Consider the following 57,671-nt stretch of genomic DNA (forward strand, 5'->3'; position numbering starts at 1 on the left):
GTTCCACGCTTTTTCTCAGCATAAATCGTAGTTCTAGAGCGTCCTAATGCCTTGGCAATAGTATTGATAGGATCACCAGCAAGAAGGCGTTTTTCAAGATAAAAGCGCTCTTCTAAATTTAAGTGTTTGTTTGTGCGCAATGATGTGATAAGATTAGAGCAGTCCATATTAGTACCTCGTGATTGATTGCGAATTTGATACTCTAATCTTATCACTTGTACTAATATGGATTTTTTATGTGTTCAGTTTCAATTTACAACTAAGCTACTATATTTAGTTATTAACCTTTAGTTGCTAGTAAACTATTAACCATAGCTTTCAACGATTCGATTTCAGCTTGTTGTTTATCCAATACTTCCTTCTGTCTACTATTCTCTTGTTTCAAAGAGGTCATTTCATCTTGCATCACATAAATGGAGCTGATTGGACCACCTTTGTAGCGTTCTGGTACAGCTTTTTTAGCATCGCTGTTACCAAACTTATGAGTATAACCGGCATTGATCATATTATGACGTCCACCTACGGAAACACCCACGTTGAACATTGTATCTTCATTAGTATAATGAGCAAGACCTAATGCTGCTGCACTCTTACCACGGTAGTTACCATATCCAGCCATAACTTGAGTTGGTTCCAATGGATCATATTGAATTGGTTTCAACGCTGACATAGCCGCCGCATGAGCGCCTACTTGTTGTGTTTCGGATTCAACATTAGCAATTGCATTAGCAAGCTGAGCATTAGATTTTTTCAATTGACCAAGGTTAACCGCATCTGTATCTGCTGTACCAGCTGCAACACCCTTGATTTGATTGTTGCCATTATTCAAGCCTTCAGTAGTTAAAGACACTGTACCAGCATTTGGATTTTGCGGATTAGCAGGTGTGATAGTCACGCCAGAACCATTTACAACAGAAGTATTTCCTGCTGCATCTTTGCTTTTAATAATGTCACCTTTCATAACAGTAGATGCACCATTATCGTCCTTCACTTCCACACTAGACAAACCATTCAAATCTTTAGCTAATTGTACTTGTAACTTACCGTCTTTTGCATTAACACCGATATTGTTATCGGACAATTTTGCTGCATCAGCACCACCAACGATTTCAAGTTTTTCATTCAAGGTCTTATCGATAACTGTATTCCCATTATCACCAGCGAAATGTAAACCATCATTCATAGTCGCTACGGTTTCTTTTACAGGATTGCCTGCTGCGTCTTTCGTTTCATAAACGATACGATCTTTACCAGCACCAGTACCTGTCAATCCGTCAGCACCTTTAGCCGCTGTGATAGATGCATTCGCACCATCTTTACCGCGTACGCCCATAGTGCCGTCAGCACCGTTCAATACAACGCCCGGTTTATCATTTGCCACATCACCTACGGATACACTTTCAAGGCCTGTCATATTTTTATTCAAGGAATACGTGAAAGTAGTACCTGTTTGGTCAATAGTGAGGTTATCACCGGCACGGAATTCTACTTCCGTTTTATCGCCAACTTTAGTTGCTGTATTATTGCCTGTCGCTTGGCCTGTGCCTATAGCACTGCTCTTTGCCATCCAGCCGAAGTCTGCTACCTTATCTTCTACGGCCATTACACGAGTATCTACCGCTTGGATTTGGTCTTCTGTCGCTGCTTGACCGCTCACAGGAGCCTGTCCGCGAGTCCAAGTCTTATTAGATAAACCGTTCACAGTCCCTTTATTGTCCTTGTTAACCGTTACATCGCCCGCTTTAAGATCTTTGCCTTCTACAGTGCCTTCGGATGTAATATTACCTTTAGCCTTGATGCTACCATCAGTTCCATCAAGAACAATATTACCATTACCCAAATCAACTTTATCAGCCAATTTGATATCGTAATTCGTATGACCATCAGCAGGATCTACAGTTTTTTCTAGCACCAAATTCGGAGTTTCTGTATCTTTCTTATTAACAGATACTGTCGTTTTAGATGCTGCAGCCGCTTTCTTCACATCACCAATGTTCGCCGCATTAGTATCAACATCACCGCCGCTCGCTACATTGGAGATGACTTTACCACCATTGTTTAAGCCTTTATCGGTAAGAGATATTTCATTCGCACCTGGATTAATAGTAATGCCTTTAGGACCGTATTGAGTCGTATTCGTACCGTCTGTCACAGTCGTGCCTGCACTACTGATTGTAGATACTGCATTGCCGTTTTTGAATTGAGCGCTAGTCAAGTTATTCAATTCTTTAGACAATTGTACATACAACTTACCGTCTTTCGCATTAACACCAATATTGTTATCGGACAATTTCGCTGCATCAGCACCGCCAACAACTTCTAGCTTCTGATTCAATGTCTTATTAATAACTTCAGGATTATTATCGCCACCAAATTGCAAACCGTCTTTTAATGTTGCTACCTGTTCTTCAGTGCCAGCTGCATTAGTATAAACAATGCGATCCGCTTGGTCTGTTTCACCTACATGAGCATCACCTTTTCCAGTCTTAATAGTTGCCTTTGCACCATCCGGATTTGTAAGACCTAAACTAGTCATATCAGAGATCTCTTTATTTAAGGAGAATATAATATCTCTACCAGTTTGATTTACATTTAGGTTATTACCTGCTTTAAAAGTCACTGTATCAGAACCTGTTACAGTACTTGTGGAGTCACCAGAATGAGTTCCGCCATCAGCAGCAGTAGCGACATTCCATGTTGCCAAGGTCTTAACCTTCTGTTCGCCTTCCGGTGTAAGATTATCTAGCTTATTCGTTGCAGCGTTATTGATCTTAGCCTTTGTATCATCATTAATATCAACAGTTACTACCCCATCTGCAGCAGTTGTAGCAGTCGTCATAGTACCATTTTTAAAGTTCAAACCTTTCTTTAATGTAACGGTCTTATCTGTACCATCATTATCCTTATAAGTCAGGATAGTAGATTCTGCTATCTTAGTTGGATCGATACCAATTTTGTAAGTTGCTGTATCTTTGTCCGCACTAAGCTCAGGTGTCACAGTAATCGGGCCATTAGGATCTGCTGCTGCCATTGTAACTGCTTTAACAGCCTCTTGTTTAACTGCTTTTTCTGTCACGGTTACTGTTACATCATCACCAGCTGCAGAAGTCGTTACAAGGCCTGCACCTTTTACATTAAACTTCACATCACCTGTACTTAAGGATTTCTCTGTTGTACTACCAGTATTACCTCCTAAAGAGATCTTACGAGCCAAGGCTGCCGTATTAGTTGCAATGTTCTGCGTATTGGTTGTAATATTGCCTTTATTTGTAGCAATTTCTGTAGCATTTTTCGTGATGTTGTCCGCATTCTTTGCGATATTATCTTTATTCTTATCGATATTAGCCTTATTCGTAGCAATATCATCTTTATTTGTTGCTACTTGTGTATCAACGGCTTTCAATTGATCTTCTGTTGCCGCACGACCACTAACAGGAGTAGTAGTACCAGGTGTCCAGGACGTATTAGTAAGCCCTTCTACCGCAGGTGTTGTCACCTTTGTCGTAGCTGTTACAGTATTAAAGTTTACATCATTTTTAGTCGCTACAGTAAATGTCTTGCCATTTTGAGTAATAGCGATATTAGAGCCATCATTAAATGTAACGGTATCTCCACCTGTTACTGTTTCAGCATTACTGTTATTAGCCTTTACATTCCATGCGGACAAGCTCTTAACCTTTTGTTCACCATCTGATGTAAGATTATCTAGCTTATTTGTTGCAGCGTTATTGATTTTAGCCTTTGTATCATCATTGATATCAACCGTTACGACCCCATCTGCAGCAGTAGTAGCAGTCGTCATAGTACCGTTCTTAAAGTTCAAGCCTTTCTTTAATGTAACGGTCTTATCTGCACCATCATTATCCTTATAGGTCAAGTTAGTAGTTTCTGCTACCTTAGTTGGATCGATACCAATTTTGTAAGTTGCCGTATCTTTATCTGCGCTAAGCTGAGGTGTCACAGTAATCGCACCATTAGGATCCGCTGCTGCCATTGTAACCGCTTTAACAGCTTCTTGTTTAACTGCTTTTTCAGACACAGTTACGGTTACATCTTTACCAGCTGCAGTAGTTTTAGCAAGACCAGCACCTTTAATATTTAAAGTACTATTAGCAAGATTAACATCACCTGTGCCAGTATCTCCAGCTACTTTCAAATTCACACTCTTTAACTGTGCCACATTTACAGCATCTGTATCCGCTGTACCAGCAGCCACCCCTGTGATTTGACGTGTATTAGTCTCATTACCTACAGCAAAAGCACCTAAAGTAGATGTCAATGCTTTACCAGCTAAAGCGCCATATTTATCGGTTCTAGAGTCATTTACATTATAGCCTGCTACACCGCTAGCTGTGCTCGCTTTAGACTGTGAACCTACAGCTACACCATTCGCTACAGTAACAGTTGCACCAGTACCTAAAGCAGTTCCTTTAGTAGCAGCAGTTGTTGTAGAAGCATCCGGACCTATAGCCATAGAATCAGTTGCTTCTGCACCTTTATTAGATTTATTTCCAGCCAAATCAGATTTAATAGAAATATATTTAGATAAAGTCTTCTCAGCTATTGCATATAACTGAGAGCCATTCACCGCATCTGTAGAAGTTGCGCTGACAATACCAGGAGCTACATTTTTAAGCTGACGTTCATAACCAGGAGCACCAAAGGATACAACGTCACCAGGCAACACATTTTCACCACCGGCCCAGTTAACCGTATCTCCATTACTCATAGTATAGCTTGTTTGTGCCACACCCGCTGCATCAGTATTAGCACCACCACCGATTGCAATGGAGTTATCCCGATTAGCTTTTGCACCGGCACCAATAGCGATAGCGTTAACTACATTACCAGCCTTACCATCTAGGCGAGTAGCGGAATCCGCCCCCATGCCAAGAGAAAGACCCAAGTCACCAGCTTTAGTTTTCATCCCAATGGCAGTCCCTGCATGACTAGCTGTAGCGGTGATATATTGAGGCAATTGGATATTCGCCAAATCAATAGATGCCTGTCTCAATGTCCCCGTTTTAGCTTGTCCAGTGTTAATATCTGTATAAGTTACAGTTCTAGCAAATGCAACCTCTACGTCATCACCACCTACTACAATAGAGGAATCCCCACTAGCTACAGTATTACCGCCGATAGCAATAGATTGAGAACCCGTCGCTTTAGCACCACTATCATCAGAAGCTCCACCAATAGCAATTGCCTGATCTTCTGTTGCTTGAGAATGTCCACCGATAGAAACACTATTATTACCACTAGCAATAATCCCAGAGCCAATACCAATTGCCCTATACCCATCAACTGAAGAAGTTCTAAATTGACTGCTTGTCCCTATAACTATACTAGACATATTACTTGTAGTTGCATACTGACCGATTTTAATAGAGCCTTTGTCTGTTAGCTCCGATGGTAAAGTCGCCCCCATAACATGAGCTGCACCACCAGTTACCGCCAACACAGCAAAAACACTAGTCAATACAGCCTTTTTAGCACTATAATTATTTGCTATCTCAGACACAACTACATAACACTCTTTGCTTTTACTCCAAATCACCTTGAAAATCTTATTCATGAAACACTCCTATTACAACTATAACCTAGATATCCATTTATAAAACCTCATACATACATATGAAAGCTTATAATTAACCATAATATTTATAATTATATAAAATCATCAATATAACAATCAAGGTAAATTCATTTTTCATTCATGCTTTATCATCATACAAAAATCCAGTGTTTATAGTATTATTTTAATTCTATTTTAGACTTTTGCCATCTTATAAGTACATTTTTTACTCATTCATATATTAGTTTATGAAATTTTATTCATTTTTAATACAGGTTTATCTTTTTACATTTTTTTATGTGTAACTATGCTAAAAACGCAAACAAAAACGGATAGCTCATTACGAGCTATCCGTTTATTTCTTTGGTGATCCAGGAGGGATTCGAACCCCCGACCCACGGCTTAGAAGAATTAAAAGATAAATTATATACAAAATACTAGTTTTATTACGTATATATCTCTTACAAATTCTTTATATAAAGAATAAATATTCTATACAATTTAAATTGCATATACTCTATTGCAACTTAAACTACCTAAAATAAGATATGAATTATTACTACTAAAATTCATAACTTAGTAACTAATAATTCCATCTAAAGCTCTATTTCTCACTTTTCTTTGCAATAACCTTTAATACATCTTCATAAAAATCTAAATCTTTTAATTGTTCATAAGTTGATCGATCAATTATCGAAAGATCTATGTTTTCAAAAAGCTGCAAATACATTTCACCTATACCATAAGCCCCAGAGATTTGTACATTTTCTAAAGTAGCTTCCACAATTCGCTTTAAATCATCTTTTTTTAATCTGGAGGTAAAATATAAAATATCCCGAAGGCAACTTTCTGCCTCTCTATAACCTCTCGCATTTTTAAAAGAGTCTATCAGTCTATTAATACTATACTCAAGATTCTGAGATATAGGATTCTCCAAAGGATATTCCATAATAAACTCAAGTAACTGTTTATTTTCAAAAGACTTAATTCTTTTAAATATAGTACCTGAAAGTTCAGAAATTTGATCTAAAGCTGCCACAATATATACAGGAGCATCTCGTAAGATATATTCACTAAGGCAAATTCTATGGGTTTCATTTAAACATTGATATAAATCAGGTATACCATTTAATATTTCACAGAATTTAGTAAAAGTCTCTTTATCATTCTTCTCTAAAATACTAGAAAAGTATTGTGGTATTTCATCAATAACAAATTCTTTATTAAGCTCACAAAATACTGCTAGTATATTCAAGTATCTATGATGTGCTGGATTCTCTATTTCAATTGACATACATTCAATTAACACTCTTTTTAAGAACTGTCTCTTTAAACTAGCTTTAGCTCTACCAAGTGGTCCCTCCAATAGGATAGTGTGTATTTCATCCCGATTTGAAGGAAAATAACTAGAGTTTACCTTTTCAAAAATACTATCTAGAGCAGCTTTTCCTTGTACTGGTGGTCTAGACAAAACAAATTCAATAACATTAATAATATGATATCGTGCTAACTCAGCTGTAGCTTTAAAAGCAGTATTCTCCGCAACCATAGATGGGTGAGCACATAAATTTCTATCTTCACTTAACCGTTCTAAAATTTTACATTCTACAGGGCTCAACAGTTCAAATTTTTCTGACATTCGCTTCAAAAGCTCTCTTTCAAATTTTAAAAAATAATCGATATTATTACTTATACGATTATTTTCTATGTCTTTTTGTAATTGAATTGCTTCACGATCCTTAGTTAAAGCTAATTCATTGAGTTTTTCAATAAAATCATAAACTAAAGCAATCCATGTAGCAACTATACAGGCTCTATAAGCGCCACCTTTATAACAATTTATAGCCTCCAGAATATGTACTTTGGATGACTTATTTCTACATTGTAAATATAACTCTTCTAAACTACGCATTTAGGCCCTCCACAATATATCAATTCAAGTTACTTTATTAAATCTGTAATCCGATTAACAATTATTATAATTAATCTAGATTCATGAAATACTTCGCTCATAAAAAAGATTCAATTCAAATACATAAAAATCTATAAAAAGCAGATAGTATATAAAAAGTATGTACGTTTAATTTATACGAAAACTAAATCCTTGAATCTTTGAATTAGAGAGTGACTTTTATCAAATTTTTTTACGATTCTCTCCTGTTCTCTTATTGGTGGAATCGGTATAAGCAGATTAATCATCGTTTCTACACCAACTCTAGGCATTTTCACTCCATATGTAGCCGAATTAACCCCAAAATCAACATATGGGGACTTTAGCACAGAAAGAATATAATTTCTATTGCACCCACCAAAAATATCAAAAGGAACTAACTCTGGGGTACATACTCCATCCTCAAGAGCAATGAGAGCTTTTTTTAAATATGGACGAAGTTTACTATATAGTATTTGACCTTTATGAAATACAACTTTTTCTCCTGACACCTTTTTATCTTTTGCCTTAACATACCTAAGTATTTTACCTGTATTTTTTTCAATATCATCTAAATCTAACACCCAAATTAAACGATCTAAATCAATCGCCTTTATTTTGGGTTTTGTTTGATTATATGTAGAAATGTTTCCTAAACGTTCCCAACACCAGCTACTTGGAATATCAAACGGAATCTCATCTTCTTGGATTGCTGGCAACGCCTTATGTTTTTTTATTTGTCCAGATTCTATTAAACGTTCTTTTTCTAGTGAAATCTTTTCAATAAGCTCCTTAGCAGAGCCATCCTCATCTTTTTGTTCACAAAGTTTGCCTTGTATAGCTTCTTGTAAGATTGACTTTTGTAGAGTCTCTGGGAACGTTTTATTTAGTTCATTAAGTTTATGCCAAACACCTTCATATCTATCAATTAAAGGAAAAATAACCTCAATTTTCTCTACAATTCTCTTCTGCTCATCAACTGGTGGCAATGGAATAACTGCCTTATATAGTCGTTCATCATTAATTGCTGGATAAGCTACCCCTTTAGAGTTTTCCAATGAATTTGCATATTGATCAAAACTTGCGCTCAAAAGGTAATAAAATAAATATTTATTATAAACTTTATTATAACAAGTCATCGCTGCTAATCCAGTGCTCGCTATACTTTCAAAAGGGCTTGTACTATCTATTATACACATATTATGAAGATATGGACGTACTGTTGAATATAAAATATCTCCTACATCTACTATTCTTCTAGCCCTTGATGGCGCATTCTCAGCATCTATAATGTTTATTGCTTGCTTTAGTTTTTGCCTAGTATTATCTATAGAGCTAATATCTATATACCAAAATTTCGATGTTGGTTTTTTTTGCCCTCTATTGTAAACAATCTCTTTTAATCGTACCCACCTCCAAGTATTGGGAATCAAAAATGGCATTTCATCTTTCATAATTTCAGGAAGATTCTTTTGCTTTTTTAGTTTACCAACTTTTATTAACTCTTGTTTTTCTTCTTGAATTAATTGATAAAGTTCTTCACCTGTACCTTCTTCAGGTCTTTGTTCTACTAATTTTCCTTCTATGGCTAGCTGAAGTATACTATTTCTTAATTGTTGAGGTGTCATTCTAACTCTCTCCCTAATAGAGTTGTTATTTCATCTAACACTCTATCAATTTCTGCATTCAAGCTGGCACGTTCTTCTTGATACCTTTGAATTAAATCGTGAGGTGCAAGTATTACTTCTTCTTCATGAGGATATCCACACAAGTCTATATTGTAATTATATTTATTTTCTAAATCTTCTTTTCGATATTTCTTAGCTTTATCAAAACCTTCTTCTTCTATTTCAGTACGATTATTCCACCAATTTATAACTGGTTCAAAATGTTCCAATTTCATAGGTTTTGTTTTAGAAAAGTGTTTATATCCTTCAGGCATATCTAATCTATATATCCAAGTTTCTTTAGTTTCTCCAGTATTATCAAAGAATAGAACATTTGTAGTGATTGAAGTATAAGGACTAAATACACTGGATGGTAATCGAATAATCGTATGAAGATTAAACTCATTCAATAATTTTTTCTTTATATTAACTTTTGCATTGTCCGTACCGAATAAGAATCCATCAGGCAATATTACTGCTGCTCTACCTTGATTTTTTAAACGATACATAATAACAGACATAAATAGGTCCGCCGTTTCAGAACTAGCTAAATCAGCTGGAAAGTGACTTTTTACATCGTTCTTTTCTGATCCTCCGTAAGGTGGATTCATCAATATAACATCAAATTTATCTTTATCAGTATAATCTAGTACATCCTTCACTAAGGAGTTATCATGAAAAATACGCGGAGTATCCACATCATGAAGCAATAAATTAGTAATTGCTAACATATATGGAAATTGCTTTTTTTCTATACCATAAATAGATGATGAGTATGCTTCTTCATCTGCCACGGTTTCTACTTTTTTATGTAATTCTTTGAGCCAGCTTATAAGAAATCCACCTGTGCCGCAAGCAAAATCAGCCATAACCTCACCCACTTGTGGATTAATCATGGCTGCCATAAAATCTGTTACGGCACGCGGTGTATAAAATTCACCACTAGAACCAGCACTCTGCAATTCTTTCAGAATTGTTTCATAAATATCACCAAATGCATGACTTTCATCATAATCACTAAAATCAATATCATCAATTACATTAATAACCTGTCTTAGTAAAACCCCATCTTTCATATAGTTATTAGCATCAGCAAATGTTGTTTGCACAATAGATTTTTTTATTGGTGTATTAACATCTACAGGTAATCTTTTTAAAGTTGGAAATAATGTATTATCTATAAAGTTTAATAAAGCATCCCCTGTTAGTGCTTTACCTGATTTATCGTCATGTGCCCAATTCATCCACCGACATTCTTCTGGAATTATAGATAAATAATTATCCTCATTCATTTCCCACTCTAATTCTTTAGCATTATACACTTTTAAAAAAAGCATCCATACAATTTGCTCAATACGCTGTGCATCACCATTAATACCTGCATCATTACGCATAATATCTCGTAACCGTTTTATAAAACCTGATAAATTACTCATATTTATATAGCTCCATTATTATAAATTGCATTTTGCAAGTCGGCTACTGCACTTACATAGCCCTCTTTTCCTCCAAAATAACCAACTATTTTTGTAGGTTTCCCTAATTTTATAAATGGATCAAGACGTAAAACCCCCATATTTACTATTTCGGTAATACCTTGATTTTTATATTTATCTAAAAGTACTTCTAGCACTTCTCTAGCAGGCCCATTGTATTTATTAAAGAAATCTTGTTTTTTCACACCATCCGCACGTTCTTTCCTAGTCAATGGTTTCTGATTAAAAGCTATATAACAAATAAAATCAAAATCATCAACGTCTTCCATTTTCTGTTCTTTCTTGATTCTTTCTGTATCAATTCCATGTTGTAATAGCAATTTTTTGATTTTATCTTTTTTAGGATCATTACGCCACTCTTCAATAAAAAGATCTAATGTAGCATATTTACCTAAAATATTTTCTTTTGTATAATCCACAACACTTTCTATTTGTAAAAGTTTGCCAGTAGGATCATATATAGAAACTGTTTTATGAGTTACCTCAACGCTACAGCCATTTTTATCTACTATAGGTTTAATCTTTGTATCAATTGGATTATCCGGGCGGTCTTTACCTGTCGAATCTTTATCACCGCCTACAGGATTAGGTGTATAGCTATCAACAATTTCAATAGGTCCATCCCAATCTGGATCTGCAAAAAGTCTTGTCACATTCCTAAAATCCATTACAACAAAATGTGTTTTACCATCTTGCTCTCTTAGCCTTGTCCCGCGACCAATAATTTGTTTAAATTCTGTCATTGATCCAATCATTTCATCTAGAACAATTAGCTTAGTCATCTTACAATCAGCACCTGTAGAAAGTAGCTTAGATGTAGTAGCTATTACTGGATAGGGCGAGGATACGGAAATAAAATAATCAAGTTTACTTTTTCCATAGTCATCACTACCAGTAATCCGAACACAATAATCGGGGTTATCTTTTACCATATCAGCATTATGATTTACTAAAGCGATTCGCATCCTTTCTGCGGCTTCTTCAGTAGGACAAAAAACTATGGTCTTTGCCATTCTATCAGTAGATTTTAAATATTTAGTAATTTCAGCTGCAACTTGTTCTGTTCTATCTTCAAGAATAATATTGTAATCATAATCTGAATTATTATAAATTCTATCCTCAATCTCATTACCATATTTGTCTCTTTGACCCTTAATTGGTCTCCATCCATCACCAATATCTGTTGTAATATTAATGACTTTAAAGGGCGCTAAAAATCCATCTTCTATACCTTCTTGTAAGGAGTATGTATAGATAGGCTCACCAAAATAATGACAATTAGAAGTATATTTAGTTTCTTTTGGTGTAGCAGTCATACCAATTTGTGTAGCTGAAGAAAAATATTCTAATATGCTTCTCCATCTAGATTCATCCTTCGCTGAACCTCTATGACATTCATCAACTATTATTAAGTCAAAAAAGTCTGGTTTAAATAATTCAGAAAAATGTTCTTTATCATCATCGCCAACTAATTGTTGGTATAGAGAAAAATATACTTGATAGGATGTGATTGTATTAGGATCATCTTTTGCGACATTGATCTTATGAATTAGTTTTTCTAATGGCGCAAAATCTTGTTGAATAGACTGATCAACTAAAATATTTCTATCTGCTAAATATAAAACTTTACGCTTCATTCCACTTTGAAGTAATCTATAAACAATTTGGAATGCTGTATATGTTTTTCCTGTTCCAGTTGCCATGACAAGAAGAAGTCTATTCTTTCCTTGAGCAATTTCTTCTACAGCTCTATTAACAGCAACCCTTTGATAATATCTAGGTGGATATGTATTTTGACTCGAATAATAAGGTTGATCAATAATTTTTCTAACATTATCATTCAGGCCTTTCCCCTCATTCGAGTCAGCAGTAAATCTTATCAACAGCTCATCTTCAGAAGGAAATTCTTCCAAAGAAAGTTCTCGTTCTTTCCCTGTTAAATAATCATGTTCATAAAATCCATCTCCATTTGAACTATACGCAAATGGTACATCTAACATTTCAGCATATTGCATAGCCTGTTGAAGCCCATGAGAAACACTGTATTTATTGGATTTAGCTTCCACTATAGCTATAGGCTTTTGTGGATTTATATAAAGTATATAATCTGCTTTTTTAGCTTCAGCTCTAGATACTCTATTACCACGAAGATTAATCATTCCATCAGTAATCCGTGTTTCCATAGAAATTTTATTTCTATCCCATTTAGATTCTATGGCTGGATTAATATATTGAAACTTTATATCTTCCTCAGTCATTTCATTCTTAGGTCTCATTGTACTCATATTGAATCCCCTAACATATAGTCTTTAAGACTACCCCCTATACAATCCCCAATATATATATATTCTTAAAACATATCATTTAAATCTCAGTTATTTATATTAAATAAAACTTTATTAAACCTCATATATAATCTTTTTTAATACGTCTTAAACGTCTCATTAGCAAGTTTCTTCGCTCTTGATCACTCAAAGCCATCCAAGCCTGTAAGTGAGGCATTGCACCACTAGTAAATGTATAGTTTAAACGTATATGCTCATTAGCAGTTGGTATTGGTAGTGTTGCCAAATATTGCGGTTCTGTTAATGGCATTTGCCCGACTGGTGGCTTAATTCCCAGCTCATTCCAAACCAGTAAATTAGCTAAATATTGAGATTTTTTTGAACGAACCCCTTGATATTCATCTATAAAAGGTAACCCTAATTGACTTGACATTTTATATAAAAAATATCCTACATTCAATTCATCAGTTAAGAAAAGACAATCATATAATCGTTGATTATCTGCGTTATCTGTAAACTTAAAACATAAAAACTGATTTAAAGCAGTCTCATCTTTTGGAATCTCCATATTCCACACAGTCAATCCAAAGATATAATCTAGTTCTCCTTCTAAAGTTTCTGAATCAGAAATTTTAAATGAATAGTTTAATTTACCTATAGGGGCAAAATAAACATAATCATGCTCTGAAACAGGCTCATTAACGAGACCAATTAAATAATCTGCACTAACATTAAAGTAGTTGGCAATAGATACTAACACCTCAAAAGAAGGTAATGTAACCCCTTTAGTATATTTAGTTATTGCAACAGCAGAAACCCCAATTTCTTTGGCTAAATCTTTCTTTTGAAGTTGAAACTCATCCAAAAGAATTTCTAATCTAGACGAAAAAATATCTTTAATAGATGAACCAGATTTTTTTAGATCCATTAATACATCTATAACTCCCATTTGTTCCCTACTTTCTTTATTTCATATTGATTTTTTGATTTCAATACGCTATACCATAATTAACCAATAATTAATCAAATATCGTCTATAAATTAACCAGTTGCTATATGTAAGTTTCTTATTGCTTTATTATATTAAAATTCTATGTATTCTACAATTAAGCATTTTATACCAATATTAAAATAACTGGGCTTAGAACATATCACATTCCATGATCTCCGTCATACACATGCTACACTTCTACTATCACAGAAAATAAACCCTAAAATAGTTCAAGAAAGACTAGGACACTCTACAATTACACTAACCTTAGATACCTATTCACACTTAGTACCAGATATACAAAAAGAAGCAGTTAAAGATTTAGATAACTTAGGTATATAAGAGATATGGACACATTCATTTATTCTTCATTATAATATAAATATATAATATATTTATTTTGTAGGGAGATTATTTATGCCAATAAAAGAAGATACTATACTAATTCAAGAGATTAAAGATCTCTTTATAGAGATAAAAAATGTAGATCCTGGTAGTCTCATTCGAGAAGAAGAACTCGGTAAAGCTCTATCTTTTTCAAACTTTTTTGATGACTTTACTAGAATAATTAATTTTTTCAAAAAGCTCACTTACTTAGATATTTCTACATTACCGACATCCCAATTAACAACACTAAAAAACAATATTACATCGTTTTTAAGTAAAATAGAAAGCATAAAAACATTTACCGTTGATGCAAACAATGCTATGGCTGAAAGAGATGCTGCTGCGAATGCACTAATCAGCCAATACCAATACTTTTTTGATCAATTAAGCCCAATAATAACATATTGTGAAAAAGAAGGAACTGACTATCAAGCTTTACAACTCGAGGTTAACAAAATAGTTGAAGATATAAATGCTAAGTATGTAGAAATTTCTGAAGAATTTGATCAAAGAAAATCCGAATTAGATATCGTAATAGATGCAGTCAAAAAAGCTGCACAAGAAGTAGGGGTTACACAACATACGATTAACTTTGAATCAGCTTCAAAAAAATATAAAACCTTAAGTTATTACTGGTTAACAGCAATTAGTGTAACTACAATCATAATAATTTGTGCATCATTATTTGTATTCAATTCTCCTATCGAAATCGATCCTAACGATTCATATGCATCATATAGATTTATCCAAGCAGCGATTGCTAGATTTACAGCATTATTTACATTATTAATAATACTCTTTTGGGAAGTACGAAACTACAACGCAGCTCAGCATAATTTTATCATTAATCAAAACAAACAAAATGCTTTAAGTACTTTCGAAACATTTGTTTCTGCTGCCAGAGATGAAGAGACAAAGAATGCAGTACTAATGCAGACAACTAGAGCTATCTTCTCAAACTTACCAAGTGGATATCTAAAAAACGAATCTGCAGATGATGGAACATCACAAATTATTGAGATAGCTAAAAGCGTAAATTCAAAAATACCAAATTAATCTACATAAATTCAGTTAACTACTAATAAAACTACTAAAAACTATACTAAAAGCGGATAGTTCATTACGAACTATCCGCTTATTTCTTTGGTGATCCAGGAGGGATTCGAACCCCCGACCCACGGCTTAGAAGGCCGTTGCTCTATCCAACTGAGCTACTGAACCATGTGGATTCCCTATATAATTATCTATTATAGTATAAATTATGTACTATGTATCGTCAACTACACCCTATCTTAGTATACCCTAAAAAAGGCAAAAAAAAAATGGAGCGGGTGAAGGGAATCGAACCCTCGCGACCAGCTTGGAAGGCTGGGGCTCTACCATTGAGCTACACCCGCAAATAAAAAATGGTCGGAGCAGCAGGATTCGAACCTGCGACCCCCTGGTCCCAAGCCAGGTGCGCTACCAAACTGCGCTATGCCCCGTCATTAATTACTTTGCTATTATAGCAAACCCGGTAGTTGATGTCAACCACTACTCTTGCTGAGCTCTTACTCTTTCAAGTATCGCTCTGCAACGAAAATTATTATATCATTGATAGAAACTAGTGACAAGTACTTTTTTACAACTTCATTAATTTTTTTACTGATACATTAATACATTCTTTAATATATCGATCCTGACGTCTATTATCCTATACGCCTACGCCTCTATATCATTTTAATCTATAGATTATTCACCCTAATAGTATAAAGCCAATCATATACTTAATCGATCATATAAAAACATGCACCCCTTTCGAGGTGCATGTTGTATTGTTCTATGGTTATATAAGATTATAAAATGCTAGTAAAGCAAATAAATTAACCTTCGTAGCTACCATCTTCTATTGCTTGAGGATTTTTAGCAATACCTTGTTTTACAGCAACTTCAGCAACTGCTTTAGCAACAGCTGGAGCTACGCGAGGATCGAATACGGATGGCATTACGTTTTCTTCGTTCAATTCACTATCAGGAATCAAGTGAGCCAAAGCGTCAGCAGCAGCTAATTTCATTTCGTCAGTGATTTGAGACGCACGAACGTCGATAGCACCGCGGAATACACCTGGGAATACTGCTACGTTGTTGATTTGGTTAGGAGCATCGGAACGACCTGTACCAGCAACACGGATACCAGCAGCTTTCATATCAGCATATGTTGCTTCTGGATTAGGGTTAGCCATTGCAAATACAATTGCATCGTCAGCTAAGCTTTCCAAAATTTCTTTTGTGAAAGCACCCGCTGCAGATACACCAAGAAGAATATCAGCACCTTTAGCATTTTCAGCCAAATCGCCATGTTTTTCTTCAAGTTTAAGTAAATCGATTAATTCAGCTTGTAAAGAGTCAAGACGTTTGTAGTCTTTATGCAATACGCCAGAGGATACCAATAATGTAATATCACGAGCACCTGCAAGGTATAATAAGCGAGCAATATTAGCACCTGCCGCACCAGCACCGTTTACAACGATTTTAGCAGTAGCTAAATCCTTTTTAACCAAACGAAGAGCGCCTTTTACACCTGCTAAGCATGCGATAGCAGTACCGTGTTGGTCATCGTGGAATACAGGGATTTCTAACTCTGCTTTCAAACGATTTTCAACTTCATAGCATTTAGGAGAGGAAATATCTTCCAAATTAATACCAGCAAAGTTTTTTTGCAACAATTTTACTGTATTGATCAATGTATCAGCATCTTTTGTATCTACAACCAATGGAATGCAGTCTACATCACCGAATTTTTTGAACAATAAGGATTTACCTTCCATTACTGGCAATGCTGCTGCAGCGCCAATATCACCAAGACCAAGTACACGAGTACCGTCAGATACAACGGCAACCATGTTGGAACGGCAAGTTAATTCGAAGGATTCTGCTTCATTATCTTTAATACGCAAACATGGTTCTGCTACACCTGGTGTGTAAGCTACAGATAAATCATGAGCGTCTTTTAATTCATATTTAGTTCCTACAGTAAGGAAACCTTTTAATTCACGTTTTTTTTGTACAGCTAATTCACGTACGTCCATAACAATTCTCCTTTGTGGATACACTCGGACTCTTTAGAGTCGGTAATTTATACCTTTAACTAATTGTATTATACAAAATGCTAAATCATAATTCAAGTTTTTTCGATATAGTTTCTCGAAAATTTTAAAAATAACTATCATAAAGCTCCAGTATTAATAAAGTAAATTATAAAAAAGTAGATAAACCATATAAGGCTTATCTACTTCAAGTCTATCTTCGTATTATACGATAAAAGCTGTCACAACAATGTTATAAAAGCTGTCTTTAAGCTTTTACAGATGGCAAATTGCGTCCATAGAAGATTTCCATCATTTCTTGTTTTAATTGATGTTTAATTTGCTTGATTTCGCGATCGCTCAACTCTGACTCAGTAATGCCAAAAAGATAATTATCTAAATCAAATTCTTTTAACATCATCTTTGTATGGAAAATATTTTCTTGATATACATTTACATCAATCATGTTGTACATGTTGCGAGTTTTTGCACTGATGTAATTTTGAATAGAATTGATACGATGATCAATATAAATTTTCTTACCAGACACGTCCCGAGTAAAACCACGTACATGATAATCCAAGGTAAGAATATCAGAGTCAAAACTTTGAATTAAGTAATTCAGTGCATTTAGCGGAGAGATTTGTCCACATGTAGACACTTCAATGTCGGCACGGAATGTACTAATCCCTTTGTGCGGATGGCTTTCAGGATACGTATGTACAGTAAGATGCGATTTATCTAGATGCATAACTACATCTTCTTTTTCAATTTCCTCTTCAGAAATCAAAATCGTAACAGACGCACCTTGTGGATCATAATCTTGTTTCGCTACATTAAGGATGTTAGCGCCAATAATATGGCTAACTTCCGTCAAAATAGCTGTTAAACGATCCGCATTGTATACTTCATCAATGTATTGAATGTATTGTTTTTTCTCTTCTTCCGTACGAGTATAACAAATATCATAAATATTAAAACTCAATGTTTTCGTGAGATTGTTAAAACCATATAACTTCATTTTAGGCTTTGCTTTAACTGATGTATCCATGATATGTCATAACCCTTTCCATGCATAGACTTACTATTCCTTTTGAAAGTTTCAAAACCGAAGCTTTCACCATATAACTAAACAATATCTTGTTTATACACAAACTCTACATCAAACTGTCCATTATCGTAGGTAACGATGGCAAAGGTACCACCGGATCGATCACGAGCCAAAGAAATACTACCAGGATTTACAAATACCGCATCACGGGCACGAACCTCCCCATGATGATGGCTATGACCGGACACGATGAGTCGCGCACCCATGTCAGTTCCTAACTCAATCAGTTTTTGTATTCGATTATAATATGATACCTCATGACCATGCGTCATGTAAATATAGGTATCCTCAAGAGGAATTAATTGCTCTCGTGGTTCAAGCGGTTGCACACGATCGTTATTGCCACGTACAGCATATACAGGAATATCCGTATGTTCCTGCATATATCGTGCGTCATCTCCAAAATCGCCAGCATGAAGCCACATATCGATGTCTTGATCAGCAGTAGCAGCCAAGACGAGATTGATATCCTCTAGATACCCATGAGTATCACTTAAAATGCCAATTCGTTTCATTGTATTTAATCTCTAATGCCACTATATTATATATTTATATGAACTATACCATATAGTTCGAAAATATCAAAGCTTGTTAATTAATTCACGTAGTGCACGGCCACGATGACTAATCGTTTCCTTCTCTTCTATACTTAGCTCTGCCATCGTCTTTTTAAACTCAGGCACATAGAAGTACGGATCATAGCCAAAGCCATTCTCCCCTTTTGGCTCATCTTGAACGAGTCCATCACAATAGCCTTCCGCAGTAACTTCTCGGCCATCAGGATAAACAAGCGCTAAAGCGCATACATAATGACCTGTACGGTTACTTTTCCCTTGTAGTTCACGAATTAACTTCTCGTTGTTTGCATTGTCATCACCATGACGACCTGCATAACGCGCAGAATATACACCTGGTGCACCATTGAGGACATCGACAGTAATGCCAGAATCATCAGCAAGGCATGAGCGATTCGTAGCCTTCGCATAGTAGCGAGCCTTCAACAGAGCATTTTCCATAAAGGTTGTACCAGTTTCCTCAGGCTCCTCAATGGAAATCACAGCTTTTACAGGTACACAATCAATAGATAAGTGGGAGAAGGCCTCGGAAAACTCACGAATTTTTCCTTTATTGCCTGTAGCAAGCACAATTTGTTCCATTTTATACCTCCGGAGCTGTAGGATACTCTTTACCTACTTTATCTGCTGTCGCACCAAGTACTTCACGTTGTTTAGCCATGAGCTCATCAGTAGCAGTTTCTGCTAGATCAAGTAAAACATTGAGTTCATCACGGTTAAAGGTACCGTGTTCGCCTGTACCTTGTACTTCAACCATATTGCCAGAACCGGTACGAACTACATTCATATCTACGATGGCAGCACTATCCTCTTCATAGCAAAGGTCCGTAATAGGACCTTCTGGACCAATACCTACAGAGATGGCTGCACAAAAATCAGTAATTGGGAATTTTCCTGCTCCGCCAAAGGTGAAGTCTACTGCATCAACGAGGGCTACAAAAGCACCCGTAATAGATGCTGTACGCGTACCGCCATCCGCTTGGATAACGTCGCAATCAATAGTAATAGAGCGTTCGCCTAAGGCTTCAAGGTCTACGACAGCGCGCAAAGCACGGCCGATAAGACGTTGAATTTCTACGGTACGACCAGTTTGCTTCCCCTTTGCGGCCTCACGACTCACGCGAGTTTGCGTAGAACGTGGCAATAAGGAATATTCCGCAGTTACCCATCCTTGTCCAGAACCTTTTAGCCAGCGCGGCACAGAATCCTCAACAGTGGCCGTACAGATAACCTTGGTCTTACCGCACTCAATGAGTACAGAACCTTCTGCATACTCTGTAAAATTCCGTGTTATTTTAATAGGTCGCAATTGACCCGCTGTTCTATTATCACTGCGCATAGGAACCTCACCATTCTAAAACTAAATATTAGAACGCCCCTTATACAAAGGGGCGTTATTTCTTATATTATATCATAATTTTTCTATTTTTCAGCATTACGAATCATATTATAATTTACGATTCTAACATGATAACTCACCTTATCATTTACAAAGATTAACATTATAGTTCATATTGTCCGTCACCAAGTGGATCTACCACAACGTAACGGCTAGCTCCCCCTTCTGCTTTAGCTCGTTTTGCTTCTGCGATAGCATCTTGACGCGTCCCTTCATCTGCTTGCCAAGGGATAAACATCGCATATACACTTTGCGGCCCATACGGGCCGTATTGTCCTCGTGAAAGCACGCTATGCCAGCCTACCTTGTCTTCGTACATACGCACCCTTTCAAGGCGCTCCTCTTGTACGCCCGTTTCATCGTAATACACATTGTAACGATTTGACCAAATATCACCTACACCAGCACGTTCTTCTTCTGCTATACGATATCGATTAGCCCATTGTACCTCCCACTTAGCGATAAGCTCATCTATATAATTTGTTACACTTTGACTTTGTTTATATTTAACAGGGTCAAAGGCAGATTCTACGACCTTGCTGTAATCAAGGCCTGCCATGGATAAAATGATACCTGTATTCACATATGGCAATGCTTCCTGTACGGAATATCCCCCTTCTAAGACTGCTATATCTGCTTGTAATAAATCGACTAACTCTGCATAGCCTTTTGCAGTTACCTGCATATTGGCTAATGGATCGCTAAAGTGATTATCTTGCCCAGCCGAGTTAATGACGATATCTGGATTAAACTCTTCAAGGATAGGCAATACAAGCTCACGCATGACCTTCATCAAGCCTTCGTCACCCGTACCAGGCGGTAGTGGAATATCGATGTTACCACCGATGGCCTGAGGTCCACCAAATTCATCCATAAAGCCTGTGCCAGGATATAAAGTACGTCCATCTTGATGGAAGCTAATATACAACGTATCAGGATCATGGTAAAACACATCTTGAGAACCATCACCGTGATGTACATCAGTATCTACTACGGCAACGCGTTTAATTCCATAAGTTTGACGTATGTGTTGAATCATAACGGCTTCAATATTAATCGTACAGAAGCCACGAATACCATGAACCATAGCCATCGCATGGTGACCTGGTGGTCTTACCAATGCAAAGGCGCGATCTACTTCACCGCGCATGACCGCATCAGCTGCCGCAATAGCACCTCCAGCAGATACTCGATGAGCTTCAGTCACCCAAGACTCTAAATTTGGAGCACCAACATGAACTCGCTCTATTGTATCCCAATCAGCTACTATTGGATTATATTCTCTAATATTCGGTATATCTAACAAACCTTCCTCTACAATTTGATCACGCGTATAGAGTAAACGCTCTTGTCGTTCAGGATGTGTTTCAGAAATTTTCCAGTCAAACGCAGGGAAAAAGACAAGACCTAAACTGTGATGATATTTAGCTTTATCAATAGTAGGATTCACGTCGTCATTCAGTTTCGTGTTCATATCCTTTTCTATAAGTCCATGACGCTCACGATAGGATAAACCTTTATTCCACATAGTGTTTCACCCCCGCCGCTAGTTGTACTTTCACCGTAATTAAACGCTCCATAGATTGCCAGCCCTCTACCACAGGGAAATCCTCAATGCTAATGATCTCGATTTCTTGCGACGTATCTAAACCTAAACGAAAAGCCTCTTCACTAAGAGCCTCCTTAGCTCGTTCTACAACTTGCTCCGCTCGTTTTAAAGTACAATTTTGCTGTTTAATACCTAATTCCGGAATGACAAGTAAACGACGTTTTGTATCTACATGGACAGTGAGTTCGATGGTAGATAGGGCTAGCGCAGCACCAATAGCATTCGCTACGGCTGCATTTTCTGGAATCGTAATAGGTAAATCCATATATTCTCCAATGCTCGCTCCGAGACTTGGCGCCGTGCCTCCTACTACAACAATATGTTCAGGCACAAATATATCAGGATTTACAATATCTGCCACCACATAAATAGGTCGTTTATTTTCTACTTTTACGACCTCGTTAATACCATGTTGAATCGTTTGCAACGCTTTTTCTACGATTAGTCGTGCTACATCAGAGGCAGTCTTAATATGAGCTAGTTGATTGTTTGAGGTATTTACATTATTAGATTGCAACGTATCCTGTATAGCATCTGCTAAATCTTGTAAAGCTCGTGATGCCAAATTAAAGTCGCCATAGTTTGCGTGACCGAGCACGATGAGTGCATCCCCCAAGGTAGGTTCTACACCACCTAGAGCCACCGATGGCCCAACTCGTTCAGGACCTACGGTAAGATTACCATTTTTAAGGCGAACTACAGATTCCCCACCAATACCGACCGAGGTAACGGCAAAGGATCGCACTGCACTTGGATACTCACGAATAGATACACCATTTTTTGTCATCAATGGTCTACCATGCTTCCAAAGAGATATATCCGTTGTGGTCCCCCCAATATCTAGAGCCACTGTATGCTGATTACCTATAACGCCGAGAGCAAATAGTCCAAGAACTGTTGCGGCAGGGCCTGTAAAGGCGGTCTCTACTGGGCGACTCACCATGTGTTCTACTGGTAGAGAGCCTCCATCTGCTTTTAAAATGTGAAGTGGGGCCACTATATTTCGTGCACTGAGAGCATCTTCAACATTTTTCTTAAACACCGTAAATACTGGTGTTACAGCACTATTAAAATAAGCGCTGATAGTACGCCGAGGAAAATTTAAAGAACCACTTAATAAACTGCCATTAGAAATTGTAAGATACGTGTTTTTCAATTCTTCTGTAATAGATAGTTCTTCTTGAGGATTCCGCACCCCAAATTTAGCGGACACAGCAGCCAAATCAGTACCACTACGTGTTTGAACCATGTTGGCTATACCACGTACAGCATCAGCAGGGGTACGCTCTACAACGATACCTCTATGATCTGTATAACCTTGAAGGTATATAGGTTTCACAGGGAATATATCATCTACATTACGGCCTGGACCTGTAACCACATAGAGGTCTACTACTTGCTCCTTCTCTTCTACAATGGTATTCGTCACCACGGTAGTAGATAAGGTTACCTGTTCAATATTTGATGTATCATAACCCTCCAAAACCGCATCTAAGGCCTCACCTATACCATTCATTAGATTATCCTTTGTAGTCCACCTCTTGGCAGTTGCCACTACACGATGGCCATCAATGATAACAGCATCGGTAAAAGTACCGCCTATGTCTAACCCTAGTAACATATAACCTCCTTATTAGTATTAATAAAGAATCTATACAAACTCAAAATAGAGTAAAGAAAACTCAATTTAAGCCAGCATATAATCTCTATTTGAACTAATATGCAATCCTATTCAAACTTGCGTATAGTCCGTATTCAGTCTCATTATATATAAAAAGCTGTACCCATCTCTATGTGATGAGTACAGCCTTCTGTTATTTACCAGATACAGATGCGTAATTTTTGATGATAACAATCGGAGTCATTTGGCTATCATTACCAAATGGATTATCAATCAACAATTGTGCAATTTTTTTAGCGTCAATGCCACGACTTGTACCTAAAATAGCGGACCGTTTCAAGTCATTAACGTCAGCTACAACGGCACCATAACAACCGGTGCGAGATACAATTTTCTCAGCCACTTTATCAGGATCCTTGGGACCAAATACAATATGCTTATCAAATGGAGGCATAGTCCCCGTTACATCATCGGTTAAGGATGCAGCACGAGCAATTACATAGAACACGCCAGGTTTACGGAAAATTTTAGCAATAGCACCTAAAATAAAAGCACCTAACACCTTCCATTTACCGTCCAAATTCATAGCCGATTGCATACCATAAATAGATGCCATAGAGCCATCTGGATGGATAAAACGATTAATTAAACGAGCTTGCCAGCACACATTTAACTCTTCAGGACGTGTAAAACGGCCTTGTGTAATAGCTACTACTGATTCAGCAACGCATACGATATCTTCAGGTCCAATATTATGGCCCCCAAATTCAACGATAGCATCAACGATGTCATCATTATCTGTAAGAATACGTGTTGGCACACATACTAACTCTAATTCTGCCATTGTTATGCCTCCTTATTGAACCATTGCTGCTTGAACTTCTTCAGCAGTCAAACGAATACGCTGTTTATCGATATGATAGTCTGTCCGACCTACGATTTGGTAGTAAATATCGATGTCCATATAAGGGAATCCCTTAATATCTTCTCGAATATTGCCAGTTTTACCTGTTAATGTAACATATACACGAATTGTGCCACCTTTGCGTGGTTTGATAATTATAGCTTCAAAGTATCCATCTTGACGCGGACGATTAATATCCATAGCCCAAGCATTTACCTTGACTGCATCAAAGTGTTCTTCAGGTAATAATGGACGTGGAAATAAGTCCATTATTGTGCCCAATTGGCGCCCTTTATTTACAAATGGTATATCACAGAACAACGTAATGGATTCAAAACTACGATCAGATACTTGAAAGTTCGTTGCTCGTTTCGCTAATAAGACAATATTTTCATTACCTTGTTTCAATACAAACAAACGGAATAATAAGTACAGAGCTGCAACAGCCACAATAATAGCTATTACTGCACTGAGGATGTTATAAAACCACATAGGGTATCTCCTTTATAATGTAATATGTTCAATGGTACGACGGCTTGTATCAAGAAAGGATGCACTCAATGCATCACCAAGTTCGACATCCTTTGTAAAACACAATGTCACGGTGCCTACAGTATCTTGAGGATTGAAAAGATTTTTACTCTCAAGTCTGTGACGAACCAATTCACTTGTTTCAAAAGCAGGATCAATGAACTGAATGCGACATGACGTTAGTTCCTCTAGTAAAGGTTGTACAAATGGGAAATGAGTACAACCCAAAACGACTACCTCAATTTCTCGAGATAATAAAGGTTCTAAATACTCCTTACATACTTCACGAACAAAGTAATCATCTAAATGACCTTGTTCAATAAGCCCCGCCAACTCTGGACAAGGTTGTTCCCAAACCAAAACCTCATGATCAACTTCTAAAGCCACATGCTTATGAATATGACTATTTACAGTGGCTACGGTTGCCATAATACCGATAGTCTTGCTTTTACTTTTATTAATGGCTGTTTTCACACCTTGTGATACACCAATAACTGGCACAGATACAAGTTCACGTACCGCATCAAGAGCCACAACGGTGAAGGTATTACAGGCAATCACCATCAACTTAACAGGCTGCCTTTCTAGCGTCTCCGCAATACGACACGCCAAATAAGTGATTTCATCATCACTGCGATTACCTACAGGATTATTCGCATTATCACCGATATAGATGAAATCTTCGTTAGGAAATTGTTCTTGTAACACCTTTAACACAGATAATCCGCCTACACCAGAGTCAAATACACCGATAGGCAATTGTTGTACATTACTCATGCGGCATCTCCTCAACAGCTGCTAACATAGGCAGATAAAAAGTATCGTCTAATCGCACAATTTTTCCTGTTAATTTTGACATAAAGGCATTCTTAGTTTCTCCCGTAGCAAGTAACACACCATCACTAGCACGGCGCATACGATAGCGAAACACCATTTGAGCCCTCGTCATCTTAACCAAATACGTTTCGATGTGAAGTTCATCATCGAAATTCGCAGGTTCTTTATAATTGCAAGATACATTCATGATGGGAAATACAATATCCTCATTCATCATATCCCACAAAGTGACACCGATCTTACGAAGGAATTCAATGCGCGCCATTTCAAACCATCTAAAATGGTTACTATGGTGAGCAATCCCCATCATATCAGTTTCATAAAATCGTACATTTACTGAAGCAATATGCATAAATTCTGTCCTTTTTAAATAGTATACAATTTTTATTCTATATCTATTACTTTAGTGTGTCAAATAAATAAAGGCAGTTCAATCACTGTGGATCAAACTGCCTAAAATGGTAAAAGTTAGCGACTGCTACCAAATGGAAAGAATTTTTTTGCCTCTTCTTGATGACTCGTTTTGATATAACGATTCGCAATCTTAAAGGCTAATCCGAGTACTGCCACATCATCTACCCAACCTAATACAGCAATCGCATCCGGCACAATATCAATAGGTAATACCAAATACCCTAAGGCACCTGCAATGACCGCTTTTACATATTTGGGAGTATCCTTGTCACGAAAACAAAGGAACAAGGTTACTGCTTGTTGTACAAAGGCAAGTTTCTTACCATATCGACCAAGAAAGCCTAAAAATCTTGATTCGCTAAAATACTTACCATACTTAATAATATTAAATGGATTCATAGTAATAATAATCCTTCAGCGTTTATTTACGCAAACCGCCAATTTTATCTTTCGCTGTATTAACAGTGTTTGTAGCAACATCTTTTGCTATCTCTACGGCATCAGAAGCTTTAGTTTTTGCAGTTTCTACTGCTACTTGTGCAGAAGCTTTTGCCACTTCTACACCACCTTTTGCGAATTCTTTGGCTACTTCAATACCTTCTTTAGCAGAATCAATTTTTTCTTTCGCTGCATCAGAAACCTTTGCTACAACCTCTGCTGCGTTATCATGGATTTGGTATTTTGTTTCATTATTCCATTTATTAATGGCAGGTGTTACTTTTTCTTCGTAAACTTGCTTTAAAGATTCTTTAGCAAGACCTGTTTCATTAGCAATCCCAGCCCATACGTCACGTTGACCTTGAGTGAAAGGAATGCTAGCACTTGCATCACGAACGATTTCAGAAGCAATAGCTTTGCCATTTTCTAGGAATTCAGCAACCATCGGTTTATAACGTTCGATATCAGAAGGCATGCCATCTTGAATCCAAATATTTGCAATTTTACCAATAGCATAAGTTAAACCGATAGCTACAGGAACGCGAACAGCTTTAATTGGAATTAGAAGGGATACTGCAGCTGTACCTACAGCTGTGCTAAGACCACCTACTAAACCAACTACAGCACCTGCTTGCAATTCTACATCATAAAGATGAGCAATGCGAGTTACCATGTACGTAGCATTGGCGCACAAAGCGACACTGCTGAATTTAGAGGATAATGCCAATGCTGCCGCACGACCTGCCCCCCAGAAGATAAATTGTTCAACTTGATAGTCACGATCTTGAGATCCATCCGTAAGGGGCTCAAGTGTTACGCCATTATATTCTGCCATAAGTATTCTCCTTTGTTGTGAACCAACTATAGGTCTTATTATTAGTATTATTATACCATTCTATTGATAGAAGTGAAATGAATTTTTCTAATTATCCATATATAATAGCTTCTAATATTTTCTATATTACCAACTTGTGAGTCCTCCATCGATTGTCCAGGCTGCACCTGTCACAAAAGACGCCTTATTACTCAACAAAAATACAATTACTTCTCCAATTTCATGAGGCTTAGCAATACGACCTAATGGGTAATGTTGGCCCATTTCAGCCTTAGCAGCCGCCGCATCTTGGTGGGCATTAGCAATCTGTTTATCTACTAATGATGTATCTACATCACCAGGACACACACAGTTTACACGAACACTGTGAGGTGCCATTTCAAGGGATAGAGATTTTGTAAAGCTCACTACAGCTCCCTTTGACGCACCATATACAGAACAAGCTACATTACCTTGTAAACCCGCATCACTAGCAATCGTTACAATACTGCCCTTTGAAGACCGTAAATAGGGAAGCGCCGCTTGACATAAGAATACAGTACCTTTTACATTAGTCCCAAACATTTCATCAAAAGCTGCCTCTGTAACATCAGCTAGCAACTCTTCTTCATAGTAGCCTGCAGCTGTTACAAGAGCAGACACCCCACCAAACAAATCTACTGTTTCTTTTACAATTCGCTGACAATCCTCAATTTTAGAGACATCACCTTGAATATATTGTACCTTAGATGAATAACGACGTAGCTTAGTTTTAGCCTTTTGACCAACTTTTTCATTTCGACCATTGATGACTACACACCAACCTTCTTTGAGTAAAAGCTTTGCCGTAGCAAATCCAATACCCGATGTACCACCACTGATCAATGCCACCTGTACATCACTTTTATGAGGCATACCTTGCCCTCCTATAAAGTTGAAACATAGTCATAGACTAATTTCAACAACATAACTGTCGTTACCGACAAGAATACAACTCGCACCAAAGATGAGCCCTTCGCAATTGCCAAATGCGAGCCTAAATAAGCACCTATAATTTGACCTGCCCCGGTGGCAAGACCATACTTAACATTGACGTGTCCTAAATATAAAAATACCAATAAAGACGCCAAATTACTAGTAAAATTCAATATTTTTGCATTAGCAGATGCATGTAAAAAATCAAAGCCTGTAAAGATAAAGCCCATAATCAGAAATGTACCTGTACCAGGACCAATAAAGCCGTCATATATACCAATGCCAAGAGCAAAAGCCATACAAATATATAGCGCTTTTCCTGCTACCTGAGATGTACGATTGATTTCACCCCAGTCTTTTTTGAACACCACAAAGAGTGTTACACAAACAAGTAATATGATAATAATAGGCTTTACATATAGCGGTGGTAAAGAAACAACCGCCAAGGTACCAAGCATAGAACCCACAAAGGTAAAAGGCAGTAATTTACGAACTAGGGAAAAATCAACCATGTGATTTCTCAAAAATGTAATCGATGCACTGCCAGCACCAAAGATACTGGATAATTTATTACTGCCTAGAGCCACACTAGGTGGAAGATTTGTTAATAACATGGCAGGTACAGAAATGAGGCCTCCCCCGCCTACAATGGAGTCTACAAAGCCAGCAAACGCACCAGCTACGGCGAGTAAAACGAGTATAAGGATATCAAATGGTAAACCTGTTACCGTAATGAGCCACTCCATAATAAACCTCCTACAGATAGCACATCAACGGTCGCCAAAGGCCACCGTTGTCATGCTAATTTATTTTATTTTGCACCTAGACGATCGAGAGCCAATGTATAACCATCTGCACCATATACTAAACAGCGCTTTACACGACTAATCGTTGCAGTACTCGCACCTGTTTCTTCTACGATTTTCTCATAGCTATCCCCTGCGCGAAGCATTTTTGCTACTTGTAAGCGTTGAGATAATGCTTTTAATTCGTTAATCGTACAGATATCTTCAAAAAATGCATAGCATTCCTCTGTATTTTCAAGCGTTAAAATGGCGGTGAACAATTCGTCATTTTGTTGACTTCTCAATTTTTCATTGATACTCATAGGATCCTCCTACTTCTTATTCATCGCTTTAGACCAAGCATCACCAATCATTTGTACAACTTGTACCAATACAATCAAGATGATGATTGTAGCGATCATAATATCGGCTTGGAAACGTTGGTAACCATATCGGATAGCAATATCCCCAAGGCCACCACCACCAATAGCACCAGCCATCGCAGAGTAACCGATGAGGTTAACGATAAGAACCGTTACATTGTCAATAATTGTTGGCAATGCTTCTGGTAATAATACTTTCCAAATGATTTGTAATGGGCTTGCCCCCATGGATTGAGCCGCCTCGATAACGCCAAAATTGATGTCCTTAATAGACGTTTCTACAAGGCGTGCCAAAAATGGAATTGCCGCAATGGTCAACGGCACGCATGCTGCAGTTGTACCAATGGATGTACCTACCACCATACGAGTAAACGGAATGATAGCAACCATCAAGATGATGAAAGGTACAGAACGCGTTGCATTGACAATGGCACCCAATACTTTATTGAGTGTTACATTTTCCAAGATATGACCTTTAGAAGTAACAACCAGAACAACACCAAGAGGAATACCTAATAACATTGCCATTACAGTAGAAATTATCGTCATTTGCAATGTATCAAGGGTACCAGTTATGAGTAGATTAATGATTTGCTCTGACATAACCGATCACCTCGCTTTCAATTGGTAACGTTTTGATGTAGTCCAAACCTTCTTGCGCATTTTCTGGGTCACCATTCAAGATAACGATGAGGCGACCAACGCTCGTATTTTGGATGTAATCAATGCCGCCAAAAAGGATGCTTACATCTAAATTAAAGCGTCTCACAAGGCCTGCTACTACAGGCTCATCTGTTGCTTGTCCTGTAAATTTGAGGCGCACTAAAGGTGCTGTCCCTGCAATCCATTGATCATGTAATTCCAAGTGTTCCAATGCTTCTGGAGGTAAGTTATCACTCACTACAGAGCTAATAAACTCTTTTGTCGTATTTTCGCGAGGATGTGTGAATACTTCAACCGTGCTACCTTCTTCAAGTATTATGCCGCCTTCAATAACCGCCACGCGATCACAGATTTCACGGATAACGTGCATCTCATGTGTAATGAGCACAATAGTGAGCCCCATCTTCTCGTTAATATTTTTCAACAATTTCAAAATAGAATCTGTTGTTTGAGGATCAAGGGCAGATGTAGCTTCGTCACAAAGGAGAACCTTTGGATTAGACGCTAAAGCACGAGCAATACCAACACGTTGTTTTTGACCACCAGACAATTGAGATGGATAGTTGTTCATCCGGTCTGTAAGGCCTACGATATCAAGAATTGGCGTAATGCGTTCCTTGATTTCAGATTTGCTCATTCCTTGTAATTCCAACGGAAATGCCACATTGTCATATACGGTACGAGAAGACAATAGGTTAAAATGTTGGAAAATCATGCCAATATCTTTTCGCGCTTTACGCAAATCAGATTTGCTAAGTGTAGTTAAGTCTGTACCATTTACGATAACAGAGCCAGATGTAGGTGCTTCGAGCATATTGATGCAACGAATCAATGTGGATTTACCGGCACCGGATTGACCGATAATGCCAAAGATTTCGCCTTCTTTCACATTTAGGCTAATATCTTTCAACGCTTCCACACGAGTAGCGCCTTCATAGACTTTACTAATGTGTTCTAATTGTATCAAAATAATTTCCTTTCTTAAGGTAAATGTTTAACATTTGATGAAAGCAGCTTATCTATCAAGGTAGTCCTTCTTCCATCAATTTTTCTAGTGCTTCGCGTAGACGAAGTGTAATAGCACCTGGTTTACCACCAGATACTGGATTTCTGTCTAGCTTAGTAATTGGGATGACACCACCAATTGTATCGGTAAAGAATAGTTCGTCCGCTTCATCTACAAAGGTGCGGTCAAATTCTTTCTCAATAATGGTAATACCTAAAGATGGTGCTACACGGGTTAAGATCATTTGGCGCGTAATACCTTTTAAGATATGATTATCCGCTGGATGCGTGTACAAGATACCATCTTTAACAGCAAACACATTAGATGTAGCGCCCTCTGTACAAATGCCATCACGGAACAAGATGGCTGTATAGGCAAATTTCTTTTCTGCTTTTGTTTGCGCCAAAATATTCGGGATCAAGTTAGTGGTCTTAATATCTACATGTTCCCAACGTTCATCAGGCAAAGCTATCGCTTTTACACCTTCACCCAATTTATTGACTTCATCTAAATCCAAGGTACGGATAGACATAAGCATTTGTGGTTCTAATTTAGAGCGATCATAAGCATGATGACGTGGTGCTACACCACGAGAGATTTGTAAATAAATATAGCCCTCTTTGATTTCACTTTGCTCGATCAAAATTTCGTGCAATTCTGTCAAATCATCAGGGGTCATTTTTACAGGGATATCCATTTCACGCATAGAGCGATACAAGCGATCTTGGTGGTAAGACAAAGCGAAGCAACGGCCTTTTACGACGCGAACAACTTCATATACAGAGTCACCAAATAAATAGCCACGGTCATCAATGCTGATAACTTTGGCACCTGGTTCGACGAATTCACCGTTAAAATATGTTAATTCTTGCATAGGAGCACCTCTTTTTCTATTCCGTTACTCTATCAAGTGGTAATCATCATGGACTTATTATAACACAATTACTTTTAAATTTTCACACTTTACTTTGTGAAAGATATTAATTCGATATACAAAAATCCGCTAGGATACCATAGTTAAAAACTATATCCTAGCGGATGTATTGCATATATTATTTTAATACTAAATCAGCACCACAGAGCTAGTTAGTACTATGGCCGATACGAAAGTACTAATACCAATTAAGACTCTCAGAAAACAATAGTTTGCATCCTACACTAGTGCCCCAGTACAAATTTACGAATAGACTTAGGTAAGTAATTGAAACCTACTGTAGTCAAATAGGATAATGCCAACGCCATACCATACATAATTAGCACGTTGGTCACCGTATACAAGAGATTATATTTAGCCATCACACCAGAAATGATTAACAACCAAAATGGATGCGCTAAATAAATACCATACGATTTATCGCCTATCTCAGACCAAATGGACTCCATAGTCACATTCATAGGTAGCCTTTGGAATAGGAACAAACTAAACATCGTTCCCAATCCTGTATAAAGAACGCCCATAGGACTCATTTGATGTACCGTGTAAATTGCTTCTAACACAGTATAATGCCATACGTCCATGACATAGTAATAAGAGCCAAGCATCAATAATATGGAGCTTACCGCGCTGATGCCTAAAAGGTAACGATAACGCCACATATATTCGCAGACGATTTCATATCGTTCAGCACATACGGCACCTAAAAGGAAAATCCACACATAATGAATAACCCAATAGTTGAGTCGCATATCAAAAAGATATTTAAGAACTGGCTGATTGCTTAGATTTTCTGTTACCCAACGGCCAAGCATGTAAGACGAAACATAATCGATACCAACTTGGATGACAAATAGTAACACCAGCCAAAATACAGGCCGTTTTAAGATGACTTTCACCATGGCCCGCCATAATGGCATCATCACGTAGAACCATAGCAAAATAACCATAAAATATAGATGATACATAGAGGTACCAAAGAGTAGATTTATCGCCAACGGCCCTGGATGTAAATTGCCAAGGTTATGAGCTGTCATCCCTGTATATAGCAAGTAAAAGATGGACCACGTAATATATGGAAATAGCACCACCTGAATGCGGCGGTGCATAAATTCCTTATATGAGAATGGTCCCTCTACCGAGGTATGATAAAACAAGCCAAATGCAGAGAGGAAGAAAAACGCAGGCACTCCAAAGCGAGAGAGAATTTCTAACACGCTGATGAGTTCTAAATTTACAAAAGGATTTTGCAATGCGTAAGATCCTACATGAATGCCGATAACACCGAGCATACAGAGGCCTCGCATATAAGTAATTTCCGGTAAAAACGCTTTTTTCATAGCCATTGCCTATTCACTATTGACCAGGTGCCACTGCAGGTGTCGGTACCACACGTGGACCTTGAGACTCTGTAGCTGGTTGTTTAACTACAGGAGGGGTAGATGTAGGTATTTGAGGCGTTGCAGCTTTTTCAGGTTGTGCGGCTTGTGCTGGTACAGCCTGACCATTTGCTTTAGCAGCCGCTTCTGCCTTAGCCTTAGCTTCTGCTTCAGCCTTAGCTTTTGCTTCAGCTTCTCGTTTCAAGCGTAATTCTTTTTCAAGTGGTACCACTGGTTTGTCATAAACAGTGATATCCGTTTCAAATAGACGTCCCCATGGGAATGTAGCTTTTACTGTACGAGGATTGATTTTAAGGTATTTTTCAGCGAAATCTTGAATGCGTTCACCTAAATAACTTTCAAGACGTTCATTTAATTCACCAGAGTAACGAACATTGTCTGTTCTGATAGAATCTTGCATACGATAAATATCTTTACGGATATTTGCTTGATATGCCCAGTTATCCAAATATTGTTGCGTCAACATATCACGATGACCTTCTGGACTCATAGATTTAAGCAATAATCCTTGAGCAATAGCGTAACCTACTGTGTTACTTGCTGTATTCCAACCATTATACGCACCGATTTTGTACAACAAATCTCGTTTATACATAGCGGATACCAATGTATTATCTGCGCCATTATTGAAAGCAATATCTGCAACGCTTACGTTCACACCAGAGTCAACAGCTTGCTGAATGCGATCTACGAAAGCATTTGTAGAGTTGGAGATCATTGGGAAGTTTTCGAAGTTTTCAGACTCGCCTGTACTCGTAGTAAGAGGTGTATTAACAGCCAATAATACAGTTGGTTTACCTTGTGTCACCATCGTGCCACCTACAGCCTCAACGTGTTGAGCAATTGTTTTATCAATCGTTTGATCTTCGTAACCTGGTAATGTTTTACCTCCGCCACCGAGTGGATAAATTACGGAGAATGTAGGTTTTTCTGTGCTCACATCGGTACGGGAACGCGCCATCAATAAGAGACCAAGTTGGTCAGCACCAGGGAAGCTACCGTATTTTTCAACAGAAATATCCTTGGAATATTTGTTAAGGTAACGACCTTCTAGAGCGGATTGAGATAATTGAGATGTATCATCATGACCTAATGCAAAGTAGTCGAATACACCACTGCGAGTTTCATCAATCAACTCTTTGTTGATTTTCATATTTTTTTGACGGCGGTCAAACCAGTCTTGCAAGTATTCCACAGGAACGGAGGCTTGTAGGCTCATCATTTTTTGAGTTTCTTCTTGTGTTAAGGAGCCAGAATCCAATTTATCTTGTAATGCAGCGATTTGGAAGATAGTTGGACCATACTCCGCATAATAAGCCGGTTCAGTACCGCCACCACTCGCACGCGGAGAACGCATTACCGTACCAAAACCATAGATGCGTACATTTTTATTACGCGCTTTTAAACCTTCAATACGTTTCAAGCGATTTTGCAATGTGCTAAGAGGAATATTATGTTTACGAGAATCTACAAGACCTCCATAAATAAGAGTATCTGTACTTAATACCATAACATCAGCACGACCTGCATTTTGTTCTACCCAAGCCATAATTTGGTCTGCTTGACCTTGATACGTCTTACCAGAAATCAAATGTTGAGGTGGTGTCAACACAGTCATACCCGCCTCACGAGCTGTATCAACTGTATATTGCAAGCTTACAGGGCGATCATCTTGAGGTACATATAATACGGTTTCTGCATCAATATTGATGGATGTACCTGTAGCAATGGCTGTAACCATTAATGCTACTTTCAACCATTTATTTGTCATAAAGCAAATCTCCTTCTGTGTACACGAGTACTCTCGACTCGAAAATTAACTCTTATATAATACTCTTTTTTTCTGACCTTTTTATGAAATATTTAACAGTATAATTATATCATTTACTTGTTATTTCTCAAATGCAGCGCCTTTAGCTTTAGCGCACTTTGGGTAAGCTCCAATTATATTTAATAGCTAGTAGACGAATAACTAGTACAACAGTAAAAGCACCATATACAGCCTCTCCAACCCAGTTAGAAATAACCATTAAGTAATAAACGATACCCCCAATAACACTAGGCAGAGCGTACACGTCTTCTTTCAAAACAGACGGAATCCGTTGAGCCAGCATATCTCGGATAATGCCGCCACCAACAGCAGTAATAGTTCCTAATAAAACAATGAAAATTGGCAACTCTGGATATAGTTTAAATCCTGCAGATGCCCCAGTTACTGTAAAAGATGCCACCCCCACAGCATCGGCCAATAAATAGCTTGCTCGACTACGAGGGCCCATAGCATGCTTGCGATAACGGCTGTTATACATAATAAATACGATAATTGTTACGGAAATAACCACTGTTACATATACTATATTGCGTAATGAGTTCGGTGGAAAATACCCCAAGAGAACATCCCGTACAATACCACCACCGATTGCCGTGGCCAGTGCCAATACAGCCATACCAAATATATCCATTCTCCGCGCCACCCCAACAAGTGCTCCGGAGATAGCAAAAGCAATAGTGCCAATCATATCAAATATATACCAAATAATATCCATAATACCCTCACACAATCTATTCGCATAACTGCGTACACTATGATAGACTTTATGTAAGATATTATACATTAAGAGGTATGAGAATGACAAAAGACATTACACCTATAGAGATTAAAAATATGGATGAGCGTACTCGGGACGAGTATTTCATGGCGTTTGCCCTAGAGGAAGCTCACAAGGCCTATGACTTAGGAGAAATTCCTATCGGCGCCATTTTAGTTCAAAACAATACAATCATTTCACGCCACCATAATCGCCGCGAATTAGATCACGATGCAACGGCTCATGCAGAGGTGCTCGTCATCCGAGAAGCATGCGGTGTGCTCAAGCGCTGGCGGTTGACTGGTTGTACCCTGTATGTTACGATAGAGCCGTGTCCGATGTGCGCTGGAGCCATTATCAACAGTCGTATTGACCGTGTTGTATATGGTGCAAGTGATTACAAAGGAGGCGCTGTAGAATCTCTTTTCAATGTACTCTCTCACCCTGGTTTAAATCATGAGCCTGAATTAGCATCTGGGGTCCTTGGTGATGAATGTAGCCAAATCATGAAAGACTTTTTTAAGGAGCGCCGTAAAACACGGAGGAGTACCCAAGAGGCTGAAGGGTCCGCACTCGAAATGCGGTAGGTCGGGCAACCGGCGCGGGGGTTCAAATCCCTCCTCCTCTGCCATATAAAATATATAAAGCGCTAACCACGGTTAGCGCTTTTTTGCGAAGGGACCACTACTATGAAAAAATATTACCCTTATCTCATTACAGTGAGTCATATGATTAATGACTCTTGCCAAAGTGTATTGCCTGCCCTTTTACCACTGTTCATCTATACCTATGGACTCAGCTTAGAACAAGCGGGCTTTCTTATCTTAGCCAATACAGCATTATCTTCATTATTACAACCATTATTAGGATATCTTTCTGACAAAATCAATCAGCCTCGACTCATCGCCTTAGGTGTTTTACTCTCTGCTTGTAGCACAGGTGTTATGGGTTTTGTCACTTCCTATGAAAGCTTACTTGTTTGTGCCACCTTAGCCGGTGTGGGGTCTTCTATCTTCCACCCTGAAGGGGCAAAGATCATGAACCGCCTCGGTGGCGGCAAAAAAGGAAAAGCCATGGGCACCTTTGCTATCGGCGGTAGCTCTGGTTTTGCCATTGGCCCACTCTTTGCTGGCTCTATTGCCTATACAGTAGGTCCGCATGGATTGGCGGCTTTCACCGTGGTAGGTCTTATCATATCAACGATTTTATTCATCCTCATGCCTCGCATAGTAGCTCATGCATGCACTATCGACCAAGCGGTAGCTACAGAAAACCCTACACTTGTAGACAAACCACTCAAAAATTACTGGAAATACTTTGGTATCTTGTTCGTTATCATCCTAAGCCAATCGGTAAACTTCCGCGTTATCAATGCATTTATTCCTATCTTCTGGACTCGTGAACTCGGCACCAGTCCAGAACAAGGCAGTTTTGCATTAACCGTATTCTTTAGCATCGGTATCTTCATGACATATATCGGCGGTCTATTAGGCGACAAATATGGTCCTATCAAAATCATTAGACTATCCCTATTAATTTGGTTGCCGGCCATGTTCCTATTAACAGAAGTGCCAACCTTCTCCCCTGTCATCATGATGCCTGTAGCCTATCTGCTACTACTCATGATTGGCGCTGCGAAAGCCATCAGTTATAGCCCAGTCATTGTACTAGGTCAAACATATCTAGCTAAAAGCATCGGCTTTGCCTCTGGTATTACCCTCGGCGTGAGCCAAACTATTGGTGGTATCATCGCACCTGTAGTAGGTAACCTTGCGGATACCTATACTTTACCTGCCGCTATGATGACACTTGTACCATTCCTAGTAGTGGGTCTTGGGGCTTCATTGATACTTAAAGATCCTAAAAAATTACAATAAACAAAAAAGAACCCTTCGCGTGAATTGCACCCCAAAAATTGGACACAATTTTTGAAAGTACAGAAACCAACGAAAGGTTCTTTTTATATTCAACTAAACACATCACATACAGTTTAGTGTTTTAGCATTTCATTCAATATAACTACGTCCGTTTCTTTCATACCTTGTGCCACAGCACCAATACTGCGGATGGTTTCATCAACGGAGTATGCTACAAGGCCATCGCCTTTTTGGTAGTTTTTATTAAGGCGAGCTTGCTTATATCCCATAAAAGCACCATCAAGAGAAATCGCAATTTTACCTGCACAGGATGGTTTTGCACCATCGCATACGATACCCGATAAACTTGCAAGCCCATTTACAAGAGTGTTCTCGATTATATCTTTACTATCACCTTTCAAAAAGGCTATACCTGCTACGCTTACCACACCGGCAGATACAACGCCACAGTATGCAGACAATTTACCAATACCAGATTTAACGTAAAGCGTTAGCAAGTTAGCAAAGACGAGAGCGCGATACAATTCATCTTCACTTTTACCAAGTTCCTCGGCAGTCGTAATGATTGGTACAGACACGGTTAAACCTTGATTACCAGAGCCAGAGCAAATAACAACAGGCAATGGGCAGCCACTCATACGCGCATCAGAGCCAGCTGCGGCACGAGCCTTACATTTCGTTTCGAGAGATGGATTTTCTTCATCTAACAATAACAATTGTCCAATATTAGATCCATAATCATTGGACAGACCTTCCTTAGAAATTGCAGTATTATACTCAACTTGCTGTTTAATTTGAGGTAGGATACCAGAAATATCACCGGTTAAGGCAAATTCGTAAATGCTATCGAAGGTCATGGCATATTCTGTTTTAGCCGCTTTCTTAATTTCATTGACTGTTTCAGAGACAATCTCACCATCTACTGATACATAGGTTACATTCGTATGGTCATTTTCAATTCGAACAACCGCTGTATGTTCATCTGTTTCTGCAGTGATTTCTATATATAGATTATCTACGCCTTCAGCAAGTGAAACGGTACAGAAGTTAGCATCAAGCAATGTACCAAGCCATTTGCGATCTTCGTCTGTAGCAGATTCCAACACCTCTAGTTCACGCTCTGGATGCCCTACAATAGCACCCAGTGTAGCGGCCGCCGTTAGTCCTTTTCGCCCCCCAGAATTTGGAATGACTACAGATTTTACATTTTTGATAATATTCGCGCTGCATCTTGCGTGAATATGGTTAGGAAACTCATCTAAAACAGAGACTGCCTTCGCAGCCGCATAAGCCAATGCAATTGGCTCAGTACAACCGAAGGCAGGACGCATCTCTGACTGTAACAAAGAAATATAATCCATCTTATACTTCCGCAATAATTTCCACTTCTACAATAACGCCTAATGGAAGGTCTTTTACTGCTACACATGAACGAGCTGGTTTAGAAGTGAAATATTTAGCATACACTTCATTAAATGCTTTGAAATCACCAATATCAGCTAAGAAGCAAGTTGTTTTAACAACCTTGGAAAAGTCTGTACCAGCTTCAGTCAATACGGCTTCAATATTTTTGCATACTTGTTCAGTTTGCTCTACAATGCCCCCTTCAACAACTGTACCAGTTGCAGGATTGAGTGGAATTTGACCAGAAGCAAATAATAAACCGCCAACCACTTTAGCTTGAGAGTAAGGGCCTACTGCTGCTGGTGCTTTGTCTGTAGAAATTGTTTTCATGATAAATCTCCTTTTATAAATAAATATAAATTAATATGACTATATTTAAGGTGCGAAACTCATGTTGATGCCTCGATATATATGACTTACCTCAATATATCACATATAAAATAAAAGTACGTATATAACCAATTATTTAATTGATTTGAATGCATTGTCAAATATTGGTTTGAAATAATCACGTTGTACATCAGTTGTTATACCTACATACAACACTGGTTTTCCTGGCTTCAACACAAATGCAGCATTTGCATAGAGTGGAGTTTGTACATTTCCATCTGCATATAACAAGCGAGAGCTTGCTGCATATGTTTGATATTTTGTACCAGCCACCGGATGTACTTGTTCTGCATTTTCTACGGTTAGAGTTTTAAGTGTTTTAGGCATAATCGTTGCTTTTTGGGGATCACGACTAGACACATTAATAGGTCCATTCAAAGGAACTACCGTTGTGCTAGTAGGAATCTGTTTATTTATTGTTCCTAATAAAAGTTGCTCTGTTACAGGATCAATTTGACCTTTATCAAGAGCGGTCATAGCAGCTATAAACATTGGGTCATTAGCCTTTTCTTTAGCCACTTGTTGCGCTATTTGTTTAACATCTACAGCTACTACGAATGCATCTTTTTGACCAGTTTTATCTGCCCCTTGTAATTGGTATACATCAAAATTAGTACCAAAATTTTGGAAAAATTCCTTTGCCATCATATTCGACATCGTAGATTTTGAAAAATCCTCATTTAATTGTTTTTCTACAAAATCACGTGTATTTGTCTTGGATGCAGAAACAACAGTTACATTGTTAGGCACTACCATGGATCCTGCAATTGTTTGTACATCCTTAGCAAAACCTACGCCAGATACAGTCCCCATTAGGCAAGCTGCACAAGCCAATACTTTCAAAGATTTCATATTATTTACCTCCCTTGAGAGATTGTGTTTGATACATATGATTCAACTCATTAGCCCAATAATCATGGCTAGAGTCATCAGACATTAAAAGCTGTAAAGATACACCTTTATCTGTAGGAACAGCATAACCAATTAAGGAATAGGTATTTCTAAAGCCATCATATTTTAGACTACCGCGTAAATCGCCTGTCACAGCTGTACCATAGCGTGTTTGAACAGGTTTATAGGCCACATGCGTTGCATCTAGGCTTACTTGTTTTGCCATAAAGTCTACATAAGAACGGACCTCTTCTATACTTTTAGGAGATGATTTCTTATCTGTGGCAAGCATTTTATCAAAGACACCTATAATTTGAGAAGGTAACTTATCATTTATCGTTTTTAGATCTTTAGATAATTTAGCACCTTCAATAGTATTGCTCTTCAGGCCTTGTAATTGTTGTTGGGCCGTCTCTTTGGAGTAAGATTCTACATATTTAGAGATAGAATGCTTTAATGCGGCTTTTTCCGCATCTGACCCCTTCTCTAAAATAGTCTTATTCATACCTATAACTTGATCAATTGCATTTTTAGAATAGTTAATAACAATTAAACCACCTATATGATGTCCTTGTTTATCAGTACCTTGCAATTGATAGAAGGAGTAACCATCAAGAAAGTCCCCCTTCACTGGTTCAACAGCTACACCAGTCTGTACTTTCACAACATTATTAATAGTATCAACAGCAGATTTATTTGCTACTTTAAGAAATTTATCTTGTTCTTGATTACGCAATCTTGTATCAGTAGAAATATGCATAACTTCTACAGCTTTCACAGTTGGGGAAGTTGTGCCGTACATACCATAACCTAAATCTACCGTATCAGCACATGCCACTGCCCCCATACCCACAGTTAAACAGGTGGCACAAGCCAATGTTATCAACTTTTTATTGAGAGTTCTCATAAGACACCTCACCTTTTTAACAATACACTATGTATAGATTGTTAGATAATCCGTGCAGTATATATTAAGAGTTTAAAAGATAATCTATACTGCATATATTAATTATTATACTATATCGACATATATAACTGTATAGTATAATTTACAAGCTTACCTTTCTGCTATACAATACATAAATAGACATGTAAAGATGATATACGTATGAGAAATGGAAAGGAGTGCACACTCGGTGTGCTTTTAATATGATACAAGAATTAATTCCCCTCACTAGGCCTCGCACATTAGCTGCTGCATTGGGGCCTACCATTTTAGGTGCCGCCTTTAGTTATTATGCGTTTGGCGCTACTCAGGGTACAGGGCTTGCCATTTTACATACAGTGCTCATATTTTTAGCTGTTGTAACAGCCCAAATTGTAGCTAATTTATGGAATGAATATAAAGACTTTAAATCTGGACTCGATGCGGGTCAAAAGGTAGGTAATGCTGGTTCTATCACACGTGGCGTTATAACACCAGAGCTCATTATAACGATGATTAAAGTACTCATGTTTGTGCCCATTATCATTGGTCTTTATTTATCTGCTACTATAACTTGGTACTACATCCCTGCAGGCTTCTTATGTATTCTAATTAGTTTCCTTTACTCTGGCGGTCCAAAACCAATTTCTCGAACACCATTTGGAGAAATTTCCTCTGGTATCGCCATGGGTTTTGCCATCGTACTCATTACAGGCTATGCCTGGACACGAGAATTATCCTTAGCTCTGTTAATTCCTGCAATTCCATCTACATTGCTCGTTGGATCCATCATGTTGACGAATAATATCCGAGATATTCGTAATGATGAAAGCCATGGCCGTCACACATTGCCAATTGTACTTGGTCGTGAAAGAGCGCTCAGCTTAATGAGTATCTCATATATTTTCAATTTTATTTGGATCATTGCTTGGATTATAATAGGCCATATGACATGGTTCGCCTTATTAGCATTCCTTGCAGCACCACTAGCTTTCAAAACAATTCATACATTATCTACCAATACAGATGAGTTCCAACTAGATAAGGCTATGGGCACTACCGCTGGGGCCGCTATGATTTATCAACTAATGTGGGCGATTGGACTTATCATGGGCAAATTGTTTTAAAAATGAACATACTTATATTATAGGTTCTCCATAGTTTTTAGTTATGGAGAACCTATAATAATTCCTTCTTGATAGATAGGAAATTATTTAGTACTATAGATTTAATATTTTATATGTAATTATTGTATAAGGAGTGTGTCTAATGAGAAAATTTTTAGCATTGGCAGCTACTGTAATCCTTGGCGGCGCTTTATTAATCGCAGGCTGTGGTAACGACAACAAACAAGCTGCTAGCGATGGCAAACAAGTATTAAAAATTGGGGCAACAGCAGTACCTCACGCAGAAATTTTGGAACAAGTTAAACCAATCTTAGCAAAAGATGGTATCGAATTAAAAATCACAGAATTTACTGATTACAACACACCTAACTTGGCTTTAGGGGACAAAGAGATTGATGCCAACTTCTTCCAACACGTACCTTACATGGAGGAATTCGCAAAAGCTCACAAACTTGACTTAGTATCTGCCGGTGGTGTTCATCTTGAGCCAATGGGTTTATACTCCCGTAAAATCAAAGATTTAAAAGATCTTCCAAAAGGCGCTAAAATCGCTATTCCTAATGACCCTACAAACGGTGGTCGTGCATTATTGTTGTTACAAAAACAAGGTCTAATTACATTAAAAGACTCTACAAACATCTTATCTACCGTACAAGATATTACTGCGAACCCTAACGAATATCAATTCGTAGAATTAGAAGCAGCACAAGTACCTCGTTCCCTTGACGATGTAGCCTTAGCCGCTATCAACACTAACTTTGCATTAAACGCAGGTCTTAACCCTGGCAAAGATGCATTGGCAATTGAAAATAACGATTCCCCTTACGTAAATATCGTAACTGTACTTAAAGGCAATGAAAATGACCCTCGTATCAAAAAATTGATGGCTGCACTTCATAGCCCTGAAATTATCAAATTTATCCAAGAAAAATACCAAGGTGCTATTGTTCCTGCATTCTAAGCTATACCAAAAAGAGACCACATCAACGTGGTCTCTTTTTTATATGTTATCGGGCCCAAATCTAAAAGGTAATAAACCTTCTAATTCAACAACTGTATAGTCCCCTCTTAAATTCGCCATTATAATACGAGGTATTTCAAATTCAGAAATCACCTGACGGCAAGCACCACATGGTGCACAAGGCCCTTCCGTATCAGCAACTACGGCAAGGGCTTTAAATTTTGTTTGCCCTTCCGACACTGCCTTAAATATAGCAGTTCTCTCCGCACAATTAGTTAATCCATAAGAAGCGTTTTCTATATTACACCCTTCATAGATGGTTCCATCTTCGCAAAGAAGGGCTGCGCCCACACCAAAATGTGAATAAGGACTATAGGTTTTGTCGCGAGCCACAATAGCACGATCGATGAGCTTTTGAATATCCTTTTCTTTCATATTGCACTCCTCACTCTACAATATCTAGTATAGTATCCACTACTTTAGGTGCAGTATTACCAATAGTAATCGCCGCTAAATAGGTCTGAGCCGCATTAGTGAATAAGCTTTCATCAGAAGCATATAGTGTAGCTATCCTTTCACCCATGCTAACGGCGTCCCCAGTTTTTTTGTGCATTACAATACCTGCACTATAATCGATAGGGCCATCTTTAACGGTCCGACCGGCTCCAAGCATAACGGATGCAATCCCGCATTGTTCTGTATTCATATGGATTATATAACCGTCTTGAGGTGCTATCACATCATAGGTAAACTGGCCGATTGCCAATATACTTTCATCATCGATAACTCGGCTGTCGCCATCTTGAGCATCAATCATCATACGCAATCGTTCTAATGCGGCACCAGAGTCGAGTGCCTCTTGCACACGACTGAGAGCCGTTTCATAGTCGCATATATGACTCAATACGAGCATGTGGGCAGCCATAATAATACATTCATGCGTTAAATCTTCTGGACCATGACCTTTCAACGTATCAATAACCTCGCGAATCTCCAAAGCATTTCCAATAGCATGGCCTAGCGGTCGATCCATATCCGTCAAAATAGCCTTAACTGAACGGCCATTTTTCTTTCCAATATCTACCATTGCTTTAGCCAATTCACGAGCATCCTCTATGTTTTTCATAAAGGCACCACTGCCAACCTTTACATCTAACAAAATTGCTTGAGCACCAGAAGCCAATTTTTTGCTCATAACAGAGGATGCAATAAGAGGGATACTATCCACAGTTCCCGTCACATCGCGCAAAGCATATAGCTTTTTATCAGCAGGTGCAAGCCCTTCCGACTGACCTATAACAGCAAGACCGATTTGATTAACTTGATTGATAAAAGCATCTTTCTCTAAAGATACCTTTAAATTTGGAATGGACTCCATCTTATCAATAGTGCCGCCCGTATGTCCAAGTCCACGACCAGACATCTTAGCCACCTTGCCTCCACAAGCGGCTACGAGAGGCGCAATAATAAGTGTGGTCTTATCTCCTACGCCACCTGTACTATGTTTATCTACGGTGATCCCATCAATATTCGATAAGTCTACCATATTACCTGATTGAGCCATAGCCAAGGTCAAAGTTCCTAGTTCACGAGCATTCATACCATTAAAAACTATGGTCATCAAGAGCGCACTCACTTGGTAATCAGGGATTTCTCCCTTTACATAGCCATCTATGACAAAGCGGATTTCCTTATCTGTTAACGGCAAGTTCGCCCTTTTCTTCAGAATAATATCATACATACGCATAGTTACACCGCCATTCTAAGAAACCACCTAAGCATAGCCTAGGTGGTTTTCTATTATACTTCTTCGTTCAAGTGATTCTTTAATAACTCTACAGCTGCACTGGCTCCAATTCTGCTACAACCTTCTGCAATATAGGCTTTCATATCCGTAATAGAGCGAATACCACCTGCAGCCTTAATCTGTACATTAGGACCAATATGCTTTTTAAAGAGTCTAATATCTTCAAGGCTTGCACCGCCGCTACCAAATCCAGTAGATGTTTTAATATAGTCTGCGCCACCATTTGTAATACATTTGCAAAGCGCCACCTTTTCAGAATCTGTAAGATAACAAGTTTCGATAATAACTTTTAAAATTTTATCACCACAAGCCTTCTTAAGCGCCTCAATTTCGCTAGTTACCGCTTCAAAATCACCTTGCTTTACATCTCCAAGATTAATAACCATATCAATTTCAGAAGCGCCCTCTTCAATGGCCTGTTTCGTTTCTGCCACCTTTACCTCTGTTGTTTCATATCCTAAAGGGAAGCCGATAACGGTACATATGTTAAGTTCTGGATATGCTTCATGGGCGGATGCTACAAAATCTGGAGGAATACAAACAGATGCAGTTTTATACCTTATACCATCCTCACAAACTTCTTTAATATCATCCCATGTAGCTGTAGGACGCAATAATGTATGATCTACATAAGCTAATAATTCTTTCCCCAACATAGTACCTCTCCTTACTAAAAGAACGACATTTGTTCTGGTTCTGGCTCTTTATGTAATGCATCTTGAGCAGAGCGATTTTTATCATCAATGAATGGTTCTAATGGTACACCTGTAGCCTTTAATAAATCTGGTAAACTATTAACGCCTTTCAACTTAGCAGCTTCTAATACAACCTTTGCACAAGTCTCTGCATCATCCAGTGCATAGTGATGTTTAAACTCAACTCCAATATATGCGGCCATTGTATTCAACTTATGATTAACCAAATCAGGCCATACCGCACGTGAAAGTTTAACTGTACATGCATAATCTAGTTCTGGCCAAGGGATTTTATAATAATCTAAAGTAGCACGCAATACGTTCATATCGAATTTCGCATTGTGAGCCACCATAATATTACCTTTTAAATGGTTTTCATAAATGGCATTCCACAACTGATCAAAGGTCTTTTCATGAAGAACATCCTTCGGTTGGATACCATGAATTTCAATACATTCATCATCAAAACTCATAAACGGAGGCTTGATGAGGCTATATGCTTTTTTGGTAATTTGTCCGTCCTTTACGGTAATAACCGCCAAGGAGCACGCACTATTTTTAAATTTATTTGCTGTTTCAAAGTCTAATGCAACAAAATCTAACATAGGACTCCTTTCAAAATCTATATATAAGAATTATATTCATTTACTCTACTTATTATAGCATGAAATAGACTATAATCTACTGTTCAAAGGTGAGCAATAATCACCTCATTCATACCAATTTTAATTGACAGATAGACCCTCAGTATGTGAAAATTATTTAGATATGTATGTAGTATGGAGGTTGCAACATGGCAGATGACAGATTAATCGTTGCTCTTGACGTATCCACGATGGATGCAGTGAAAGAAATCGTATTATCCCTCGGTGATTCGGTTAGCTTTTACAAGGTCGGCATGGAGCTATTCTACGCCGAAGGAGCAAAAACAATTCGTTTTTTACAGGAGCAAAACAAACAAGTATTTCTTGATTTGAAATTGCACGACATTCCAAATACCGTAGCCCATGGCGTAGCTTCCTTAACACGTCTCGGCGCTAGTTTAATTACTTTACATGGTCAAGGTGGTCCTGTCATGATGAAAGCTGCTGTTGAGGCAGCTCGTGAGAGTGGCAAAGAACTAGGCGTAGAACGCCCAAAATTATTAGCCATCACCGCATTAACTAGCTTTGACGATGAATCTTGGACTGCTATTGGTGGTCAGCTACCAATTTCCGACCAAGTCATTCGCCTTGCAAAACTCGCTAAAGACTGTGGTATGGATGGTGTTGTATGTTCCGCATTAGAAGCCAAAATGATTCGTGAAGCATGTGGCGATGACTTCCTCATCGTTACCCCTGGTATTCGCCCTTCCTTTGCAACAACAGACGACCAAAAACGGGTTGCTACACCAGCTAGTGCACTACAAGATGGAGCATCTCGCCTTGTTATCGGTCGACCTATTACACAAGCCGAAAACCCTCGTGAAGCGGTTCGTTTAATTATTGAAGAAATGGAGAAAGTATCCAAATGATGACAGAACAAGAAGTAAAACAATTACTGATCGACACTCAAGCTATTTTAGAAGGTCACTTCCTTTTGACATCTGGTCTCCACAGTCCAATGTATGTTGAAAAATTTAATGTATTACAACATCCAAAATATACAGAAAAACTTTGTAAAGAATTAGCTGAACGCTTCCGCGATCAAAATGTAGAACTTGTTATTGGACCTATGACCGGCGGCATCTTACTTGCTCACGAAGTAGGTAAAGCGCTTGGCACCCGTGCTATCTTCACAGAACGCGAAAAAGGCGTTATGACATTACGTCGTGGCTTTAAAATCGAGCCAGGCACAAGAGTTCTTATCGTTGAAGATATCGTAACTACTGGTGGCTCTGTACAAGAAGTAGTAAATGTTGTCAACCAATCCGGTGGTGAAATCGTAGGTGTAGGCCTTCTTGTTAACCGTTCTGGGGGCAAAGCAGAATTCGGTGTACCTCATGAAAAGGTACAAGCATTACTTAATCTTGAAGTTCCAACTTATAAACCTGAAGAATGCCCTCTTTGCAAAGACGGCGTAGCTATGACAGAACGCGGTTCTAAACACATCAAATAATTTTTTAACGACCTATATACATGCATAGGTCGTTTTTCATTAGGAAGTTAATAAAATATTCCCAGTCCATCAACTACTGTCTATATTTATAAATAGATACAAAAAGAGCTCCTTCACTGAGGAGCTCTTTTTGTTTGTGTGTAGTTATTGTGTGTAAGAGAGAGATTCTGATACGAATGTATCACATAGAGTATGTGGCTCTATGGTGGCCATGAATGCACTTTCATGACCACGTACTCTATAATCTTATAAGAGAAATGGACTCATAAAGTATCGTTAGTTTTGTGTAGCTTGTGGCACACCTTGTTCACTTTGTTGTTGTGGTGCATTACCATTAGTTTGTTGAGGTGGTTGGCCTTGCATAGGCATTTGACCTTGTGGAGGCATTTGACCATTTGAATGTATATGCTGGCCATTATTTGGTCCCATACCATCTTGAGGCATCATTTGGTTTTGACCATTTTGGTGCATATGCTGGCCATTATTTGGCCCCATGCCATCTTGAGGCATCATTTGATTATTTCCATCCATCATATGTTTATCCATATATTTATTAGGACCATCATGTCTATGTGGTTTTCTAAACTGTTGTTCATTTGTTTTCATCCATTCACCAAAATTAGGTAAATCATTTACTGCAAACGATGTACATGCTCCAACCGCACAGATTACGGTTAAAATCGCTGTAATTATAATTCGTCTCATAAATCCTCCTTAGTCCACATTGCGGAAATAACGTTCACGCACACCACGAAGCTCTGTGCCAACAAAGACGCATGTAAGTCCACCAAATAAACCTACACCACCAAGTGCCACTAAAGTTACAATGGACAATACTGGAAATGCAGTAACATTCTCAAATGGTTGCCATGAGCTACCTAGTAAGAACAAGATAGCCGGTGTAATAATGAATATAAGAGCACCTACAATATAGGATAAGGCACTTCCAATAGAGAGCAAAGTCTTAGATGCTTTTTTAGCCATCCCCGGTAATTGAGGTAAAAGACGCTCTTTATAATCATCAAATCGTGCATAAATTTCCTGCATATTAACGGATTTACTTTCACTACCATCTTGATTCATTGTGTCTGTAATGATACCTGCATCTACGTAGGATGCATATATTTCCTCTGGAGTCCCTAAGGATTTAATGATCTCACTATCGGTAAGACCCTTTTCATAACCTACCGCAAAATGTTCTTCATAAACCTCTATAATACTCTCCACATCTGCAACACGCGCTTTTTTAAATATATTACGCAATGCATCCAAAAAGCTATTTTTGTTCATTATTATCGACTCCTTTCAACAGCATATTGATAACACCAGAAAAATCATCCCATTCTTGACGCATCTTGTTATATGCTGCACGGCCTTCGTTCGTGATATGATAGTATTTCCGTGATGGGCCTGTAGAAGACTCCTTTAAATACGTTTCAACATACTTTTCTTTTTTCAGTCTGTTAAACAATGGATATATCGTTCCTTCAGATATTTCAATATATTCTGAAATGGTGCTTACGATTTCGTATCCGTAGCGATCATTTTGTGTTAATAATGCTAGCACCAGCATGTCCATAACACCTTTTTTTAATTGAACTTGCATAGTTCCTCCCTTTTAGGCTGTGCTTGCCTGCCAATGTGAAAGCTCTCTTACGGTCACTATCATATACTGACAAATACATAATAACATAAGGTACCTCGGAACGCAAGGTACTTTGTAAAAAAATATTAGAACTTAATATATTTTTTTCTATTTCTAATCTATAAACACAGTTAATTTCTGCATTTATAGGAAAAATTTTTCAAAAAAATTGTCTTATTTATGGTATTTTTTATACAAAATCTATTAAAGCACCCTATTATAACTAAAAATCCTCATCTAAAAGATGAGGATTTTCTAACACTACAAAAGAAATTAGTACATTATTGGAATACTTAATTAAGTTTTATTTACTAGATTCTAATTTGAAGACGCTTCCCCTAATTTAAGCTGTGCGCTCTTCATTTTGCCGTTATGAGTATAGGATACCAAAATTGTATCTCCAGGGCTCTTAGCATCAATTTGTTCTTTTAATTCGAGTAAGGTAGTAATATCTTTACCATCAATTTGTGCAATCGTATCCCCTTCTACGAGACCAGCTTGTGCAGCAGGACCATTAGAATCAAGTTGAACAACAAGAAGTCCATCACCTTCATAGGTTACATTATTGCGCGCTGCAGTTTGACGGTCTACAGCCCACACCCCAATATAAGGGCGAATGACCTTACCATTTTTAATAATAGAATCAACAATTGTCATCGCAGAATTAATTGGAATAGCAAAGCCCATACCTTCAATTCCCTCTTTAGAGATTTTAGAGCTATTGATACCAATTAACTCACCATCTGCATTAATAAGCGCACCACCTGAGTTACCTGGATTAATGGCTGCATCAGTTTGAATCAATGGGAATCGTTGACCTTGATCATCAATTGTACGTGCTAAGGCACTAATAACACCAGAGGTAACTGAACCTTTAAACTCAAGACCTAAAGGATTGCCAATAGCAATAGCTGGCTCCCCTACTTGCAAGGAATCAGAGTCACCAATTTTTATAGGTTTAATATCTTTTGGAGGTTTAATTTTTACAACTGCTAAGTCCGTCTGTGAATCTGAACCTATAACAGTCCCCGTCACCGTACTGCCATCAGACAATGATACTGTAACCTCCCCATTTCTAGCCCCCGCTACCACATGTTTATTTGTTATAATATGTCCGTCATTATCGATAAGCACACCAGATCCGACACCTTCTCCAGCATAGATAGTACGGTTAAAAATATCCTTTTGAAATACTTGTGTTGTAATCCCTACTACAGCTGGCCCAGATTCTTTAGCTGCTTGTACTACATAGGTATTACGCGTTTCAGTAATAGGCTTAGTCTGTTTTGTTTGTTCTCTCACGTTTGTTGGTTGCGTATTAACAGGGCTGCCAAAGAAATAGTATCCTCCGCCTACCCCAATCCCCAAAGCAAGAATACACGCAATTACTGTTTTCTTATATTTTGAAAATGTCATGTAGATCTCCTTATATTCTTCTTAATATTCTTCTACATCACCCATAACGTCTTAATGATGATTATAAAAGGTAAAATAAGAACCAAATCATAAATCATATAATTATGATACTTTATAAATACGCCACGTCTCACACTAATTCAAATCATCCCAAAATCAATTTTATAAAATTGATTTTGATGAACCTATTATAGTACGCCTGCTTTTACAATGCAAGATATCAATTTATAACTTTTCTTATGAAAGTATAATTATTATAACCGTATATCCTCCACTAGATAAATACCTAGAATCCTGAAAGAAGCTGTATAGAATGTATTCAAATATCTAAAATCTAAAAAACATAAAGGGCATTTACTAGCCGTCGCTAGCAAATGCCCTTTATGCATATAGTTTGAGAGTGTAAGGACTGTTGAGAGAGAGAGTATATGTGATCTAGATAAGCTTTAGAGAGAACTTATTAAGAGAGAGAAGTTAAAATATTACTTATCTAGAGTCATAGTCAGCCTTACTTAAATAAGTATACATGGAATATCTAAACTATCAAAGTAACTATATAAACAATTCTTAAACCTTTGATTATATCTCTATAATAAAATCTCTATAAAGTCATATCTAATCAACAGCCACGAACAACGTGAGTATAATGTGAATGCATATTCTCTATACTAAACGAATTTATACCCTACACCCCACACTGTAATAATATGCTTACTATCGGATGGATTATCCTCAATTTCTTCACGTAAACGATTAATATGAACTGCTACAGTTGCATAATCACCATAGGAGTCAAGTCCCCATACACGAGAATACAATTCTTCTTTGCTAAATACAATATCACGGTTACGCATCAAGAACTCCAACAATTGGAATTCTTTCTTTTTGAGATGAACTTCTTTTTCATTCACCCATACTTTCATCATTTTAGGGTCGAGACGGATTTCACCGGATTGAATAGCGTTTGTTTCCATTGCATCGCGCTCTGTTAAACGTTTATATTGCGCCAACATAGCTTTGATCTTCGCAATCAATACAGATGGAGAGAATGGCTTTTCAATATAATCATCAGCACCTACGCCTAAGCCACGGATTTTATCGATATCGTCAAGACGCGCAGTTACCATAACGATTGGTACACGAACTTTGTCACGAATTTGACGACAAACTTCAAAACCATCCATTTCTGGCAACATAACATCAAGGATAATAAGGTCTACAGGAGTATTTAATGCTGCTTCAATGCCATCTGTACCATTAGTCATAATCGTTACATCATAGCCCGCCACCATTAAATAATCACGCTCAATATTGGCAATATCCAAATCGTCTTCAATAATTAAGATATGTTCACTCATGATTCTTCTCCTTGCTTAGGAAACTCTAATATAATACGTAGACCATGTGGCCTTACATTTTCAATCACAACTCGGCCTTCAAAGATTTCCATAATTCGACGGATAATCGACAATCCTAGGCCACTACCTTCTTGAGGATTCGTACGAGACGAATCTACACGATAGAATGGTCGCATCAGACGCTCTAGAGATTCTGGCGGTACACCTGGTCCATCATCACTGATGACACAGTATACAAAATCATCATCACTCGTTACATCTATGACGCAATGACCAATATCGGTCATTTTATACTTAGCACTATTGTTCAACACATTCTGCAAAACACGTTGTAACAATTGTGGGTTAGCATTGATAAAAGGTGTTTCCGTAGCTATACGGGCCTTAATCTCAAGCCCCTTCGATTGATACGGAGCTAAATGATCTTCTACAAAGTCACGTACAAACTGACCTAATTCAATTCGCTCAGATGGACGAGATTCTTTTTTATAGTTCAATGTTGTTATGAGGAATAGTTCCTCTAACATAGAATCTAAATCATTGGCCCGTTTCAAAATAATCCCCATGTATCTTTTTTGTTGCTCTTCCGTTGGTGCAATACCGTCACGAACGCCTTCAGCATACGCTTTAATAGCCGTCAACGGAGTTCGTATATCATGGGATATACCAGCGAGTAACTCTTTTTGTTGCTCCTGTTCCATTTCAATCTGACGATTTGCCATTTCTAACGACTTTGTCATGTTCTTAACGTGAATCATGATAAATCGTGTAACAAATCGGTTAATAGCAAAAAATGTAACAATAAAGAGCAATATGGATACTACGATAATATAGAAAGATACGGATTCCATTAAGCTATCACTACCATGAGTAGCACGCCTAATCGCAATATGGTATACATAGGAATGACGTCCATCGTACTTTCTCATTTCATAAACGAAAGTATTATTGGATTGATATACGATGCCCTGTAATTCAGGATTAACATCAATAAGACCAACAATGGCAGAAGCACTATAGATTTGTGGATTACCGTAGTTATACACCATATTTCCTTGATCAAGTACTTCAACATATACTTCCTTTGGATCAAGTAGGCTATAGCTAGGCTTAACCAAGCTATTAATTAGATCATTTTCTAACCCATAAAAGGTAATGGTTTCAGTTATTCGACTGACACTTTTAAACTGTTGTTCCTGCTCAATACGCAAATAGTAACCGGCATTGGCCAATATGCGCAAACCTGTAAAATATAGCAAAAATAAAATAATTGCTATTAAAATAGGTACAACAAACAGCACAACATTGGATATCCAAATTCGTATTTGTAAATTCACAGGATTACCTCAATATCATAAATAGTAGATACTCTCTATAGTTTACGCTATTTTTATAACTTAACGCAAGTAAAACACGCAAATATCCAACATATTTTTCACTATTCTTTCATACGTAGTTTATAATTGACCGATTATTCAAAGGTATCTCGACCCTTTTAATATCTAATACTTTTCGTAAAAATTATATTTTCACACGCACCCATGTATCTTATGGCGATATGAAAATTGGTAATATCTGATATTTCATAGTTCCTTAGTCTCCCCTTTTAATAGGAACTTGTCTATACTGTTTATAAAAAAGCTAAAATATAAAAAATGAAACAACTATTGAATCTCTTCATTTAATAAAACAAAATATATACTGAATTATACTATTTCTCTATGAGGATAGTTTAAATATGGTCAAAAAAAAGAGGATTCCTAAGAATCCTCTTTTAAAATTTGGATTAACGACGATTTGCATCGAAGAAGTTAATAGCAACTTCTGGGAACATAGCGTAAGTCAATACGTCTTCGTCAGTGATGCCATTGTAGCCTTTAGAAGCTAAATCTTGACGGTAACCTTCCAATTCAGGTTCGATAAGATCTGCTGGACGGCAAGTAATAGGTTGTTCATCACCAATGATAGTTTGACGAATTTCATCAGAAATTGTACCAGGTAATTGACCATATTTACCACGAACAAGATCTTTAACTTCGTTAGGAACCATTTTGTAACGGTCGCCCATCATAACGTTCATCATAGCCATTGTACCAACGATTTGGGATGTTGGAGTTACCAATGGAGGGTAACCCAAGTCTTCACGAACGCGTGGCATTTCATCCATAACGTCAAAGAAGCGATCGCCCATACCCATTTCGTTCAATTGGTTTTGAGTATTGGACAACATACCGCCAGGAATTTGGTAACGACGAACAGCAGGGATTACATCACTAGCTGGTTTCAAGTTGAATTCTTCAGCGATTTGTTGTTTTACTTTACGGAAGTGATCAACTAATGGAATGTATTTATCAAGGTCAAGGCCAAGATCCCATTCAGTACCTTTGAACATTTCAATCATAGTTTCAGTAGCTGGTTGGCTAGTTGCATGAGCAAATGGAGAGATAGCAGTATCGATGATATCTACGCCAGCTTTAGCAGCTTCCCAGTATGTAGTACTAGCAAGACCGCAAGTGAAATGGCTATGCAAATCGATTGGCAATTCGCCAAAACGTTTTTTGAAAGTAGAAACCAAATCATATGCATCAGCAGGTCCTAACAAACCGGACATATCTTTGATACAAAGGGAATCAGTACCCATTTCTACCAAAGTTTCAGCTACTTTCAAGAAGCTTTCAGTTGTGTGAACTGGAGAAATTGTGTATACCATAGCGGATTGAACGTGTGCACCAGCTTTTTTGGAGTACTTAATAGCAGCTTCCATATTGCGTGGGTCATTCAATGCGTCGAAAATACGGATACGGTCGATACCATTTTTTACAGCCGCATTACAGAATGCTTCTACTACGTCGTCGGAGTAGTGTTTATAGCCCAACAAATTTTGACCGCGAAGCAACATTTGCAATGGGGTATTTTTCAAATTAGCTTTCAATTTGCGAAGGCGTTCCCATGGATCTTCATTCAAGAAACGAAGACAGCTGTCATAAGTAGCGCCGCCCCAACATTCAAGAGCTTCATAACCAATATCATCTAAAAGGCCGAGCACTGGTTCCATTTGTTCGTAGCGCATACGTGTTGCCAAAATAGATTGATGACCGTCACGAAGAACGGTTTCGCAAATTCTTAATTTTTTAGCCATGTTAATCCTCCAAATCGAAATAGTCTGTGTATGTAACTTTATACACTCATTAAACAACTATCTCATACCTATTTTTTTTACGATTTTTTCGATGTCTGCTCACACTAGCCAAACGCGCTAAAATCGTAATACATACTTATATTAGACTACTTATAAAATTCTTTGTCAACAACCACATTATGCTATTTACTCATAATCTCATGTATTCAAAGATGATTTTTTCGTGATGAATATCACAAAAAACTGCAGAGAAACTAGAGTTTAGCATGTATGTTTAATCAAATTAATTTTTTTGTAATTGCTCATTTTAATGAGAAACTAAAAATTATATCGTAATAATTTTTGGTTATTATTAAATACTTTTCAAAATATATCGGTATTTATAAATGTAGTAATTCGATAAACGTCGGTATGTTTATAAGCTCATCAATTTTATTGATAACTAAGCCGATATTTTTAAATGCATAAACATGCAAAAGAACCTGCCCATTTACGGACAGGTTCTGACCTAATCTTTAAAATTTGATAGTCTCCATTATACGGCTTACTTCTCAGGCTTAACCTTTTTAGGCGCAGTTTCAAGGACAATATTTTTACCTTCCCGTTTCACCTGAATAGAGAAAGCCCCTTCCCCTTCTTTAAAATACTCCATCTTGATATCAAGGAGTATTTTACCAATCATAGTCTCTACTTTTTCAGTTAAGAACTCACGGTAAAAAGCATCTTCTTTTTGCTTTGGACTTTGATGAACTACTGGTTTCTTAGCATCTCGCTCCATATTGAGCATAGTATCTTCGAAATTTTCTGTATCCTTAAAATTTTTCATCATATCCGCATCAGATAAACCTTTTTGAATTTTAAACTTTGCCATGTGTATCTCCTATCAGTTCAAAAATTGCTTTCTTTACGCGTACTGGATCAATACCAGACATACAATATTGATTAGGCTTAGGACAACGTCGTTTTCGGCAGCCTAAGCAATCTAATTCATCATTTACGAGCACCTTAAATGTCCCCGTTAGAGGGCCCCATAATTTAGGGTCAGTAGGGCCAAAGAGTGCTACTACAGGCTTATTTAAAGCTAACGCAATATGCAGAGCTCCCGTATCTGCAGTAACTACTACATCACAACTTTCAATTAAAGCCCCTAATTCTTGAAGTGTCGTTTTCCCTAACATATTCAGAACAATTTTATCAATACCCTCATCTGTCAAAGAGTCCAGCAAGGGTTTGTATTGAGCAGCCTCTTTAGGGCCACCTAAACAAACAAATTTCGCTCTATATTGAAGGGATTTAATGAGAGAATACCATTTTTCCTGAGGCCACTCTTTCGTTGCCCAAGAGGTACCTAATACCAGCCCAATGCGTAGCGGAGTTTCTACCACGCCTCGATGTAAAGAAACGTCATTATCAATCGACTTCCATTGATTTTCTGCCCAACTATGTAAATTTGTTGGCACCTGAAAATCCATGTGGTATAGCGTATTAGCATTAGATTCATTTAGTAAACAACTGCTCTCAATACCGTATTTATCAATGTTAAGCGATGTATCTAA

Annotated in this window: 54 protein-coding genes and 4 tRNA genes (1 of these 58 running past the window's edge); 9 read left to right on the plus strand and 49 right to left on the minus strand. The window is 37.8% G+C overall.

Annotation, left to right across the window (positions count from 1 at the left end; translation table 11 throughout):
* The 7 genes from HMPREF0874_RS07155 to HMPREF0874_RS07185 form a co-directional block, all read right to left on the minus strand.
* Window positions 1–167: helix-turn-helix domain-containing protein (locus HMPREF0874_RS07155; RefSeq protein WP_039965328.1), on the minus strand; the 167-nt coding region annotated here is incomplete at its 3' end.
* A gap of 113 nt (window positions 168–280) precedes the next feature.
* Complete coding sequence (locus tag HMPREF0874_RS07160; protein ID WP_008602710.1) at window positions 281–5,575, minus strand: YadA-like family protein; 5,295 nt, start codon at window positions 5,573–5,575, stop codon at window positions 281–283.
* Between the two features lie 604 nt (window positions 5,576–6,179).
* Window positions 6,180–7,487, minus strand: coding sequence for a hypothetical protein (locus tag HMPREF0874_RS09870; RefSeq protein ID WP_008602712.1), 1,308 nt, complete (start codon window positions 7,485–7,487; stop codon window positions 6,180–6,182).
* 173 nt (window positions 7,488–7,660) lie between these two features.
* Entirely contained in the window at window positions 7,661–9,133 is a 1,473-nt protein-coding gene (locus HMPREF0874_RS07170) for a restriction endonuclease subunit S (RefSeq protein WP_008602713.1), read from the minus strand.
* Window positions 9,130–10,608 carry a class I SAM-dependent DNA methyltransferase gene (locus tag HMPREF0874_RS07175; protein WP_008602715.1) on the minus strand — a complete coding sequence of 493 codons (1,479 nt, stop codon included), beginning with the start codon at window positions 10,606–10,608 and terminating at the stop codon, window positions 9,130–9,132. The genes HMPREF0874_RS07170 and HMPREF0874_RS07175 overlap by 4 nt, the downstream gene beginning before the upstream one ends.
* A 2-nt stretch (window positions 10,609–10,610) precedes the next feature.
* A complete protein-coding gene (hsdR, locus tag HMPREF0874_RS07180; RefSeq protein WP_008602718.1) occupies window positions 10,611–12,953 on the minus strand; it encodes an EcoAI/FtnUII family type I restriction enzme subunit R in 2,343 nt (780 codons plus the stop codon).
* 121 nt (window positions 12,954–13,074) lie between these two features.
* On the minus strand, window positions 13,075–13,902 hold the full coding sequence (locus tag HMPREF0874_RS07185; protein WP_008602719.1) for a helix-turn-helix domain-containing protein: 828 nt from the start codon (window positions 13,900–13,902) through the stop codon (window positions 13,075–13,077).
* Between the two features lie 201 nt (window positions 13,903–14,103).
* On the opposite strand from HMPREF0874_RS07185, the gene HMPREF0874_RS09950 reads away from it, so the two are divergent.
* Together HMPREF0874_RS09950 and HMPREF0874_RS07190 are read left to right on the plus strand one after the other, a co-directional pair.
* Window positions 14,104–14,286 (plus strand): tyrosine-type recombinase/integrase, encoded by a 183-nt coding sequence (locus HMPREF0874_RS09950; RefSeq protein ID WP_232197522.1) that lies wholly within the window; start codon window positions 14,104–14,106, stop codon window positions 14,284–14,286.
* Window positions 14,287–14,361: 75 nt separating this feature from the next.
* The gene (locus tag HMPREF0874_RS07190) at window positions 14,362–15,387 is read left to right on the plus strand and encodes a hypothetical protein (RefSeq protein ID WP_008602720.1); all 1,026 of its coding nucleotides are present in this window, start codon (window positions 14,362–14,364) and stop codon (window positions 15,385–15,387) included.
* An 88-nt stretch (window positions 15,388–15,475) separates the two neighbouring features.
* On the opposite strand, the gene HMPREF0874_RS07195 is transcribed toward HMPREF0874_RS07190, so the two are convergent.
* The 25 genes from HMPREF0874_RS07195 to HMPREF0874_RS07315 form a co-directional block, all read right to left on the minus strand.
* Window positions 15,476–15,552, minus strand: a tRNA-Arg gene (locus tag HMPREF0874_RS07195).
* A gap of 102 nt (window positions 15,553–15,654) precedes the next feature.
* Window positions 15,655–15,728 (minus strand) — tRNA-Gly (locus HMPREF0874_RS07200).
* 10 nt (window positions 15,729–15,738) lie between these two features.
* Window positions 15,739–15,815 (minus strand) — tRNA-Pro (locus tag HMPREF0874_RS07205).
* A gap of 378 nt (window positions 15,816–16,193) precedes the next feature.
* A complete protein-coding gene (locus HMPREF0874_RS07210) occupies window positions 16,194–17,399 on the minus strand; it encodes an NADP-dependent malic enzyme (protein WP_004693580.1) in 1,206 nt (401 codons plus the stop codon).
* Between the two features lie 265 nt (window positions 17,400–17,664).
* Window positions 17,665–18,447 (minus strand): adenosylmethionine decarboxylase, encoded by a 783-nt coding sequence (speD, locus tag HMPREF0874_RS07215; protein ID WP_008602725.1) that lies wholly within the window; start codon window positions 18,445–18,447, stop codon window positions 17,665–17,667.
* A 77-nt stretch (window positions 18,448–18,524) separates the two neighbouring features.
* Window positions 18,525–19,022: a metallophosphoesterase gene (locus HMPREF0874_RS07220; RefSeq protein ID WP_008602727.1), complete on the minus strand. Its 498-nt coding sequence runs from the start codon at window positions 19,020–19,022 to the stop codon at window positions 18,525–18,527.
* A gap of 66 nt (window positions 19,023–19,088) precedes the next feature.
* Window positions 19,089–19,664: an XTP/dITP diphosphatase gene (locus tag HMPREF0874_RS07225; protein WP_039965331.1), complete on the minus strand. Its 576-nt coding sequence runs from the start codon at window positions 19,662–19,664 to the stop codon at window positions 19,089–19,091.
* Window position 19,665: 1 nt separating this feature from the next.
* Window positions 19,666–20,421, minus strand: a complete 756-nt coding sequence (gene rph, locus HMPREF0874_RS07230) for a ribonuclease PH (RefSeq protein ID WP_039965333.1) — start codon at window positions 20,419–20,421, stop codon at window positions 19,666–19,668.
* 163 nt (window positions 20,422–20,584) lie between these two features.
* Window positions 20,585–22,009, minus strand: a complete 1,425-nt coding sequence (locus HMPREF0874_RS07235) for a histone deacetylase (protein ID WP_039965337.1) — start codon at window positions 22,007–22,009, stop codon at window positions 20,585–20,587.
* Entirely contained in the window at window positions 21,999–23,711 is a 1,713-nt protein-coding gene (locus HMPREF0874_RS07240; protein WP_008602730.1) for a hydantoinase/oxoprolinase family protein, read from the minus strand. The genes HMPREF0874_RS07235 and HMPREF0874_RS07240 overlap by 11 nt, the downstream gene beginning before the upstream one ends.
* Window positions 23,712–23,904: 193 nt before the next feature.
* The gene (locus tag HMPREF0874_RS07245) at window positions 23,905–24,555 is read right to left on the minus strand and encodes a coenzyme F420-0:L-glutamate ligase (protein ID WP_008602732.1); all 651 of its coding nucleotides are present in this window, start codon (window positions 24,553–24,555) and stop codon (window positions 23,905–23,907) included.
* A gap of 12 nt (window positions 24,556–24,567) precedes the next feature.
* Window positions 24,568–25,107, minus strand: coding sequence for a hypothetical protein (locus HMPREF0874_RS07250; RefSeq protein ID WP_004693598.1), 540 nt, complete (start codon window positions 25,105–25,107; stop codon window positions 24,568–24,570).
* Between the two features lie 12 nt (window positions 25,108–25,119).
* Window positions 25,120–25,923 (minus strand): glutamate racemase, encoded by an 804-nt coding sequence (gene murI, locus HMPREF0874_RS07255; protein ID WP_039965340.1) that lies wholly within the window; start codon window positions 25,921–25,923, stop codon window positions 25,120–25,122.
* Window positions 25,916–26,335, minus strand: coding sequence for a thioesterase family protein (locus HMPREF0874_RS07260; protein WP_008602735.1), 420 nt, complete (start codon window positions 26,333–26,335; stop codon window positions 25,916–25,918). The genes murI and HMPREF0874_RS07260 overlap by 8 nt, the downstream gene beginning before the upstream one ends.
* A 116-nt stretch (window positions 26,336–26,451) precedes the next feature.
* Window positions 26,452–26,796, minus strand: a complete 345-nt coding sequence (locus HMPREF0874_RS07265) for a YkvA family protein (protein WP_004693603.1) — start codon at window positions 26,794–26,796, stop codon at window positions 26,452–26,454.
* A gap of 22 nt (window positions 26,797–26,818) precedes the next feature.
* A complete protein-coding gene (locus HMPREF0874_RS07270; RefSeq protein WP_008602738.1) occupies window positions 26,819–27,670 on the minus strand; it encodes a hypothetical protein in 852 nt (283 codons plus the stop codon).
* Window positions 27,671–27,796: 126 nt separating this feature from the next.
* A complete protein-coding gene (locus HMPREF0874_RS07275) occupies window positions 27,797–28,564 on the minus strand; it encodes an SDR family NAD(P)-dependent oxidoreductase (RefSeq protein WP_008602740.1) in 768 nt (255 codons plus the stop codon).
* Window positions 28,565–28,575: 11 nt separating this feature from the next.
* A complete protein-coding gene (locus HMPREF0874_RS07280; protein ID WP_008602742.1) occupies window positions 28,576–29,370 on the minus strand; it encodes a TSUP family transporter in 795 nt (264 codons plus the stop codon).
* A 65-nt stretch (window positions 29,371–29,435) separates the two neighbouring features.
* Window positions 29,436–29,732: a YerC/YecD family TrpR-related protein gene (locus HMPREF0874_RS07285; RefSeq protein WP_004693609.1), complete on the minus strand. Its 297-nt coding sequence runs from the start codon at window positions 29,730–29,732 to the stop codon at window positions 29,436–29,438.
* Between the two features lie 9 nt (window positions 29,733–29,741).
* Window positions 29,742–30,395 (minus strand): methionine ABC transporter permease, encoded by a 654-nt coding sequence (locus HMPREF0874_RS07290; protein ID WP_008715638.1) that lies wholly within the window; start codon window positions 30,393–30,395, stop codon window positions 29,742–29,744.
* A complete protein-coding gene (locus HMPREF0874_RS07295; protein WP_039965347.1) occupies window positions 30,376–31,422 on the minus strand; it encodes a methionine ABC transporter ATP-binding protein in 1,047 nt (348 codons plus the stop codon). The genes HMPREF0874_RS07290 and HMPREF0874_RS07295 overlap by 20 nt, the downstream gene beginning before the upstream one ends.
* Before the next feature lie 55 nt (window positions 31,423–31,477).
* Window positions 31,478–32,335, minus strand: coding sequence for an aminotransferase class IV (locus tag HMPREF0874_RS07300; RefSeq protein ID WP_008602746.1), 858 nt, complete (start codon window positions 32,333–32,335; stop codon window positions 31,478–31,480).
* Window positions 32,336–32,619: 284 nt separating this feature from the next.
* The gene (locus HMPREF0874_RS07305; protein ID WP_008602747.1) at window positions 32,620–33,741 is read right to left on the minus strand and encodes an acyltransferase; all 1,122 of its coding nucleotides are present in this window, start codon (window positions 33,739–33,741) and stop codon (window positions 32,620–32,622) included.
* A 10-nt stretch (window positions 33,742–33,751) separates the two neighbouring features.
* Window positions 33,752–35,566: a DUF4127 family protein gene (locus tag HMPREF0874_RS07310; protein ID WP_039965350.1), complete on the minus strand. Its 1,815-nt coding sequence runs from the start codon at window positions 35,564–35,566 to the stop codon at window positions 33,752–33,754.
* Between the two features lie 148 nt (window positions 35,567–35,714).
* Window positions 35,715–36,341 (minus strand): trimeric intracellular cation channel family protein, encoded by a 627-nt coding sequence (locus tag HMPREF0874_RS07315; RefSeq protein ID WP_039965352.1) that lies wholly within the window; start codon window positions 36,339–36,341, stop codon window positions 35,715–35,717.
* 83 nt (window positions 36,342–36,424) lie between these two features.
* Here HMPREF0874_RS07315 and tadA point away from each other — a divergent pair, with 83 nt between their 5' ends.
* The 3 genes from tadA (at window position 36,425) to HMPREF0874_RS07325 (ending at window position 38,260) form a co-directional block, all read left to right on the plus strand.
* Window positions 36,425–36,970 (plus strand): tRNA adenosine(34) deaminase TadA, encoded by a 546-nt coding sequence (tadA, locus tag HMPREF0874_RS09955; protein ID WP_198001856.1) that lies wholly within the window; start codon window positions 36,425–36,427, stop codon window positions 36,968–36,970.
* A tRNA-Ser gene (locus tag HMPREF0874_RS07320) sits at window positions 36,924–37,014 on the plus strand. The genes tadA and HMPREF0874_RS07320 overlap by 47 nt, the downstream gene beginning before the upstream one ends.
* A gap of 58 nt (window positions 37,015–37,072) precedes the next feature.
* Window positions 37,073–38,260 (plus strand): MFS transporter, encoded by a 1,188-nt coding sequence (locus HMPREF0874_RS07325; RefSeq protein ID WP_008602757.1) that lies wholly within the window; start codon window positions 37,073–37,075, stop codon window positions 38,258–38,260.
* 113 nt (window positions 38,261–38,373) lie between these two features.
* Here HMPREF0874_RS07325 and HMPREF0874_RS07330 read toward each other — a convergent pair whose 3' ends face one another.
* The 4 genes from HMPREF0874_RS07330 to HMPREF0874_RS07345 form a co-directional block, all read right to left on the minus strand.
* Window positions 38,374–39,621, minus strand: coding sequence for a serine dehydratase subunit alpha family protein (locus HMPREF0874_RS07330; protein WP_008602759.1), 1,248 nt, complete (start codon window positions 39,619–39,621; stop codon window positions 38,374–38,376).
* Between the two features lies 1 nt (window position 39,622).
* On the minus strand, window positions 39,623–39,994 hold the full coding sequence (locus HMPREF0874_RS07335) for a RidA family protein (RefSeq protein WP_004698345.1): 372 nt from the start codon (window positions 39,992–39,994) through the stop codon (window positions 39,623–39,625).
* Window positions 39,995–40,126: 132 nt separating this feature from the next.
* Window positions 40,127–40,906 carry a hypothetical protein gene (locus HMPREF0874_RS07340; RefSeq protein ID WP_008602761.1) on the minus strand — a complete coding sequence of 260 codons (780 nt, stop codon included), beginning with the start codon at window positions 40,904–40,906 and terminating at the stop codon, window positions 40,127–40,129.
* A 1-nt stretch (window position 40,907) separates the two neighbouring features.
* Window positions 40,908–41,852, minus strand: a complete 945-nt coding sequence (locus tag HMPREF0874_RS07345; protein WP_039965353.1) for a hypothetical protein — start codon at window positions 41,850–41,852, stop codon at window positions 40,908–40,910.
* 242 nt (window positions 41,853–42,094) lie between these two features.
* On the opposite strand from HMPREF0874_RS07345, the gene menA reads away from it, so the two are divergent.
* Complete coding sequence (gene menA, locus HMPREF0874_RS07350) at window positions 42,095–42,997, plus strand: 1,4-dihydroxy-2-naphthoate octaprenyltransferase (RefSeq protein ID WP_008602765.1); 903 nt, start codon at window positions 42,095–42,097, stop codon at window positions 42,995–42,997.
* Window positions 42,998–43,139: 142 nt separating this feature from the next.
* Entirely contained in the window at window positions 43,140–43,958 is an 819-nt protein-coding gene (locus HMPREF0874_RS07355; RefSeq protein ID WP_004698373.1) for a MetQ/NlpA family ABC transporter substrate-binding protein, read from the plus strand.
* A gap of 39 nt (window positions 43,959–43,997) precedes the next feature.
* Here HMPREF0874_RS07355 and HMPREF0874_RS07360 read toward each other — a convergent pair whose 3' ends face one another.
* The 4 genes from HMPREF0874_RS07360 to HMPREF0874_RS07375 are packed head-to-tail and all read right to left on the minus strand — an operon-like array spanning window position 43,998 to window position 47,065.
* Window positions 43,998–44,393, minus strand: a complete 396-nt coding sequence (locus HMPREF0874_RS07360; protein ID WP_038125822.1) for a cytidine deaminase — start codon at window positions 44,391–44,393, stop codon at window positions 43,998–44,000.
* A gap of 10 nt (window positions 44,394–44,403) precedes the next feature.
* On the minus strand, window positions 44,404–45,705 hold the full coding sequence (locus HMPREF0874_RS07365) for a pyrimidine-nucleoside phosphorylase (protein ID WP_038125821.1): 1,302 nt from the start codon (window positions 45,703–45,705) through the stop codon (window positions 44,404–44,406).
* A gap of 53 nt (window positions 45,706–45,758) precedes the next feature.
* Window positions 45,759–46,421, minus strand: a complete 663-nt coding sequence (gene deoC / locus HMPREF0874_RS07370; protein WP_004698377.1) for a deoxyribose-phosphate aldolase — start codon at window positions 46,419–46,421, stop codon at window positions 45,759–45,761.
* 14 nt (window positions 46,422–46,435) lie between these two features.
* Window positions 46,436–47,065 (minus strand): 3'-5' exonuclease, encoded by a 630-nt coding sequence (locus tag HMPREF0874_RS07375; protein WP_008602770.1) that lies wholly within the window; start codon window positions 47,063–47,065, stop codon window positions 46,436–46,438.
* Between the two features lie 188 nt (window positions 47,066–47,253).
* Here HMPREF0874_RS07375 and pyrF point away from each other — a divergent pair, with 188 nt between their 5' ends.
* The gene (gene pyrF, locus HMPREF0874_RS07380; RefSeq protein ID WP_004698328.1) at window positions 47,254–47,973 is read left to right on the plus strand and encodes an orotidine-5'-phosphate decarboxylase; all 720 of its coding nucleotides are present in this window, start codon (window positions 47,254–47,256) and stop codon (window positions 47,971–47,973) included.
* Window positions 47,970–48,557 carry an orotate phosphoribosyltransferase gene (gene pyrE, locus HMPREF0874_RS07385; protein WP_008602774.1) on the plus strand — a complete coding sequence of 196 codons (588 nt, stop codon included), beginning with the start codon at window positions 47,970–47,972 and terminating at the stop codon, window positions 48,555–48,557. The genes pyrF and pyrE overlap by 4 nt, the downstream gene beginning before the upstream one ends.
* Before the next feature lie 276 nt (window positions 48,558–48,833).
* On the opposite strand, the gene HMPREF0874_RS07390 is transcribed toward pyrE, so the two are convergent.
* The 9 genes from HMPREF0874_RS07390 to HMPREF0874_RS07430 all read right to left on the minus strand — a co-directional run.
* Window positions 48,834–49,262, minus strand: a complete 429-nt coding sequence (locus HMPREF0874_RS07390; protein WP_008602776.1) for a hypothetical protein — start codon at window positions 49,260–49,262, stop codon at window positions 48,834–48,836.
* Window positions 49,263–49,271: 9 nt separating this feature from the next.
* The gene (locus HMPREF0874_RS07395; protein WP_008602778.1) at window positions 49,272–49,847 is read right to left on the minus strand and encodes a DUF1700 domain-containing protein; all 576 of its coding nucleotides are present in this window, start codon (window positions 49,845–49,847) and stop codon (window positions 49,272–49,274) included.
* Window positions 49,834–50,163 (minus strand): PadR family transcriptional regulator, encoded by a 330-nt coding sequence (locus tag HMPREF0874_RS07400; protein WP_004693657.1) that lies wholly within the window; start codon window positions 50,161–50,163, stop codon window positions 49,834–49,836. Before HMPREF0874_RS07400 ends, HMPREF0874_RS07395 begins: the two co-directional genes overlap by 14 nt.
* A gap of 357 nt (window positions 50,164–50,520) precedes the next feature.
* Entirely contained in the window at window positions 50,521–51,618 is a 1,098-nt protein-coding gene (locus tag HMPREF0874_RS07405) for a S1C family serine protease (RefSeq protein ID WP_004693659.1), read from the minus strand.
* A 668-nt stretch (window positions 51,619–52,286) separates the two neighbouring features.
* Window positions 52,287–52,976, minus strand: coding sequence for a response regulator transcription factor (locus HMPREF0874_RS07410; RefSeq protein WP_004693664.1), 690 nt, complete (start codon window positions 52,974–52,976; stop codon window positions 52,287–52,289).
* A complete protein-coding gene (locus tag HMPREF0874_RS07415) occupies window positions 52,973–54,313 on the minus strand; it encodes a sensor histidine kinase KdpD (protein WP_039965355.1) in 1,341 nt (446 codons plus the stop codon). Before HMPREF0874_RS07415 ends, HMPREF0874_RS07410 begins: the two co-directional genes overlap by 4 nt.
* 449 nt (window positions 54,314–54,762) lie before the next feature.
* Window positions 54,763–56,115, minus strand: coding sequence for a pyruvate carboxylase subunit B (locus tag HMPREF0874_RS07420; RefSeq protein ID WP_008602782.1), 1,353 nt, complete (start codon window positions 56,113–56,115; stop codon window positions 54,763–54,765).
* A 544-nt stretch (window positions 56,116–56,659) separates the two neighbouring features.
* On the minus strand, window positions 56,660–56,986 hold the full coding sequence (locus tag HMPREF0874_RS07425; RefSeq protein WP_008602784.1) for a hypothetical protein: 327 nt from the start codon (window positions 56,984–56,986) through the stop codon (window positions 56,660–56,662).
* Window positions 56,973–57,671, minus strand: partial view of a glycosyltransferase family 9 protein gene (locus HMPREF0874_RS07430; RefSeq protein WP_008602785.1) — the 3' portion only. Its footprint extends 477 nt past the window's final position; the window shows 699 of its 1,176 coding nt (coding positions 478–1,176); its start codon lies off the right edge, out of view; the stop codon is at window positions 56,973–56,975. The genes HMPREF0874_RS07425 and HMPREF0874_RS07430 overlap by 14 nt, the downstream gene beginning before the upstream one ends.

Source organism: Veillonella sp. 6_1_27, from assembly GCF_000163735.1.
Lineage (GTDB): Bacteria > Bacillota > Negativicutes > Veillonellales > Veillonellaceae > Veillonella > Veillonella parvula_A.

Coding starts and splice junctions, on each gene's coding strand:
- HMPREF0874_RS07160 (WP_008602710.1), bottom strand. CDS start 5,575: ATGAATAAGATTTTCAAGGTGATTTGGAGTAAAAGCAAAGAGTGTTAT.
- HMPREF0874_RS09870 (WP_008602712.1), bottom strand. CDS start 7,487: ATGCGTAGTTTAGAAGAGTTATATTTACAATGTAGAAATAAGTCATCC.
- HMPREF0874_RS07170 (WP_008602713.1), bottom strand. CDS start 9,133: ATGACACCTCAACAATTAAGAAATAGTATACTTCAGCTAGCCATAGAA.
- HMPREF0874_RS07175 (WP_008602715.1), bottom strand. CDS start 10,608: ATGAGTAATTTATCAGGTTTTATAAAACGGTTACGAGATATTATGCGT.
- hsdR (WP_008602718.1), bottom strand. CDS start 12,953: ATGAGTACAATGAGACCTAAGAATGAAATGACTGAGGAAGATATAAAG.
- HMPREF0874_RS07185 (WP_008602719.1), bottom strand. CDS start 13,902: ATGGGAGTTATAGATGTATTAATGGATCTAAAAAAATCTGGTTCATCT.
- HMPREF0874_RS07190 (WP_008602720.1), top strand. CDS start 14,362: ATGCCAATAAAAGAAGATACTATACTAATTCAAGAGATTAAAGATCTC.
- HMPREF0874_RS07210 (WP_004693580.1), bottom strand. CDS start 17,399: ATGGACGTACGTGAATTAGCTGTACAAAAAAAACGTGAATTAAAAGGT.
- speD (WP_008602725.1), bottom strand. CDS start 18,447: ATGGATACATCAGTTAAAGCAAAGCCTAAAATGAAGTTATATGGTTTT.
- HMPREF0874_RS07220 (WP_008602727.1), bottom strand. CDS start 19,022: ATGAAACGAATTGGCATTTTAAGTGATACTCATGGGTATCTAGAGGAT.
- HMPREF0874_RS07225 (WP_039965331.1), bottom strand. CDS start 19,664: ATGGAACAAATTGTGCTTGCTACAGGCAATAAAGGAAAAATTCGTGAG.
- rph (WP_039965333.1), bottom strand. CDS start 20,421: ATGCGCAGTGATAATAGAACAGCGGGTCAATTGCGACCTATTAAAATA.
- HMPREF0874_RS07235 (WP_039965337.1), bottom strand. CDS start 22,009: ATGTGGAATAAAGGTTTATCCTATCGTGAGCGTCATGGACTTATAGAA.
- HMPREF0874_RS07240 (WP_008602730.1), bottom strand. CDS start 23,711: ATGTTACTAGGGTTAGACATAGGCGGTACTTTTACCGATGCTGTTATC.
- HMPREF0874_RS07245 (WP_008602732.1), bottom strand. CDS start 24,555: ATGGCAGAATTAGAGTTAGTATGTGTGCCAACACGTATTCTTACAGAT.
- HMPREF0874_RS07250 (WP_004693598.1), bottom strand. CDS start 25,107: ATGTGGTTTTATAACATCCTCAGTGCAGTAATAGCTATTATTGTGGCT.
- murI (WP_039965340.1), bottom strand. CDS start 25,923: ATGAGTAATGTACAACAATTGCCTATCGGTGTATTTGACTCTGGTGTA.
- HMPREF0874_RS07260 (WP_008602735.1), bottom strand. CDS start 26,335: ATGCATATTGCTTCAGTAAATGTACGATTTTATGAAACTGATATGATG.
- HMPREF0874_RS07265 (WP_004693603.1), bottom strand. CDS start 26,796: ATGAATCCATTTAATATTATTAAGTATGGTAAGTATTTTAGCGAATCA.
- HMPREF0874_RS07270 (WP_008602738.1), bottom strand. CDS start 27,670: ATGGCAGAATATAATGGCGTAACACTTGAGCCCCTTACGGATGGATCT.
- HMPREF0874_RS07275 (WP_008602740.1), bottom strand. CDS start 28,564: ATGCCTCATAAAAGTGATGTACAGGTGGCATTGATCAGTGGTGGTACA.
- HMPREF0874_RS07280 (WP_008602742.1), bottom strand. CDS start 29,370: ATGGAGTGGCTCATTACGGTAACAGGTTTACCATTTGATATCCTTATA.
- HMPREF0874_RS07285 (WP_004693609.1), bottom strand. CDS start 29,732: ATGAGTATCAATGAAAAATTGAGAAGTCAACAAAATGACGAATTGTTC.
- HMPREF0874_RS07290 (WP_008715638.1), bottom strand. CDS start 30,395: ATGTCAGAGCAAATCATTAATCTACTCATAACTGGTACCCTTGATACA.
- HMPREF0874_RS07300 (WP_008602746.1), bottom strand. CDS start 32,335: ATGCAAGAATTAACATATTTTAACGGTGAATTCGTCGAACCAGGTGCC.
- HMPREF0874_RS07305 (WP_008602747.1), bottom strand. CDS start 33,741: ATGGCTATGAAAAAAGCGTTTTTACCGGAAATTACTTATATGCGAGGC.
- HMPREF0874_RS07310 (WP_039965350.1), bottom strand. CDS start 35,566: ATGACAAATAAATGGTTGAAAGTAGCATTAATGGTTACAGCCATTGCT.
- HMPREF0874_RS07315 (WP_039965352.1), bottom strand. CDS start 36,341: ATGGATATTATTTGGTATATATTTGATATGATTGGCACTATTGCTTTT.
- tadA (WP_198001856.1), top strand. CDS start 36,425: ATGACAAAAGACATTACACCTATAGAGATTAAAAATATGGATGAGCGT.
- HMPREF0874_RS07325 (WP_008602757.1), top strand. CDS start 37,073: ATGAAAAAATATTACCCTTATCTCATTACAGTGAGTCATATGATTAAT.
- HMPREF0874_RS07330 (WP_008602759.1), bottom strand. CDS start 39,621: ATGGATTATATTTCTTTGTTACAGTCAGAGATGCGTCCTGCCTTCGGT.
- HMPREF0874_RS07335 (WP_004698345.1), bottom strand. CDS start 39,994: ATGAAAACAATTTCTACAGACAAAGCACCAGCAGCAGTAGGCCCTTAC.
- HMPREF0874_RS07340 (WP_008602761.1), bottom strand. CDS start 40,906: ATGAAATCTTTGAAAGTATTGGCTTGTGCAGCTTGCCTAATGGGGACT.
- HMPREF0874_RS07345 (WP_039965353.1), bottom strand. CDS start 41,852: ATGAGAACTCTCAATAAAAAGTTGATAACATTGGCTTGTGCCACCTGT.
- menA (WP_008602765.1), top strand. CDS start 42,095: ATGATACAAGAATTAATTCCCCTCACTAGGCCTCGCACATTAGCTGCT.
- HMPREF0874_RS07355 (WP_004698373.1), top strand. CDS start 43,140: ATGAGAAAATTTTTAGCATTGGCAGCTACTGTAATCCTTGGCGGCGCT.
- HMPREF0874_RS07360 (WP_038125822.1), bottom strand. CDS start 44,393: ATGAAAGAAAAGGATATTCAAAAGCTCATCGATCGTGCTATTGTGGCT.
- HMPREF0874_RS07365 (WP_038125821.1), bottom strand. CDS start 45,705: ATGCGTATGTATGATATTATTCTGAAGAAAAGGGCGAACTTGCCGTTA.
- deoC (WP_004698377.1), bottom strand. CDS start 46,421: ATGTTGGGGAAAGAATTATTAGCTTATGTAGATCATACATTATTGCGT.
- HMPREF0874_RS07375 (WP_008602770.1), bottom strand. CDS start 47,065: ATGTTAGATTTTGTTGCATTAGACTTTGAAACAGCAAATAAATTTAAA.
- pyrF (WP_004698328.1), top strand. CDS start 47,254: ATGGCAGATGACAGATTAATCGTTGCTCTTGACGTATCCACGATGGAT.
- pyrE (WP_008602774.1), top strand. CDS start 47,970: ATGATGACAGAACAAGAAGTAAAACAATTACTGATCGACACTCAAGCT.
- HMPREF0874_RS07390 (WP_008602776.1), bottom strand. CDS start 49,262: ATGAGACGAATTATAATTACAGCGATTTTAACCGTAATCTGTGCGGTT.
- HMPREF0874_RS07395 (WP_008602778.1), bottom strand. CDS start 49,847: ATGAACAAAAATAGCTTTTTGGATGCATTGCGTAATATATTTAAAAAA.
- HMPREF0874_RS07400 (WP_004693657.1), bottom strand. CDS start 50,163: ATGCAAGTTCAATTAAAAAAAGGTGTTATGGACATGCTGGTGCTAGCA.
- HMPREF0874_RS07405 (WP_004693659.1), bottom strand. CDS start 51,618: ATGACATTTTCAAAATATAAGAAAACAGTAATTGCGTGTATTCTTGCT.
- HMPREF0874_RS07410 (WP_004693664.1), bottom strand. CDS start 52,976: ATGAGTGAACATATCTTAATTATTGAAGACGATTTGGATATTGCCAAT.
- HMPREF0874_RS07420 (WP_008602782.1), bottom strand. CDS start 56,115: ATGGCTAAAAAATTAAGAATTTGCGAAACCGTTCTTCGTGACGGTCAT.
- HMPREF0874_RS07425 (WP_008602784.1), bottom strand. CDS start 56,986: ATGGCAAAGTTTAAAATTCAAAAAGGTTTATCTGATGCGGATATGATG.